The following is a 57,671-nucleotide window of genomic DNA, read 5'->3' as shown; positions in this document are numbered from 1 at the left end:
CAACGGCGCTGCACCACGTGGCCTCCAATTTCAGGCACATCCACGAACAAATTGTAAAAGCGTAAAAGCCGGACCTGGCGCACGTTTTCTTTGGCGGTCACTTGATACCAAGCCAGCGATTGTAAGGACAAACGGCGTTGCACCAAGACCTGTCCCACTTCAAGCAGGATGGCCACTAGCAAGCCCCACCAGCTTGACACCAGAAAGGCCAAGGCCAGGCTCAGTAATAATCCCAGGTAAACGACGCCCAGCAGATCCCGCTGCAATTTCTCGGTCACAACGGCGAAACTCGCTAAATATTGGCGCCAAAGATCTAAGTCCTTGTAAATCAGCACGGTCAGCACCAAGAGCCACCACTGCAAGAGATCGAACCTGGTCGCGCGCAAAGCAAACGGCATCAAGACCACGCCCACCGCGAGGATCAACGCCCCTGGCAGGATCAAACTGAACCACCGGGCCCGGCGCAAATAGGTTTTCATTTCTGTTTCTCGTGGCAACAAGAACACTTGGTCCGCGTTGACCACCAAGGTTGACAACTGCCCTACTGTCACCATCGCGATCAAAATCACCCCGAGTAGCAGCGGCGCCCAAGTCAATGGTGTTTTGATTGTTTTCAACTGGTTGCTATACCAGTAGGCCAAGGCTCCCGCTAAGAAAACAAATGCCAGAATCAAATGGTCATTAAAGACATACTGCAAATACTTACTTTGCTTGACCAGATATTTGCGGCGACGTTGCGCCCACATTTGCGCAAAATCAGACATCGCCATTCTCCTTTGCCATTGTCAAATAAATATCATCCAAATGATCTGGCGTCACGTGGAAATCAGCCGCCAATTCAGTCACGGTGCCACTGGCTCGAATCTGGCCCTGATTCAACAAGATGAAGCGATCCGCTTGCGCTTGGGCCGTCGCTAGAATATGGGTGGTCATCAAGACGGCGGTGCCATTGGCCTTCTTCGCGGCAATTAGATCCAGCAAGTTATGCACCGCCAATGGATCTAAGCCGGTGAAGGGCTCGTCGATGATCAACAAGCTGGCATCGGTCATAAAGGCATTGACGATCATCACCTTTTGTTGCATCCCTTTGGAGAAATGAACTGGAAACCAATCCAACATTTGGTCTAAACGGAAGGTTTTCAGCAAGGCGTTGGCCCGTTCCCAAGTCGCCGCCGGGTCCAACTGATAGGCCAAAATCGTTAATTCCAAGTGTTCCCGTAAGGATAGTTCAGGATAGAGGATCGGCGTTTCCGGCACAAAGGCGATCTGTTGCCGATAAGCGGCCAAGTCGGTGGCCTGTTGCAGACCATCGATCGTCATCGTCCCTGATAAAGGCTGTAATAATCCTAAAATATGTTTGATCGTGGTTGACTTACCGGCGCCGTTCAATCCAATCAATCCGACAACTTCCCCGTTATTGACCGAAAAACTAACGTCATTCAAAATTTTCAAGTGTTGGTAGCCACCTGTTAAGTGCGCGACTTCTAGCATCGTTTAAGTTCCTTTCTTGAACCCAGCAGATAGTAGGGACAAAGAATCCGAGTTTCAACGGTCCTTACTATTTTTTTAGTTACTAATATGATAGCATGAAATGGATAGTTTGGAATATTCAATCATAATTATTGAAGGTGAATCTATTGGATAATTGTATTTTTTGTAAAATCATTCGCGGCGAGATCCCCAGCGTCAAAGTCTATGAGGATGACGATGTGCTAGCCTTTCTGGATATTTCTCAGGTGACACCTGGTCATACCCTTTTGGTGCCCAAGAAACACGTGCCGGACATTTACGCCTACGACAGCGAATTGGCCACACGCGTCTTCAGCCATGTACCCGAAATCGCCCGTGCGTTGAAGGCCGCCTTTCCTGACGCCCAAGGCTTGAATATTTGTAATAATAATGGCGAGTTGGCTTACCAATCCGTCTTTCACTCCCATATTCATTTCGTGCCGCGTTACAGCACAGATGATGGCTTCAAGATGCACTGGGCCAACAATGCTGATCAGTACGACAACGCCAGTCTAACGGCGATCGCCGCGAAGATCAAGGCTGCTTTAGCTGAGGAGGACGCATAAATGAGTAAGCGAAAACAGAAGAAACGCCTTAATTTCGGAAAAGGACTGCTATGGGGCGCCTTGATCGGTGGCACCACCGCACTGCTCACCTCTAAGAAGAGCGGTGCCCAGCGCCGCAACGAATTTAGCGCCTATCTTAACGGCTTAGCAACCGCAACCGATAACGTCAATCAGAGTGTGCGCAAATTGCGCCGTTCCCTGGAAAGACTCCATCAAGCGCTCACTGACAACGCGGCGCCTACCGTAAGCGCGATCAAACAGGATATGACCGATTTTGAATTCCAAGCGCAACCACGTTTGCGGGCGCTTGACCGAGAAACCACCCAGTTGCAGGCCGATTTGAATCAGTTGCCCAGCGCAACAGGAACCCTGACAACAACTGACCAAGACGCGCGCCAATAGCCACCGCCGCGAAATATGAAGTTTTTGTGGCGAATTGGATTTTTTTAGCACCAAGGCTTGAACATTCCATTAAATTTGCTGGTTTGTTTTTATTTGCGCGGTAATTATGGTATATTACTAAGAGTGTTGAGTTTTTATCTAGGACTTTGAATAGGATGTGGATTCAGTATTATGAAAAAATCAATGAAGAAGCTTGTTTTAGCGGCCGCTAGTTTACTGGCAGTCGTGGGACTAGCAGGCTGCAGTAGCAAGACTGTTGTTTCCATGAAGGGCGGTAAGATCACCGAGTCAGAATTCTACGACGAAATGAAGAAGTCTTCTTCAGGCCAATCGACGCTGCAAACGATGATCATTACCAAGGCATTGGAACAACAATATGGTAGCAAGGTTTCCAAGGATAAGGTCACCAAGGAATATAAGAAGTTCAAGAAGTCGTACGGTTCACAACTGTCTTCCGTTTTGGCCAGCAACAATATGACCACCACCGACTTAAAGAACAATATTCGGACGAACTTCTTGACTGAAGTTGCTTTGAAGGATCTCAAGAAGGTTTCTGACAAGCAATTGAAGAAACAATGGGCAAGCTACGAACCTAAAGTTACCGTTGCTCACATCTTGGTCGAGAAGAAAGCCACTGCCGAAGATATCATCAAGCAATTGGATGATGGCGGTGATTTCACGAAGTTAGCGAAGAAGTATTCAACCGATACAGCTACGAAGGCTGATGGCGGTAAATTAACGGCCTTCGACAATACTGATACTTCATTGGACAGCACTTTCAAGGCAGCAGCCTTCAAGTTAGCTCAAGGCAAGTATACTGAAACACCGGTCAAGACTTCATACGGCTATCACATCATCAAGATGATCAAGAACCCTGGCAAAGGTAAGATGTCTGATCACACGAAAGATCTGAAAGAACAGATCTACAACACTTGGTTATCTGATTCAACGGTCATGCAACAAATCTTGGCCAAAGTTATCAAGAAGGCCAACGTTGACATCAAGGACAAGGATCTGCAAAACGTCTTGTCAACCTACGTTAGCAGCTCATCCAGCTCATCTTCAAAATAAGCTGAGCCAATCATCAGTCAATTTCAAAAACAGGTCGTTGCCGCGGCCTGTTTTTTTGATTTCCTTTTAGCCGCGCTGAGCCGGGATGATCGCAAGCGGCCGTCCAGCCGTCATCGAATCCAGGGCAGCGTCTAAAATTATTGAAAAATGTCAAATAAATTTGGCACGGCGATAATGTATGCGACCATTTATAAAGCGATTTCTTAGCGTTGTTTGCTTATTCATTTTGATTCAAGTCCCGTTCGGGAACGAAAATTAAGCGCAAGACGTAACAAATGCAGACATTTTTGTGGTATAAATAACTTGTCAAGATTTTTCCGTCAATTATCCATCATCCATAATCTTGGCTGGCAGCGTCTAACCTCAGTTTGACGCTGTTTCATTTTACTCAAAAACGACCATTGCGGCAAACCGGTCTATCCACAACAATTAGCACCCACACCTGGCTAGCGCGAATAAATCACAACTAAAAACGGCATTCAGCGTGAAACTGCTGAATGCCGTTTTTGATTGCTGGGGTTCCCATCCTGAACTTGGCAGTCTAAAGATGAATCTCCGCCTGACTCTTAGGTCGATAGAAACGGCGATTATCAAGACCGAAAATGCGCTCACTAAACTCGCCAGGCGCAGTCTTGGTCAGCGCCTTGGTGATCATGTTGATCGAAGCGTCCATTTCATCGATACTATGCAACACTTCGGCTTCCAACAGTTTAGGCCGCTCAGGAGAACCATATTCGAGCAACCCGTGATGCGCCAGGACCACATGACGCAAAAGCATCACATCTTCGTCAGCGGGATCGATCTTCAGCGCCGCGCAGGCCAAGACGATTTCCTCATCGATCAGCACGATATGGCCAATCAAATTACCAGGTAACGTATATTCTGTGCCGACGGGACCGCTAAGCTCAATGGTCTTGCCTAAGTCGTGCAACAACACCCCAGATAATAGCAAGGCATAGTTGATCTGCGTATATTGTTGGCTGATCTGTTTGGCCAATCGCATCATACTCAAGGTGTGAAACGCCAAACCGCCAGCAAAGTCATGGTGATTGCTTTTGGCCGCAGGATGCTGATAAAAAGCCGCCTGATGCTTCTGCAGTAGGAAGCGGACAATTCGATTCCATTTCGCGTTATCGATATTGAAAACTTCCTGATTGATCTCCGTCGCCATTTGTTCCGCACTTAGCGGCGCTTGCGTGGTAAATTGCCCCACCTGAAAGCCTTCGCTAGCTTTCGCCAAATGGACCCCGGTGATTTTCACCTGAGGCTGCCCATTATACACATCTCGCTGCCCAGTCAAATGAACGATTTGCCCACTACTGAACTGGGCGATGTCTTCATCATGAGCATCCCAAAGCATGCCCGAGATATCACCGGTTCGATCCTGAAAAGTCAGCGAAATGAAACGTTTGCCGTTTTTGGCGATCCGGACATCCGCTTGCTTGATCAAAACAACAATATTGAAAGCTTCACCTGTTTTTAAGTCACTTAAGTGTACTGTCACGTGCCCTTAGCCTCCTTCAACTATCTGGGAAAAGAGTGTTCAGATAGTAGTGCCTTCATAATCCCTGGCTTAGCCGCGATATAGGTCTGTGATCGGTTTGGACACGATTTGGTTGATCTCATCCATCAGATCATTCATCGCCCGTTCATTTTCCATCAAGGCCATGACCACATCGATCTTCATCAATTGGCCACTCAGGTCTTGCATTTTCTTGATATCATCTTCATCGGGTTCTTGGCCTGACATTTGTTTCTGGCTCAGTTCCATTTGCATTTGTTGCATTTGTTGAAACAGTCCATAAGCGATCGGATCAGCTTTCAGCTTGCCAAAACCTGCTTGTAGCGCGGTGAATTGCTGTGTTTCTCGCAAAACTGTTGCCATTTCGTTAGCGTTGTCATAAATATTGGGGTTCATTGTAAGACTCCTTTTGCTGATTTATTGGCCAAAAAGACCTTTGACATTATTATACCATTGATCGAGGTTATTCTTCGCGTTTCCCAGACCATCTTTTGCTTTTTCCCAAGTATCATTCAACCCGCTTTGCAGATCGTCAAACCAATCAGCGCTGCCGGTAGTTGTGTCCTCTTTCTGCTTGGCGATACTAGCCGCATCGTCGGTCCCAAAACTGGTTTTCGGACTGTAAGCCAGCATCTTCGTCATTTCAAGCTTGAAAATCGCGGCCGCGCCCTGACTGCTGGTTCCTTGTAAGAAATGGGAGGCGTCGGTTTTATCAAAACCGACCCAAGTCGCCACAACAATATCTGGCGTGTAGCCCACGATCCATTGGTCTTTGGTGCCATAGCCATAACTGCGGGGAACTTCGGTGCTACCGGTTTTGCCAGCTACCGCGTAGCCAGCAGGCTTGGCACTTTGGCCCGTCCCCTCGTTGAAGACGCCTAGCAACATACTGGTCATGATCTTCGCGTTATTGGCGCTCATGACCGTTCGCGATTTCGTCTTGGTATTATCCACGATGACCGCGCCAGTAGCATCCACGATCTTGGTGATGAAATGAGCGCTGGTCATGCGGCCTTGATTGGCGAAAGTCGTATAGGCCTGAGCCATTTGCAGTGGCGAAACCCCTGTAGACAGACCCCCTAAGGCCAGCGCCAAGTTCTGATCGCCGGACTCAACCTTAATGCCGAATTTCGCCACCGAATCGACCCCTTTATTGACGCCGATCTGGTCGAGTAACCAAACAGCCGGGACATTGCGACTTTGTGCCAGGGCCTGATACATGGGCACCTGTCCCAAATATTGATTATCCGCATTGGTCGGATGGTATTTGTTTTTACCAAAAGTCATATCCTTATCGGTTAAGGTGGAATCATAATGGTACCCATTGGCCAAGGCCGGCGCGTAAACCGCTAGTGGCTTGATGGTCGATCCAGGTTGACGCTTGGCCATCGTGGCATAATTATAACTACGAAAGGCATGATCGCCGCGGCGACCAACTACTGCCACCACCCCACCAGTGGCGGGATCTAGCGCAACCGAGCCGGATTGAGCGATAGTCCCATCTGCGGCGTTTGCCGGAAAGGCCCAGCTTTGGTCGTAAGCTTGTTGCATCTGAGTCTGATAGTTCTGATCCAAGCTGGTGTAGATCTTGTAACCCTTATTCAGGACCTCCGTCTCAGAAAGGCCATAGTCATTGATCGCCTCGCTGATCACCGCGTCGAAATAATAGGGGTATTGATAGCCATTACTTTGTTGATAAGTATTGGTGATCACCAATTGCTCTTGCTTAGCTTGCGCTGCTTGGCTTGCGGTCAACATGTTAGTCTGGGTCTCCAAATCTAGCACCAGATTACGCCGACTGACCGCGTTCTTCGGTTGCTTGACCGGATCGTAGAAGGTGGGGTTGCGCAGCATCGCCGCCAAAGTCGCGCCCTGGGCAACCGTTAAGTCGCTGGCATTGCGACCGAAATAACGCCGCGAAGCATCCTGCACGCCCCAAACACCGTTGCCAAAATAGGCGTTATTTAAGTACATCGTCAGCACGTCATCTTTGCTATAAACACGATTGATTTCGACAGCGAGGAAGATTTCGGCCATTTTTCGACTAAGCGTTTGCTTCTGAGACAGCAACATATTCTTGGCCAGCTGCTGGGTGATCGTACTGCCACCACCCATGATCTGACCGTGATGGATCACATAATTCAGCGCCGAGCGCGCGATTCCTTTGATACTAAAGCCCAAGTTACGATAAAACGAGCGATCTTCGGTAGAAATGACGGCATTTTGAACATGCTTGGAAATTGCGTTCAGTTCAACGAAGGTCCCTTTTTGCGAATATAATGTGCCCGCCACTTTCTGATTCTGATCATAGACCGTCGAGCGCGTTTGCTTCAAGGACGCTTTCAGACTCTCCACATCGGCTACCTTTGCTTTGACCGTGTAAAAAGCGGATAATGACAAAAAGGCCGTTAATAAAATCAACAGCAACCAGCGCGTTAATTCCCAACGATGCCACCACCTGCGAAAACCCTGCCAAAAACGACTACCCTCTGGCTGTCGTGGCGTTTTGGCCTCTTTTGTCCCGTGTTTACGTTTCATTATTTATCAACCACCAATAATCCATATTTTACCATGAAACCAAGAAATTCCATCAGGCTGGCGCCGCATTTAATGCTTTTTTAGCATTCCTGAGGGTTTCAAGCTTCAGTGGTCAAACAAACCAGAAAGGATGATCCTGATTTTGAGCGCACCCGTTAATTATTTCAACCTGACCCTACCCGCTACGCAGCCTGCCGTGGCCCTGCGCCAACTCTTACAGGATTGGCTGATTCCTTGGAAGTGGCAGCACCTCTTGCGTGTCGGTCAAAAAGTCCAAGTCAATGGGCGTTACCGCTACTTCAATGAGTTAGTCGGTCCCGGCGATCAAATCAGTTTGAACTTCGATTTTCTCGCCGCAGAAACGCAACCTTATCGGCCAAGTCCAGGACACCTGCCCTTACTTTACCAGGATGAAACGACGGTGGTCGTCAACAAACCCAGTGGGCTGAAGACCCATCCCAATAAACCCACTGAAACTGGGAGCGTCTTGAACATCCTCAGCCAACAGCTAACGGTGCCACCACTCATGGTCCATCGCTTGGATCAACAAACCAGCGGCGCCTTGCTGATCGCCACCAGCCCAGCGGTGGTGCCCATCTTCAATCGTCAACTCAGTCTGAAAACCATGGGGCGCGACTACCTGGCCTGGGTCCACGACCAGCATCAACTGCCGCTAACAGGCGCGATCGACTTGCCGATTGGCTTAGATCCCCTTGATCGCCGGAAACGTCAGGTTGATTTCAAAACCGGGCTCCCCGCCCAAACTAATTATCAGGTCCAGTGTTATCAAGCTCAGCGGAGCTTGGTCGCCTTGCAGTTGACTACGGGACGCACCCACCAACTCCGCGTCCATTTGGCGGCCCTGGGGCATCCAATCATCAACGACCCACTGTATGACCCCCAGGCTGACCTTCAAGCGCCCATGCTGCTTCATGGCGCCCAGCTCCATTTCGACCAACCATTTAGCACTAACTTGGTGACCGTCACTGCCCCATTGCCCAGCTACTTCCCAACTGGTGATTTGAATTGACCGTGGCGAACAACCCAATACCGCAAGGCGCCGCCGCAATGACCAACGATCAGGCGGACCACAATCTTTATGCAGGAAAGATTCTAGACCCAGAAAAGGCAGCCGCGACCTGGCTGCCTTTTTAAACGTTCTGCGGGGTGCAGACCGCTGCGCCTTAAAGTATCAGATTGCCAAATCTGCTGCGCAGCTTAATCAATCTGATAAATTAATGCTCACGGTCTAACCACACCTCTCCGCACTCTTTTGAAACGTGCTGCGGGGTGCAGACCGCTGCGCCTTAAAGTATCAGATTGCCAAATCTGCTGCGCAGCTTAGTCAATCTGATAAATTAATGCTCACGGTCTAACCACACCTCTCCGCACTCTTGCATCAAAAAAAGCGTTGTCCCGGCATGACCGGAACAACGCTGTCGACTTGATTTGAAGGAGGAAATCGAACTTATTTGGATTTGATATAGTTGGTCCCATCGGCTTTTGGTGCAGTTGCTTTGCCAAGGAAGAAGACCAAAACTAAAATCGTCAAAATATAAGGGGCAATCAAAAGATAAACAGATGGGATCTTGTTGATACCAGGTAATTGACCCCCAATGATACTCAGACTTTGCGCGAACCCGAAGAACAAAGCGGCGCCCATGGCACCGATCGGATTCCACTTGCCAAAGATCATCGCAGCCATAGAAATGAACCCTTGACCAACGATCGTCCCAACAGAGAAGTTCCCAGAAATAGATTGAGCGAAGACAGCCCCGCCGATCCCGCCGAGGAAACCAGAAATCAAGACGCCGGCATAACGATAGCCGTACACATTGATTCCCAGCGTATCAGCCGCTTGGGGATTCTCACCCACAGACCGCAAACGTAAGCCAAACTTGGTTTTGAACATCAACCACCAAGCAAAGACCGCCACTAAAATCGCGACATAGGCCATCAATGAAGTGTCCTTGAAGAAGATCGGACCCAACACTGGAATCTTGGACAAACCTGGGAAGGAGAAATACCCAAAGTTCTGTTCGATGTTGTCAGTTTGACCTTTGGCATACATCGCCTTAACTAAGAACACACCCAGCGCCGGTGCCATTAAGTTCATCACGGTACCACTGATAATGTGGTCCGCACGGAAATTGATGGTCGCCACAGCGTGAAGTAAGGAGAAGATCACCCCGACAACACCACCAACCAAGGCAGCGATCCAAGGTGTGGCCTTGCCCAGGCTTCCAGCAAAAGTCAGGTTGAAAACAACCGAACTGAAAGCACCCATAACCATGATACCTTCCAGTCCAACGTTGACGATCCCGCCGCGCTCAGAGAAAGTACCACCCAGTGCGGTGAAGATCAACGGTGTGGAATAAACTAAGGTTGAGGAAATGATGATTGCAACGATACTGACCCAGTTCATTATAAACGACCCCCTTCTTGCGCATCTTTTTCTTCGGTCACAACCTCTTTAGCAATCGGAGTTTTTGGTAATTCCTTATTGGCATTATCCTTGTTCTTGAAGAGTTTGCTAATAACATAGTCGATCCCCACGAAGAAGATAATGCTGGCAGTTACGATGCTGACGATTTCGAAAGGCACTCCGGCACCAGTCTGCATACCCAAACCACCAATTTGTAAGATACTGAAGAGTAACGCTGATAATAGGATTCCTAAGGAACTACCGCCACCTAATAAGGAGACGGCCATCCCGTCGAACCCGATGGACATCGATGCTGTTTGGATGAAGAAGTTTTGATAAGTCCCCAAACCTTCCATGACGCCACCTAAACCGGCCAAAGTACCGGAAATAACCATCGACATAATGATTGTTTTTTTCGAGCTCATCCCAGCATATTCGGAAGCAAATGGGTTCAGCCCAACGGAACGGATCTCAAAGCCTAAAGTTGTCTTTTTCATGATGACCCAAACGACTACTAGCGCAATCAGGGCTAAGAAAAGACCAAAGTGAACCCGAGAATCCCCAAACATATGACTCAGCCAGTCAACGTGCAACGTGGCATGATGCGAAATCATCTTGGTTGCATCCTGGCTAGTTCTGAAATGTGCTGGCATGACATCTTGCATCAAATAAGTGCTAAGGTACAAAGCAACATAGTTCAACATAATCGTGACGATAACTTCACTGGTTCCAAAGAAAGCCCGTAGGAACCCAGGAATCGCCCCCATGATCGCGCCAGCTAAAGCGCCGGCAATAATAGCTAATGGTAATAAGACAAATGTTGGTAAATTAGGAAACGCCAAAGCAACCCAGATGCTTGCGACCCAACCAGCCAAAGCCTGACCAGAAAGACCAATGTTGAAGAAGCCGGCGGAGTTGGCCACGGAGAAACCTAAGGCAGTGAAAATCAATGGTGTCGCTTGACGTAAGGTCTCACCAATACTGACGGAACTCCCTAAGGAGCCTTGGATCATGGAGCCATACGCTTGGAGCGGATTGTAGCTATAAAACAACATAATGATCGCGCCAACTAGAAAGCCAGCTAGGATCGAGAATAACGGGATCAAGATTTTTCGAGTCGTACTATTGACTTTGATCAATTAAATCTCCTCCTTTGCTGTCTCTGCTTGCGTCTGGCCAGCCATCAACAAGCCTAACTCTTGCTCGGTAGTTGTTTCTGGGCGAACTTCCCCAGCAATCTTGCCATCATGAAGCACAATGATACGATCAGAAAGATTCATGATTTCATCCAATTCGAAACTGATCAACAGAACCGCTTTACCGGCGTCACGTTGGGCAATCAATTGACGGTGGATATATTCGATCGCCCCAACGTCCAAGCCCCGGGTTGGTTGGGCGACGATAATCAAATCGGCGTCACGATCCAATTCGCGGGCAATGATCGCCTTCTGCTGGTTACCACCTGATAATTCGCCGGCCCGCAGTTGTTCGTTAGTCGTCCGAATATCATATTCCTTGATCAAACGTTTCGCGTGTTCACGCATCTTGCCATAGTCCAAGAAACCATGTTCACTGATCGGCGCCCGATAATACGTTTGCAACGCCAAATTCTCGGCCAGACTCAATTGCAGAACAAGGCCATACTTCTGCCGATCTTCCGGTACATGGGCCACCCCAGTTTCCGTGATCTTCCGCGGTGCTGCATTGGCACGCTCATGATTCTTGATCAAAATCTCGCCGGAAACGATCTTGCGCAGACCAGTCAACGCTTCGATCAGCTCGGTTTGACCATTACCATCGATCCCGGCGATTCCTAGGATCTCACCCGACTTCACGCTGAAATCAACGCCTTTGACCGCCGGGATCCCCCGGTTCTCATTGACATGAAGATCTTTAACCTGCAGGGTCGTCGGTCCTAATTTAGCTGGTTGCTTCGGAATCTTGAAGGTCACGCTATGACCAACCATCATCGTTGCCAGGTCTTCACTTGAAGCTCCTGCCACTTCGACGGTCCCGATCGTCTTGCCCCGACGAATAACGGTACAACGATCAGCCGCTTGGCGGATCTCCGATAATTTATGGGTAATCAAAATGATCGATTTGCCTTCTTTGACCAAGTTCTTCATGATCTCGATCAATTCTTCGATTTCTTGGGGAGTCAAGACGGCCGTTGGTTCATCAAAAATCAAGACATTAGCGCCACGATACAACGTCTTAAGAATCTCGGCACGTTGTTGCATCCCGACCGAAATGTCCGCAACCTTCGCTGTGGGATCCACATCAAGGTTGTAACGATCTGATAATTCCTGAATGTCCTTTTCAGCCTGGTGAATATTGATAACACCGCCACGATTAGGCTCGCTACCTAAAATAATGTTCTCGGTAACGGTAAAGGCATCGATCAACATGAAATGCTGATGGACCATCCCAATCCCTAAGCTGTTCGCCTTGTTGGGACTATCGATCTTCACTGGTTTTCCATTGAGATAGATTTGTCCGGAAGTTGGTTCCAATAATCCGGAGAGCACATTCATCAAGGTTGATTTACCCGCACCATTTTCGCCTAGGAGGGCATGGATCTCGCCTGGGCGGACCTGCAGATCAACCTGATCATTGGCCTTAAAAGCACCAAAGGCTTTGGTGATTTTTCGCATCTCAATGACATATTCTGAATTTGCCATTGTATCCCCGCTTTCTAATTCCGACCTTTTTTAGAAAAAATGCTCCTTGCCCAGCCTACTGAGCGAAGGAGCATTCCATATCGTCATGATCGCCGTTATTTTTTGGCCGGATGTTCTGAGACTGTAATTTTACCATCAATGATATCTTGTTTAGCTTGGTCAACTGCCTTCTGTGTTTTAGCAGAAAGTTGGCCCTTCGCCAAACCAACACCATCGTCTTTCAAGCCGTAAATGATGTGTTGGCCACCCTTGAATTCGCCTTTGAATGCTTTCTCGGACAAATCTTCGGTAACCTTGTTAACACCCTTGAGCGTTGAAGTCAAAGTAAAGTTAGCAGAATCGCCATCTTTAGTCGTGTATTTACCTTCATCGGATTGATCCCGGTCAACACCGATGACCCAGACCTTCTTCGAACCAGCTTGGTTGATTGCTTTAGCTTCTTGGAAGACACCATTACCAGTCGCACCGGAAGCATGGAAGATAATATCTGCACCTTGTTGGTACATCCCCTGAGCAATTGATTTACCTTTATCAGGAGCGCTGAAATCACCAGCATATTGGTTGATGACTTTAACGGACTTACCTAACTCTTTGGCACCTGCCGCAACGCCTTCAGCATAACCAGCATCAAAACGGTCAATAACGTCACCCTTAGCACCACCAACGAAACCAACAATATTAGTCTTAGTGGTATATGCTGCAGCGATCCCTGCCAAGTATGAAGATTCATTATCCTTGAAGGTTGCCGAAACAACATTATCCAAGCCCTTGATTGAGTCGTCAATGATGACGAAGTTCAATTTAGGGTTCTTCTTTGCAGACTGCTCGATGGCTGGTTGCAACTTGTACCCAATCCCGAAAATTGTCTTGAAACCAGCAGCCTTGGCTGAGTTGATGTTGGCAACATAGTCTGATTCACTCTTTGATTGGAAATATTGGAAACCCTTATTCCCACGTGTGAAATCATGTGTCTTGCCCCATGCTTCCAAGCCTTCCCAAGCGGATTGGTTGAATGAACGGTCATCCACACCACCAGTATCAGTGATCAAGGCAACGGTCTTCGTCGTTGTCTTCCCTGAATCCTTACTACCAGTGTCCGTTGTCGCTGATTTCTTGCCTGAACATCCTGCCAGCGACAACACCACTGCCGCTGCTAAAATACCCATGGTGAAAACTTTTGCCTTCTTCATTACCTAAAGCCCTCCTAAAAAAGTTTGTTAGAATAACCAGTTGGAGATTATTGAAACCGATCTGAACATGAGTTATGTAGGAGAAATAACTCAGGAGCGGGGCGAAAAATGCATGCCCGAGGAAAAATGGAGAAAATGACGTAATCTGCGAACAATTCTCTTAAAAGTTATCAGAAATGTTAGCCTCTGTCAAACTGGAATCTCGTAAGAAACCGCTTTGTTTAAGGTGACGCAAGAGCAAATCTTCTAATTGGAAAGCGCCCTCATGATTGATTTATTCGTCTTTCTACATTCGCCAATGACACCGGACCAGTCGTTGAAGTTGCGAATAAATTATTTGATAACAAGTATATCATGAAATACGCCGAAGAACTCAGGAATAATTTTATTTTTTAGCGCTTTCTTCAACCCGATGAACTTTCCAGTTGGAAATCGAAAACCCGAGCGAGAATAGTTGCAGCCATTGTTAGAAGCGGTACGAACCAATTTTTTAAAAGGGGCAACTAACTCGCTAAGAACATGATAGCGCTTTCCGAGCAGAACGTCAATTGCTTTTGCAAAATCCGAACAATAAATTTCAACTTTTTTCTATTTTTGAATACAAACGTTGTCAGGTAAGGGGTTTCCTGGGTATCAAAAAAGCTCACGTCTCCACAACGGGTTGAGGAAAAGTAAGCTTTATCGAAAAAAATTGAGATATTTCAGAAACTTAACCAACCGCGGCTTCCGAATTCGGTAGTTTGGGCTACGAGCGCGCCACCAGTTCACCCACCGGTCGGCCGCCAATCGTCGGTCCGAAATCAACAGTTAGCCGGTCTAAGGCCTCGGCCGCATTCGTGATCACGACTACCACCGTGGGTTGCTGGCCTGCTGCTCTGATTTTACCGCGGTTCATGAAGCCGATCCGCTGACCACCGCGAACTTGCTGGCCGTCGCGCAGATGAATGCGGAAGGGGTCGCCGTGAAGTGGTGCGGTATTCAGACCAAAGTGGAGCATAATGTCCAAGCCATTCGCTTGATGGAGCATGATCGCATGTTGCGTGGTCGCGATCAACGTGACCTGCCCTTGGACCGGCGCGTACAGCAAGCCAGCAGTGGGCTCCACCGCGAAGCCTCGGCCCAAGGTACCCTGAGCGAAAATTGGATCGGCAACCTTCTCCAAGGGGATCACGGTGCCATCTACGGGACTAAACAGACGCTGACGGGCTTGACTGGCATCCGCAAAATGCCCAAATAAACTGGAGCGCATTTTAAACGCGTGAAGAAAGGTAATCGGCCATTTCTTGAGCTTGAGCGGCATCACGGCAAAAGGCAACAACGGTATCGTGACCAGCCAGGGTGCCTAAGATTTCGATTGGGGTTGAGTGGCGTAGCTCGTCCAAAGCGGCCGCCAAGAAGTTGCCATAACTAGGGCTAGTATGAATGATCACCAAGAACTCCAAAACTTCGATCGATTTCGTCACGGTCTTAAGTGCGGAATAAAGACGTTGCTTCGCGTCACCGCGGGTTTCAGTCGTCAGTTTGATATAACGTGACTTACCATACTCATCCCGCATTTTCGTGATCTTTAATTCCCGCAGGTCCCGCGAAAGAGTCGCCTGGGTTGTCCCTACACCGTATTCGTGCAGATACTCCTGCAATTCCTCTTGCGTATGAACCAAGTGTTCACGGACGATTTTCGTTAAAATAGCTTGACGTTCTTTTTTCTTCATGATTTCACTCCTACATTTCTTCTGGGGCAGCAACACCCAATAATGCTAGCGCTGATTGTAAGACTTGACTAACAGCCGTAACCAACCCAAGACGCGCGGCCAATTGCTCGTCGGCCACCAAAATCTTGGAATTGGCATAATACTTGTTGAACGCCTTCGCTAAACGTAACGCGTATTTGGCGATGACTGACGGTTCAAACGCCGCCGCGGCCCGTTGGATCACATTGGGGAAGTCGGCCAAATATTTGACCACATCCCATGCCTGTGGGTCTGTTAACGGCACGGTCGCGCTGGTCAGGTCCTCGCTGAAATCAGCCTTGCGTAAGATGCTTTGGGCCCGAGCATTGGTGTATTGAACGTACGGTCCTGTCTCGCCTTCAAAGCGGACAACGTCTTGTAAGTTAAAGTCGAAGCTATCCAAGCGGTCGTTCTTCAAATCGTGGAAAATAACCGCGCCGACCCCAACTTGATGTGCCACAGTGGCCGCGTTGACTAACTGGGGATTCTTAGCGGCGATTTGCGCTTGCGCCAAGCTAACGGCCTCATCCAAAACCTGGTCCAGCAAAACAACATTGCCCTTCCGCGTGGACAATTTCTTGCCATCCTTGGTAATCAGCCCAAACGGCACATGGACGATTTGCGCGGCCCAGTCGTAGCCCATTTTGGTCAAAACAGCCTTCAATTGCTTGAAATGTTCCGTCTGTTCAGCGCCGACTACATACAAAGACAAGGAAAAATGAAACTTTTGATAACGATCGATCGCCGCCGCCAAGTCCCGGGTGATGTACAAGGTCGCCCCATCCGAACGCTTGATCAAGGCGGGATTCAACCCTTCAGCGGTCAAATCAACGATTTGCGCGCCCTGACTTTCTTGCAGCAACCCTTGTTGTTCCAAATCCGCGACGACTGGCGCCATTTTGTCATTGTAGTAAGCCTCACCATTGTACGAATCGAAGGTAATCCCTAAACGATCATAGATTTTCTTGAACTCAGCCAGTGACAAGCCCCGGAACCATTCCCAAAGGTGGGTCGCTTCTGGATCGCCATCTTCCAACTTCTTGAACCAAGCCCGACCCTCATCATCGAGTTTAGGATCTTTCTCCGCTTCTTCGTGGAAATGAACATAGTACTTCAACAAATTACCAATGGGATCAGCTTTGATTTCCGCTTCGCTCCCCCACTTGTGATAGGCCACGATCAATTTACCGAATTGTGTGCCCCAATCGCCAAGATAATTGATTTTGATCGGGTGAAAGCCTAATTTGGCATAGATCTTCGCCAAGGAATTGCCGATGACGGTCGAGCGCAAATGCCCCATGGACATTGGCTTGGCGATATTCGGTGAGGACATGTCGATCGGGATGTTCGCCTGCTGACCCTGCGTGCTATCTCCATAAGCCGCACCCTGGGCCAGGATCGTTTGCACCGTCTGTTGCGCGAAAGCCCCTTTGTCCAAGAAAAAGTTAACGTAAGCGCCGGTGGCAACAACCTGTTCGTAGCCGCTAGCATCGATCCGTTCAACCAGTTCCGCCGCGATTTGTTGTGGTGCCCGATGCCAAGTCTTCGCTAAAACGAAAGTTGGAAAAGCGTAATCCCCTAATTTCGATGATTTCGGAACTTCCAGTAACGGTCCGATTTCCGCCGGGGTCAATTCGGACGCTAATGCTTGGTGCAGGCTCGCGATCACATTCTCTTTTACATTCATAATTTCCTCCTCCGCGATACCAAAGAAAAACCGCCCCTATAAACTCTAGAGACGGATTCCCCGCGGTACCACTCTGCTTGCCAATAATGGCCACTCTTACAATCTATCAAAATGTCGATCCGGCCGCGCCAGATGATCGCTGCCCCAACTTTCACTATCTTGAGGTCGCTTGTCAACGACTTGCATCTTTTCTGCCTTGATCTTGCTCTGTCTAACAATATACATTAATTATACAATTATTGCCACCAAAAATCTATTGGAAAAATAAAAAAACCATTCTGATCCGTAACCTTAGAAAATCAAGGGTAAGGTCAGATTCTCATAAGTTAGCGGGAATAGATCGGTAATGGTAATACCTAATAACCGAATCCCGTGACTTAGATCACCGAACCGTTGCCAGATCAAGCTCGCCTGTTGCTGAATCTCTTGGGCCGAATAAAGATAATGGTCGAAGCTTTGCCGCTTGGTGACGGTGTTGAACTCACTATCACGAATTTTTAAAACAACGATTTTACCGTGGACCTGTTGTCGTTGCAAAGTGGCGGCGACTTGTTGGCTGAGGTGGGCCAACTGACGCGCCACCGCCTCCTCGCTGGTCAAAGGCGGATTATAGGTGCTTTCTTTGCCAATCGACTTGCGCGCGCGCTGATTGGAGACGGGACTGTCATCAACCCCGCGGGCATGCTGGTACAACATGAACCCGATTTTCTTGTACCGTTGGATCAACTCCGCCTGCGATAATTTTTGCAGATCACCGCCGCTAAAGACACCGCGTTCATGCAAACTGGCTTGCATCTTTTTGCCGACGCCGAAGAAACTTTCAATGGGTAAATTGGCCAGAAACGTTTGCGCCATTTCCGGGCGCACGATCGTTCGGCCCATGGGCTTGTTGTGATCCGAGGCCACTTTCGCCAAGAATTTATTATAGGAGATGCCCACAGAACAAGTCAAGCGGGTTTTTTTCAAAATTTCCTGTTGTAACCACTGGGCCAGCTTGACCGTATTGCGTTCATGCCATTTGTTAACGGTGACATCTAGGAAGGCCTCATCCAGCGAGATCGGCTCGATCACATCTGTGATTTGGTGGAAAAGTTGATGGATCTGGCCAGAAGTTTCACTGTATAAGTCGAAATGAGGCGGCACAAAAACCAGTTGGTCCCGCGGCACTAGCTTCAAGGCTTGGGCCGCGGGCATCGCCGAATGGACCCCAAATCGACGCGCCACGTAATTAGCGGTGGTCACGACGCCGTGGCCACCTGTCCGGCGCGGGTCCGGCGCCACCACCACCGCTTTATCCCGCAAATGCGGCTGTTCGCGAATCTCCACTGACGCGTAAAAAGCATCCATATCCACGTGAATGATCCGGCGTTGGGTATGATATTGTAACGGAATCTCCAACCACTCAGTCATCTGCCACCTCCTGACTGTCTGCACCATTGTTAACCCCATGATCCGACTGTTAGCCCCATGATCCGACCAGCGGCGCCACCTAACGTTTCAAAGCGCGGTAAACGACAAAATTCAGGTCATCATCAATGACCTGAATTAGGCTAACCTTTTCAATTGTTGCCCCGCCTAACGGTCACGGGTTGCCGTGGTTGCCTGAAACCTTAACTCAGTTGGTAAAAATCCAATGGCGACCACTGGCTTGTAAGAGTTGATCAGAAGCAGCCGGCCCCATGGTTCCTGCGGGGTAATTCGGGAAATGTGGGCATTGGCATTCTTCCCAGACTTGGCGAATCCCATCAATGAACTGCCAGGCGCCACTCATGTCCTGCCAGCTAACGAAATTACTGCGCCGGCCGTTGATCGCTTCTAGAATCAGGCGCTCATACGCATCGGGAACCTGGCCAGCCTCTGTCTGACTCAAGGCAAAGTGCAACGGCCGTTGGATCGCGCTGGTACTTTGACCAACTTCTTTGGCGTTAAGGTGCCAAGTCAGGCCCATCTCAGGTTCGACTTCGATGGTCAATACTGGCGCCGCTAATGTCTCACTGCCAAAAAGATTTTGAGCCGCGGACTTGAAGACCACATCGATCCGTGTCTTCTTCAAGGGCAAGCGTTTGCCTGTCCGCACATAAAAAGGCACGCCTTGCCACTGCGGTAAATCCAGCTGGATCTCACCAGCCACAAACGTTTCCACGTTGGATTTCGGGTCGATTTTATCTTCTTGCCGATAACCTAGCGCCTGCCCATCCTCACTGGGGCCATACTGGCCGCGAATAAATTTCCGAGGAATCTCGGTGGCGTCATATTGATGCAAATGGGTGAACACTTCCCGACGAGCCGCGGTGATCGCTTGATCCGTATTATCGGCGGGACGTGGCATGGCCAACATCGCGATGATCTGCATAATATGATTTTGGACCATATCCCGCAGCGCTCCAGCGGTTTCATAATAACCGCCCCGCTCTTCTACGCCTAGTTTCTCCGCCAAGGTGATCTGAATGTTATCGATGTAATCATGGTTCCAAACCGCCGCCATCAGTGGATTATCGAAACGTAGGTAGGGAATGTTCTGAACCATTTCTTTTCCTAAGTAATGATCGATCCGGTAAACTTGATCGCGGGCGAAAGTGCTGATCACCGCATCATTCAGCGCTAAAGCCGATTGATAATCGTGGCCGAAAGGTTTCTCGATGATCAAGCGGTTGAAGCCACTCGCGCTCAGCAGGTGTTCCGACTTCAAGTGCGCCGCGATCGTGCCAAATAAGGCCGGCCGCATCGCCATGTAGAAGATTCGATTGCCGTGTAATTGATATTGCTCATCCAGCGTATCAATTAATTTCTTCAAGATAATATAGTGATCCGCGTCCTGAACATCATGAGACTGATAATAGAAGTGGCCCACAAACGCCTGCTGTTGAGCCGCCGTGCCCGCTTGCAGATTCTCCGCCACGGTTTGACGGAAATAATCATGGGTCCATGGACGCCGCGCCGTGCCGATCACGGCGAAATGCTGGTCTAATTGACCTTTTAAGTAAAGCTCAAATAAAGCTGGATAAAGTTTCCGATGAGCTAGATCCCCCGACCCACCGAAAATAACCATTAAAACGCGTTTTTCATTCTCATTCATGTTAGGCCTAGACCTCTTCCTCATTATTCTGACCTGTTCAACTTACTAATTGTTATTCTACACTATCTCAGGCAAAACCTTAAATATTTTTCCTTGTGAATCGACCGAAACCTCGCCGATTTAGCTGGAAAAATGGGAAAAGTTGCGGAATCAAGGTAGCTCACCGCCAAGCAACACCAAAAAAGCCGCCATCACGGCGACTTTAATGACTTGCGCTAAGACCAAGGTGCTTAGTTGAGAACTTGATAGGATTCCGTGGCTGCCTGATATACAAAACGTTGTTGACCCGCGGTGGTTTCAACATCAATCGTTTGATAAACCGGCGCGAAGCCATGATATTGCAAAATAACTTGTGCTTGATCCGCCTTGACCAGGATTTGATAACGATTGTATTCGCCTTGACGATAAGCCAGATCCAACCCATTATCTTGATAATGATCATACTGACCGGTCTCACCGAAGAGGCGGAAGGTCAGATGCTGCTCCGGCGCCTCGGCAACAAATTCACGCTCATCCGCCCATGGCAACAGGCTGTCTTGACGAACAAACATTGGTAATTGCGCCAAGTCGGCCGTCACCACGATATCTTGCTGCCCTTGATAGCGGGTTCCGGTCCAGAAGTCGATCCATTGCCCAGCTGGCAAGTAAACCAACCGTTTTGTTTGCCCTTTTTGTACGATCGGCGCAACCAAAAGCGCAGTCCCAACCAGATATTGATCACTGATTTCGCGTAAACGCGGATCTTGCTCATCCGCCAAAACCATCGCGCGCATCACCGGTAGGCCAGTAGTTTCCCCAGCAGCAAAGAGGTCATACAGATACGGAATCAAATGATAACGGAGTTGCAAATATTGCCGATAGATCGACAAAGTCGGCTCGCCAAACGCCCATGGCTCTTGGAACCGCGTCCCAATAGCGCTATGATTCCGCAATAATGGGCTAAAGATCGCCGCTTCCAGCCAACGAATCAAGAGTTCTGGGGTGGTATCCGAACCAAAGCCCCCAATATCAGTCCCGGCGAAAGCAAAGCCACTTAAGCCTAAATTACTTAACTGCGGGATCATCATTTGCAAATGCGCCCACAACGAGTGATTATCCCCAGTCCAGACCGTCGCATATTTCTGGGTCCCGGCATAAGCGGCCCGCGTGATCACAAAAGGTCGCCGATTTTGCTGAGCCAACAAGCCGTTGTAGGTGGCGTGGGACATATTGTGGCCGTAAACATTATGCATCTTGCCATGCGTTGCTGCCTGCTCTTCGTCTGAGAAGATAATCTCGTCCGGAATTTGGCCGTTGAAGGAGGCTGGCTCGTTCATGTCATTCCAAATCCCGGCAACGCCAGCAGTAGTCAGCTGCTGATGATTGTCAGCCCACCAGTCTCGCACTCGTTGACGGCCAAAGTCTGGATAGACCGACTCGCCTGGCCAGACCCGATTGACATAATCAAAGCCTTCCGGTGTTTTCACGAAGAAATTATTGCGCACCCCCGCGTCAAAAATCGGATAGCCGGGATCTTCCTTAACGCCTGGGTCAATGATCGTGACGATTTTGACGCCCTGGGCCTTTAGATCCGCTAAGAATTGTTTCATGTTGGGATACTTGTGCGGATCCCAAGTGAAGACGCGATACCCGTCCATATAGTCAATGTCCAAATGAATGACATCCATCGGCAAATGATAGTCCCGCATTTTCTGCGCGATCAAGGCGATCTCCGCCGCGTCCTGATAGCCCCAGCGTGATTGTTGGTAGCCCAAAGTCCACTTCTGTGGCAAAGGCGTCCGGCCGGTCAGATAAGTGTAATTCTGGATCACAGCCGCCAAACTAGCGCCGCCGATTACATAGTAATCCAAGACACCAGCTTCCACGGAGTAGAAGTAATAGGACTCACTTTCTTTCCCCAAATCGAAGTGACTGCGGTTGGTATTATCGAAGAATAGCCCATAAGGCACGCCGTTTTTCAGTCCCAAAAGGAAGGGGACGCTTTTATATAATCGAGTGAAGTTCTCCATTTGCGGCGCGGGATCATCGGTGTTCCAATTATCAAACTCGTAACCACGTTTGTTGATGAACCCAGTCTTGTCACCGAGCCCGAAGAATTGCTCGTCAGGGGCCAATTGCTTCAAAACCTCGTGATAGCCATGACCAGGTGCGCCTTGACCTGTCAACTCATGCCCTTCAGCGCTGGCCAAGGCCGCTTGTTGGGCGTCCATCCCCCGCGCTAATGGCCGCCGCTGGCCCAAATAATCCTGAACTAGGGGCGCCCCTGTCGCGTTGAAAACATCTAGGCGCTGATTGGCCCCGACCACGATCGTTAACCCACTTGTGGTTAGGGTCACGTCATCGGCTGACGCGGTCACCGTGAAACTCGTTTTTTGAGTCTTATCTCCTTCAATAGCATAGGAATGATCGCCACTGGTCGCATCTGCCAATACGCGGATGATTTCCGGGGTCATGATCGTCAACTGGAGCGATCCAGTTTGGAATTGGAATTGAATTTTTTGACCGTCAACTTGATGGTCAAGTAAGCGATTACTCATTGAATAAACTCCTTCATTGATTTAACGATAAACAACGCCGCCGACCAACTGTTTGTCCTGATGGCAACGTTTACCTCCATGACCCTACCATGATGAAATTTTTAAGTCAATCATCCCCGCCACAAAAACTGCACAAATTCCCGCGGCTTTTTTTAGGCAATCATCCGGAGGTAGCGCCAAGCACCTAGAAGCACTGTTTTGCCGACGCCAACCGATCCTGTTACCGGTAACAAAATCAACTGATCACCACGGATTTTCAGTGGCGCAGCAGTCCCTCCTGAGCAGCTTTCCGAATAAAAGCAGAAGTTGCGGCTACTACGGCAAAATTCTGACCTTAATCTCGCCGAACAGATTCGTTATGATGAGGTCAGTAAGTTAATGAGTGGGCCAAGCAACGGCTTTGACCAACTTTAAGGCTATCAGTTTGAGGATATGAGGAGGAACTATGGTGAAAAAAATTGTTGCCATTACATCTTGTCCTGTGGGCATCGCGCATACCTACATGGCCGCCGAAAGTTTAGCGAAAGCTGGGCAAGCTTTAGGCGTTGAGGTGAAAGTCGAGACCCACGGCTCCATTGGGGTCGAAAACCAATTAAGCGCCGCGGACATCAACGAGGCCATTGGAGTCATCATTGCCGCTGACACGAATATCGATAAGGCCCGTTTTGCCGGTAAGCCCTTGATCGAGGTCGGTGTTCAAGATGGCATCCGCAAAGCTAACGAGCTGGTCCAAGACGTCTTAGACGGTCAAGCGAGTCCTTATCAAGGCAGCGCAGCCACCAGCGCAACTGCGACAACCGCCCCTGAAGAACATGAAGGCTGGGGCAAAAAGATGTACAAGAGCCTGATGAGTGGCGTTTCCTATATGGTACCCTTTGTGGTCACAGGTGGGTTACTGATCGCCATCTCGCTGACGCTGGGTGGCACCCCAACGGCGTCGGGCATCAAGATCCCTGAAGGCACGATTTGGGCGACGATCAACACCATCGGCGGCATCGCCATGAACTTGATGATCCCAATCCTTTCGGCGTTCATCGCGCAAAATATCGCCGATCGCCCTGGCCTAGTGCCCGGTTTTGTCGGCGGGATGCTGGCCGCCAACGGTTCCCTGTATGGCAGCCATGCTAACGCAGGGTTCTTAGGTGGAATCATCACCGGCTTTCTCGCCGGTTTTGTCGCCCTGGGAATCAAGAAGATCCCGGTGCCTAAGGCTTTACAATCGATCATGCCGATCATTGTCATTCCCATCCTTGGCTCCTTGATCGTCGGTCTGTTCTTTATTTATGTGATCGGCTCGCCAGTCGCCTGGCTGTTCACATCCCTCAGTCATTTCTTGGCTGGCATGCAAGGTGGCAGTGAAGTCATTCTGGCCTTGATCTTAGGCGCGATGATTTCCTTCGATATGGGCGGTCCTTTCAACAAAGTGGCCTTCCTCTTCGGTTCCGGAATGATCGCTGAAGGTAACTTCGCGATCATGGGCCCAATTGCCGTCGCCATCTGTATCCCGCCATTAAGTTTAGGTTTGGCTTCCCTGATCCTGAAAAATAAATTCTCCGCCGCCGAACGTGAAGCTGGGAAAGCTTCCCTAGCAATGGGCCTTTTCGGAATCACCGAAGGCGCGATTCCCTTCGCCTCCACTGATCCCTTAAGAGTGATTCCAAGCATCATGGTTGGCTCCATGTCCGGTAGCGTGGTCGCGATGCTGGCTGGTGTAACCGATCACGTGGCCCATGGTGGCCCGATCGTCGCCGTCCTAGGCGCGGTCGACCATGTTGGGATGTTCTTCGTTGCCGTGATCATTGGTGTCGCGATTTCGATTTTGATGTTGCAGATCCTTAAGCCCAATCTAAACGCTGGACCTGAACTAGCAACGGCTAGCGCGGCACCTGAACCGGCGACCGCAACCAAAGCTGTTGATCCCGCAACGGTTGCCCCAACCACCGCACCAACAGCACCAGAAGCAGCACCTGAGCCAGATTTCTCCATCAATGACTTAATGACTCAGGATAATATTTTGTTGGACGGTGATTTGTCTTCCAAAGATGAGGTGATCCAACGAATGGCTCAAAGCTTGACGGCAAGCGGTCATGTCACTGATTTCGCCACCTTCAAACAAGCCATTTACGATCGCGAAGCGGAAAGCACCACCGGAATCGGCATGGGCATCGCCATTCCTCACGGTAAGTCCGCCGCGGTTAAAAAAGCCGCCTTGGCCTTCGCCCGCAGCGAGCAAGGCGTCGATTGGCAATCACTGGATGGTCAGCCCGCCCATTTGATCTTCCTGATCGCGGTTCCCGAAGCCAGTCAAGGTGATCTACATCTGAAAATCCTTCAGAAACTTTCGCGCAAATTAATGGATGACGACTTCCGCGCCGCGTTAATGGCCGCGCCAGATAAAGCGACCATCCAAGATCTGCTACGCGAAATGTAAGGCCAGCGACGGTTGTCAAAGATTAGGTCAAGCGACGGTCTTGCCGAAGTAACAATCAAGGCGTTCAAAGACACCTTGCAAATAAACAGCTAAAACCATGCAAAAAAGACTGACAACGCTCATAATAGAGTGGTGTCAGTCTTTTTAGTCGACGATTAATCACTTTACGGCTCGCGTCCCAGCAAGTTTTCCCACTCAGCAGACCGACGGACCTCAGCCCTGGAAAGGAGTCATCCCCTTGAACCAACGTCAAAGAATTGCGCTTACCACTCTGGCCAACCATCCTGACTTTCTGACCACCAAACAATTGGCTGGTCAGTTACAAAGTTCGGAACGGACCCTGCGTAACGACCTCCACGTCATCTCGGCGTACCTGACCGAGCTGCAAACCGGCCTGACCCTTGAGCGCAAACAAGGTACCGGCATTCGTTTGGTCGGGACACCCCGCGCCAAACAGCAACTCCAAGCTAGCCTGAATGGCGCCGAGACCAACAATCAAGATCACGCCCGCTTGCAGCAATTGTTGATTTTTCAATTGTTGCGCGCCCAAAGTCCCATCAGTATCGAGGAATTGGCGGAGAAAGTCTTCGCCAACCGCCGAACTGTCCGCCACGAATTGACCCAATTACAACCTTTCGCGCAAAAAAACGGTCTGGAGATCATTTCCAAACCGCGACTGGGCACCTATATCGCCGGTAACGAACAGCAGAAACGGCAACTACTGGTGCAAACTTTGCGTCAGATCCAAGCCAATGATCCGCAGGCCCCAACCTTGCAACACTTCTTCGCCCCAGAACAGTTCCAAGTGGTCCAAAATGTGATTCGGGAGACTTTTAACGCCAATCAATTGCCGCTCCCACCTGAAGTCGCCAATGTGGATATCCATGTCTATTTCATGTTGGAGCGAATGAAACAAGGCCAGACCGTGCAACTTAGCGCCGAAGAAAATGCGGCGGTGGCTGATTCACCGGCGCAAGCCCTCAGCGGCCAAATCCTGGCCCAATTGGCGGACATCTATCCCCTGGCCTTCTCTCCTGATGAAATCAATTATTTGGCCCTACGACTAGCCAATTTCTTCGCCAATTCGCAGGCGACGGGCCGGTTTGAACCGGAGGCCCGGGCCTTGGCCAACTATTTGATTGCCCAGGTCCAACAACTTTTGGCCTTGGACTTGAGCGATGACCCTAGCCTGCGCCAAAATTTGGTCAATCACCTCTCTTCCAGTTATTTCCGACTCAACTATGGCTTACCCATCGCCAATCCCTTGACACCCACAATTTTCAACACCTACCCCCAACTCTTTCTGGTTATCCAATTAAGTTTGGAGAACTTCTTCCAGACAGCTAACTTGTTCGTGCCCGCTGAGGAAGTGGCCTACTTAACGATTCACTTTCAAGCGGCGGTGGAACGCCAAGATCACCAGAAAAGCAATCGCTATCAGGCGCTGCTGGTCACGGGATACTCGAAGGCCATGGCCATCTTCATTGAGGCCCGTTTACAACGAGAACTACCAGAATTACAAATCAAGGATATCTTAGAAAATCAGCCGCACATACAGTGGCCTCACCTGGACCAGATCGATCTGATCATTAGTACTGTGCCCTTAGCCGATCCAGGCAAACCAGTTGTGCAAATTTCACCCATGATCACTGATCAGGACCTCAGCATCTTGACGAAATACTTGCTGGAACACGTCCCGCAAAAACATCTGCAAACTTTCGATCTGGCCCATTTCACCGCGCCAAGTTTGGTTTTTCCTCAACTTGAGCTCTCTGAGCCCGAGGAAATTCTCAAGAAGCTGGCGCAAAACCTTGTGGACAACAACTACGCCACCAGCGCCTATGCCCACTCGGTTTTGTTACGGGATCAACGAGGCGGCACCAATGTCGCGCCCCTGATCACCCTGCCCCATGGCGACCCCCACGAGGTCAAGATTTCCACGTTGTCCATCGCTACCTTAGCGCGACCCGTTCAGTGGCAGGGTGAGGCAATTCAGTTGGTGATCTTATTGGCGATCAAACAGCAAGACCTCAAGGACCCCGAGTTCCGTAAATTATTCGCGGTGATCCATTACTTGGAAGCTCAACCGCAGCGCTTGACCAGTGTTTGGGCCAGTCGTTCACCGTTGGCGCTGATCAAACAATTGTCCCAATATGAATGATCAGCACTAATGACCTGAATGGCCAGCGCGACTTGGACAGCTCAGCCCACTAGAAAAGACCACCTCGGATGAGGTGGTCTTTTCGTCATGCTAATGACTTAAGCTTGACGCTAGTCGAACTTATTTAGGATCGAAACTTGATTTAGGACCCTCATATTCATCGCGGATGATTTGTGCCATATCAGCGATCAATGGTTCTTTAGGGTTCGTGATCGTACAGTTATCTTCGTAAGCCAATTCAGCCAAACGATCTGCTGCGCTTTCGATATGTTCCTTCGTGACGCCTTGTTCCTTCAAGGACATCTTAACGCCAACACTTTCAGCTAATTCAATGATTGCTTGGATCAAAGCATCAACTAATTCAGCGGTTGTATTGCCCTTCAAGCCGACATAACGAGCAACTTCAGCGTAATCTTCGTCAGCGCGGAAGTAGTTGTACTTCGCCCAAACGGCACGTTTTGTTGGTACTAAGGAGTTGTAACGAATGACGTGAGGCATTGTGATCGTGATTACCCGGCCGTGAGGGAGATGGAATTCCCCGCCAAGTTTGTGGGCGATCGAGTGGTTGATCCCTAACAGCGCGTTGGCAAAGGCCATCCCTGCCATCGTTGAAGCATCATGCATCGCTTCACGGGCTTCTTGGTCGCCATCATAACTAGCTTTCAAGTTTTCGAAAACTAACTTAGCGGCTTGCAAGCTTAAACCACGAGTATAGTGAGAAGCCATGGTTGAAACGAAACTTTCCAATGAGTGGCAAAGGACATCCAAGCCAGAGTCAGCGACAACCGTCTTTGGTACTGATTCGATGAATTTACTATCAACGATCGCCACATCTGGTGTCAAGGCATAGTCAGCCAAAGGATACTTGATGTTGGTTTCGCTATCGGTAATGACGGCGAACGGTGTTACTTCAGAACCAGTCCCAGAGGTTGTTGGCACACAAACCAGCTTGACCTTATCCAAGTTAGGGAACTTGTAAGTCCGTTTCCGGATATCCATGAATTTCTGTTTAGCGCCCCAGAATGATGCGTCTGGCGCGGTGTAGAATAACCACATGCCCTTAGCGGCATCCATAACAGAGCCACCACCAACAGCGACGATCGCGTCTGGTTTGAAGGAACGCATCATTTCAGCGCCCTTGAAAACAGTATTGGTTGAAGGATCTGGTTCAACGTCAACGAACCGTTGTGTTGTGACAGGATCTTGGCGACGGTGCAAAGTCCGTTCAACCATGTCCACATAACCAAATTTATCCATTGAAGGGTCCCCTACGATGAAAACGCGTTTCAAGCCTTCCATTTTTTCAAGGTAGGTGATGGAGTTTTTTTCAAAATAGATTTTGGGAGGCAACTTTACCCATTGTAGGTTGTTCCGGCGCATTGCCACTGTTTTGATGTTCAGTAAGTCGAATGTCCCAACGTTATGTGAGATCGAGTTGTGACCCCATGAACCACAGCCTAAGGTCAAGGATGGAATCAAGTTGTTATACAAGTCACCGATCCCGGCAACAGAAGTTGGTTGGTTGACCAAGATCCGGGAAGCTTCCATCTCAACGCCGTATTCAACTGCTAAATCTTCGTTACGAGTGTGGATCCCAGCTGAGTGACCCATCCCGCCTAAGTGCAACATTTCGTGAGCCAGCTTGAAGGCTTCTTCAGTTGAATGAGCTTTCAACAAAGCCAAAACTGGTGATAACTTCTCACGTGATAATGGGTATTCATCGCCAACACCATCGATCGCAGCGATGATCACAACGGTATCATCAGGAACCTTGATGCCAGCCTTGCCAGCGATTTCAACTGCGGAATGACCAACGATCGTTGGGTTGACCGCATGTTTCTCTTTGCTGATGACAACATCGGAGATCTTCTTGACTTCCGCTTTGCTTGGAACGAAGGCATGTTGAGCCTTGAATTCAGCAACAACTTGGTCGTAGATTTCTTCATCAACGATCACCGCTTGTTCTGAAGCACAGATCATCCCATTATCGAATGATTTCGACAAGATCAAATCGTTGACTGCTTGTTTGATATTCGCGGTTTTTTCTAGGTAAACGGGCACGTTACCAGAACCAACGCCTAAGGCTGGCTTACCAGTTGAATAAGCTGCCTTGACCATGCCAGGACCACCAGTTGCTAAAACAGAAGCAACGCCCGGGTGATTCATCAATGTTTGAGTCGCTTCAATGCTTGGTGTTGGGATATAGCCCAAGGCGCCAGCAGGCAAGCCTGCTTCGACTGCAGCAGCTTTCAAGCTTTCCAAGGCAGCGGCCGAACTCTTTTGAGCGCCAGGGTGGAAGGCGAAGATGATTGGATTACGGGTCTTGATCGCGATCAAGGCTTTGAACATTGTTGTTGAGGTTGGGTTGGTAACTGGGGTAACCCCAGCTAAAACACCCAGAGGTTCAGCAATCTTAACCAAACGGTGTTCTTCATCGCGTTCGATGATGCCGACTGTTTTGTCATGTTTGATCGAGTTCCAGATTTCTTCAGTCGCGAACATATTCTTGACCGCTTTATCTTCGTAAACGCCTCGGCCAGTTTCTTCAACGGCTAATTTAGCCAATTTCATATGGTCATTCAACCCACCGATTGCCATTTGGTGAACGATATGGTCGATCTTCTCTTGGTCGAAAGTCTTTAAGACTTTGAGGGCTTCGTTGGCTTCTTTAACTAAGCCATCGACCATGACTTGAACTTCATTAACTTCAGTTTCTGGTTTAGGTGCAACTTTTGTAGGCATTTGATATCCTCCTAATGTTTTTCACATTTTCGTTATCCATTTCACAAAAATTATATTACACTATTCTGGGCCAAAAGTAAATAGATTTCTGTGAAACGATTCACCGATTTTCAAAAAAGTTTGGTTGCGAGTTGTCGCTCCAGTGATACCAAGGCATTCAGCGATGATTGCGCAAAAAGAATTTGTTTGACCAACAGCAAAATAAAGCGGTTCAAGTTTGTCACCAAACAGATATTTAAGACTGTTTTGGCGCCAATTCATGATCTTGTAAGCGGATCAATAAAATGATGATACACCTATTTTGCTTTGTTTTCACTAAAAAAATAGCGTTGACCAAGAAAAAATTCTTGGTCACGCTATTGATCGACTTACTTCTGATCGGAATCGTCAGGATTTGAGTCATCGTGCTTATCGGACCCATCTTCAGCTGATTTAGTGGCGTCATCGACGGCCGCTTCTTTATCAACTGTCGTTTCAGTTGACGCGGTGGTCGCATCTGCCGTTTCATCAGGCGTAACTTCAGCCTTAGCCGCCGTTACTGTCCGAATAGCCGAACGGTTGAAGGTCAGGAAGATGCCATCCGCATCCAAAACCACTGTGCCAGCCGCGTCATCGATCGAATCGATCTTGGCGTGCATGCCACCGATCGTCACCACATCATCGCCTTTTTTCATGCCTTTCAGCATTTCTTGACGTTGATTCTGTTGTTTCTTACCTGGTCGGATCATCGTAAAGTACATCACGACGAACATCAGAACGATCATAATGATGAAATAGCCTGATCCACCAGCACCTGCGGAACTAGCCGCAAAAATTTGTAAATTATTCAATTCTCCACCTCGTTATTAATAAACTACTATATACTGTACCAAAGCTGAGCCAGAAGTTCCAGCGCTTTCAACTTAAAAATTACGGGCATTTTTCTGATTAAAGCCATATTTCTCGAAAACTTCTTCACGGAAATCCAAAAGTGTGTCGTCCATTATTGCTTCCCGGACCTGTTGCATCAGGTGTAACAAGAAATAAAGATTATGATATGAGGTCAAGCGCAAACCAAATGTTTCATCGGCCTTGAACAGGTGGCGCAAATAAGCGCGACTGTAATTGCGACAAGTATAACATTGGCATTCCTCATCCAATGGCCGGAAATCATGGGCGTAAATCGCGTTCTTGATCACAACACGCCCTGCGGAGGTCATGCATGTGCCATTGCGGGCGATCCGGGTGGGCAAGACACAGTCAAACATATCGACACCACGAATCACCCCATCGATCAAGGAATCAGGAGAACCCACGCCCATCAAATAGCGCGGCTTATTGGTCGGCAATAATGGTGTGGTGAATTCCAACATCTCATTCATTTCAGGTTTGCTTTCCCCAACAGACAAGCCCCCGATCGAATAACCCGCGAAGTCCATCGAGGTCAGATCAGCGGCGCTTTGCTTCCGCAGATCCTTGAAACCAGCCCCTTGAACGATGCCAAATAAGCCTTGTGTATCCGGATTGCGATGGGCTTTCAACCCACGCTCCGCCCACCGGCTAGTCCGTTCGATCGACTTTTTAACATAGTCATAACTCTCATAATATGGCGGGCATTCGTCAAGGCTCATCATGATATCCGGACCCAAGTCGTTTTCGATGCCAATGGCCTTTTCCGGTGATAAGAACAATTTCTCTCCGCTTAAGTGACTGCGGAAATGAACGCCCTCCTCGGTGATATCACGAATCTTGGCCAACGAAAAGACTTGAAAACCGCCGGAATCCGTCAAAATCCCCTTGTCCCAGTTCATAAACTTATGGAGACCGCCTGCTTCTTTGACGATTTCCGGGCCGGGCCGCAGCCAGAGATGATAGGTATTGGACAGAATCACCCCCGCGCCCATTTCATCCAATTCCTCAGGTGAAATCGACTTAACGGTGGCCTGCGTGCCCACAGGCATAAACATGGGCGTAGGGAAGGTCCCGTGCGGCGTGATCAGCTCGCCTAGTCGGGCGCCAGTGTGCTTTTCGGTTTTGATCAATCGGTATTGAATCGGTGAAGTCATGAAGTGCTCCTTTACTTGATAAACATCGCGTCGCCAAAGCTGAAGAAACGATAGCGCTCATTAATGGCGTGTTGATAAGCATTTAGAATTGTCTCGCGGCCTGTGAATGACGCCACCAGCATCACCAAAGTCGATTTTGGCAAATGGAAATTGGTGATAAAGGCATCGACTGCTTTCCATTGGTACCCTGGCTTGATGAAAATGTCGGTCCAACCGCTATCGGCCTTGAGCTGACCATCGAATTTGGTCGCTACCGTTTCCAAAGTTCGGATCGACGTCGTCCCCGTCGCGATGATCCGCCCGCCGTTAGCCTTGACCTCATTCAAAGTCGCGGCCGCTTCGGGACTGAATTGATAGAACTCGCTGTGCATTTGATGATCTTCAATATTATCCTCGGAAACAGGTCGGAAGGTGCCTAGGCCAACATGAAGCGTGAGATAAACCAACTTGACCCCTTTATCTTGCACCTTTTGCAAGAGCTCCTTGGTCCAGTGTAACCCGGCTGTCGGCGCCGCCGCGGAGCCTAATGCCTTGGCGTAAACAGTTTGATAACGATCGGGATCATCCAACTTCTCCTTGATATAAGGCGGTAATGGGGTTTCGCCCAACTTTTCCAAGATTTCTAAGAAAATCCCGTCATAATCAAAATGGATCATCCGGCCGCCGTGTTCCAATTCCCCCGTGACCGTCGCGGTCAATTCACCGTCGCCAAAAACAACCTTGGTGCCGATCGGTGCTCGCCGCGCCGGCTTCATCAAAGTTTCCCAGTCATCGCCTTCGGTATTCCGCAGCAACAAGACTTCTTCGTGGCCGCCAGTTTCCGGTTTGATGCCGTATAAGCGCGCGGGCATGACTTTGCTATCATTCATGACCACGGCATCGCCAGGATTGAGTTGATCAATGATTTGGTAGAAATGCTGGTCTTGCATTTCGCCAGTTCGATGGTCCAAAACTAACAAACGGGATTCATCCCGCTTAGCGATCGGCGTTTGGGCGATTAATTCTTCTGGTAAATCGTAATCAAAATCTTCAGTTGTTAACATTCTTTTGTCTGCCTCTTTTTTTCTACTTGAAATCTTCCGGGATTGGACGGTGCAAGTGTTGAAACGCCTTGGTGGTAACCATTCGACCACGACTGGTCCGTTTCAGGAATCCCTGTTGCAACAAAAACGGCTCGTACATGGTCTCGACCGTCTCAACATCCTCGCCGATATTGGCGGCGATCGTTTTCAGTCCGACTGGACCACCTTGATATAATTCGATCATCATCACCAACAGACGGCGATCGACTTGATCCAATCCTTCCGAGTCAACGCTTAATTGAGTCAACGCTTGATCCGCCAATGTTTGGTCGATCGAAGTTTGGTGGGCCACTTCGGCGAAATCACGCACCCGTTTCAACAAACGGTTGGCCACTCGGGGCGTCCCCCGTGACCGTAAGGCGATCTCATGGGCAGCATCTGTAGTGATCGCTGTTTGCAAAACCGCCGCCGACCGGGTCACGATCTCCTGTAAGGCCGCCGTTTGATAAAAGTCCAGCGGCGCTAAGATCCCGAAACGATCACGCAATGGTGCTGATAACAAGCCCGCCCGCGTCGTTGCGCCGATCAAAGTGAACGGTGGTAGCGGGAAGTGGACAGGGTGCGCCGTCGGTCCCTGCCCGACAATGATATCCACGTAAAAGTCTTCCATGGCGGAATATAAGGTCTCCTCCACCGCCCGCGGCAGCCGATGGATCTCATCAATGAACAAAACATCCCCGGGTTGCAGTTCACTTAACACGGACAGCAGGTCGCCAGATTTCTCAATGGCCGGCCCGGAAGTTGTCCGCAGGTGGACTTGCAACTCATTGGCGATCACAAAGGCTAATGTCGTCTTCCCTAACCCCGGCGGACCAAACAGTAAGACATGATCCAGGGCCTCTTGACGTTTTTTGGCCGCTTCGATATAAACCGTCAGCTCGCGTTTGATCTTGTCCTGACCAATATATTCGTTCAAAAAATGGGGGCGTAATGATAATTCGGTTGCCGCTTCCACAGCATCTTCGGCTTGACTATCGACCAAGCGTTCATCTCCCACTAGCGCCAACTCCTTTCTACAAAACTCATTTCATTTCTTATTTGCTGAGTAGCCGGAGTCCTTCGCGTACGTAAACATCCGGTGTTTTCGCATTAAGTAACGCTAATTTAGGTTCGATCCGTTGCAACTCACGGGCGGAGTAGCCCAACGCTTGTAAGGCGGCTAAACCATCCTGCAAAGTTTGATCATTGGTGGGTGCAAACAAGTCCTGATTCAAATCAGTGGTCATTTCTGGCGTGATCTTGATTTTATCCTTCAGATCCAGAATGATCTGTTGCGCGGTCTTCTTGCCAACACCAGGGAATTTCGTCAGGAATTTGACATCCTCATTGGCAATAGCGTTCAACAAACCGCTGTGATCATCCGCCGCCAAGATCGCCATCGCGCTTTTCGGACCGATACCTGAAACACTGGTCAGCCGTTCAAACAAACTCTTTTCCGCCTCATCCACAAAGCCGTACAAAACTTGTTCACTTTCGCGAATGACTTGCTGAACGTAAATTGTCGCCGTCTGCTGCAACTGATACTTGAACGGATTGCCGACTAACAAGCGATAGCCCACGCCGCCCAGTTCCAAAACTAAATACTCCGGCTTGATCACGGTGACCTGGCCAGTTAAATACTCATACATGTGATCCCTACTTTTCTGTTGACCTTGCTAGTCTTAGCATTGTAGCACAAAAGAAATCGTGACCACAAGCCCAGTCGTGGTGAGGATGTGGGCGTCGATTTCTGAGACTGCTGGCAAAAGCAGCTTGGTCGCCACCTGCGCAACCTGGGGTGCGACTTGCCAGCCGGTCCAGTCGGATTTGGCTAATCACCGGACCAGGATTGATGTGGATCTTGGATTCGTTTGAACATTTTCTGGAGATCTTGATTGTTGAAATGGACCAGGACGGGGCGGCCATGTGGGCAATTAAAGGGGTTCTCCGTTTGCGCCAGGTCATGAAGCAGTTGCTTGGCCTGAATCGGCTCCAAATGATGGTTGGCCTTGATCGACAGCTTGCAAGACAACATGATCGCGGCCTTCTCCCGAAAATGGGCGACGCTGATCTGCCCATCGCCTAAGAAGTAGTCGATCATTTCCCGAATCAACTTCTCCTCTTGACCTGATTGGAACCAGACGGGATGGCTATGCAAAATAAAGGTATTTTCACCGAAATCTTCCAGCGCTAGCCCAACATCCGCCAGCAGCGCTAAATGCGCCTTGATCTGAACATAATCACTGGCGGGGTAAGTCAACACCAGTGGGACCAACAAATTCTGTTGGTCTTGCGCCACTTGCCCGAAACTGACTCGGAATTGCTCGTACTTGATCCGTTCTTGGGCGGCGTGTTGGTCGATCAAATAGAAACCATCATCGCTTTCCGCCACTAAATAGGTGCCATGGATCTGCCCCAAATAACGCAACTCCGGGAAACGACGCTGAGTAGCAGCCGGTGGTTCTGTGGGCACTGTTTGCGCTGATTTGGCGCCAATCGTTGCGGATACTGGTGGTGTGTCGGTGGTGTGTCCGCTATTTTCCTCAGTTGTTGGCACAAACGCCGCCGCCGTTGAGTTCTGATGGCGCTGGTTCGGTTGCGTTCCTGTCGCCGCGAACGCTCGCGGCTGCTCATCTGCTTGGAGCCAAGCATCCCAACGCGCTAATGCCGTTGGATTTTGGAAAATATTGCTGACCGGTTCACTGGTGTCTAATTTTGCCGCGCCAAAACTGGTCGGTGCGGGATCCGCCGGCGTCGTGGCCGCGCTGGTCGCTTCGGTCGAGGGCACTTGATCCTGATCAGCTTGATAAGCCGGATCGCTCTCAGAAACCTGTGGCTCAGATTTGTCCGTTTTGGTGGGGTCAACTTGATCCGCTTGCCGGGAACTGCCCGTTGGCAATGCCGTTGGCGTGGAAGGCATTGCTGGCGTGACTGACGGGAAATCTGTTGGTTGGGTCTTTGATGCCTTCCCGCGGTCTTCGAATCCAGTGGTTTGACTAGCGCGCTGCAAATCGATTTGTAACTGTTCAAGGTCAACTTTAGGCTGATGGCTCCGCAAATTAGTCAAAGCATCGGGAATCAAGTCGACCGACCCTAAAACTTGGCGAACGGTTTGCGTCACCAAATTAGTCAACTCAGGTTCTTTACTGAGCCGGACCTCACGCTTGGTCGGATGAACATTGACATCGACTAGGAGCGGATCCATCGTGATCGCGATCACCGCCACCGGATAACGACCGACCATCAATTTTGAACCGTAGCCTTTGATCAGGGCTTTATTTAATTCGTAATTGCGAATATACCGACCGTTGATCAGAAAAGACAAATAATTCTTGCTCGACCGGGTCACAGCCGGTCGCGAAATGTACCCACTGATAGTAAAATCGAGATTTTTGCCTTGGATCGGCAGTAATTCCTTGGCGACGGGCAGCCCATAAAGTCCGGCGATCACTTGTTGAAGATCACCACTGCCTGTCGTGGTCACCAACTCACGGCCGTCATTGACCAAGGTGAAGGCGACCTGGGGGTAACTCAAGGCAATCCGATTCATGATATCCGCGGAATGACGTAATTCCGTCGCCAGTGACTTTAAATACTTCAAGCGCGCCGGCGTGTTGTAAAACAAATCAGCCACCGTCATCGTCGTTCCTTGAGGATGGCTCGCCGGTTCGATTTGACCATCTTCACCGGTGATCGTCATCCGCCGGCCCGCGGCAACCGCACCGTTGCTGGTCGTTAAAGTCACGCGGGCGACTGAAGCGATACTGGCCAAGGCCTCACCGCGAAAGCCCAACGAATGGATCTTAAACAGGTCTTCGCGAGAACTGATTTTACTGGTGGTGTGTCGCAAAAAGGCGATCTGCAAGTCTTCTGGATCGAAACCCGAGCCATTATCGATCACCTGGATCTGTTTCAAACCTGACTCTGCTAAGAAAACTTGAACCTTGGTAGCGCCGGCGTCAATGGCGTTCTCAACCAATTCTTTAACGACCGACGCTGGCCGCTCGATAACCTCACCAGCCGCGATTTGATTACTTAATAAGGCTGATAATTGATGGATTTTTCCCATTTACACCCCTCGCTTCATTCGTGTTGCCGTATTGCCGTATTGCTAAAGTGATGACGATTGCTAAAATGACTTTCCTCGAAAAAAAGTGGCCAGACTGCCAAAGCTATCGGCAAGATCGGCTAATGATCAGTGATGCCCTCCGTCGGCATCCGTGGTATCAGACTGATCGGCGTTGGGTGTGGCCACCAATTGTTGCCAATGATTGACCAGATTCAGCGCCTTTAATGGTGTTAACTCACTGATGTCCACCGCCGCTAATTCGGCTTGCAAGTTCTGGAGCGCGACTGGAATTACCGCTGGTTGCGGCTGAACCACTGGCTCAGCGACAGTGTCGGCCAAATTAAAGAGCGGGATCTGGGTCGCCACCACGCCGTCGCCGCCTAAGTCATTGCCTTCTGCCTCCAACACTTGCAGGACCTTACTGGCACGTTTGATCACCGCCGCTGGCAGACCGGCCAACTGCGCCACATGAATCCCATAGGATTTATCCGCAGGTCCCGGCAGCACTTGATGCAAGAAAATCAAGCGACCGTGATCTTCAGTGGCGCCGACATGGACATTTCGCAGACGCGGCAACCGCTCAGCCAACTGAGTCAGTTCATGGTAATGAGTTGAAAATAATGTTTTCGCGCCTAAATGGTCATGAATATATTCAATGATTGCGTCAGCCAAAGCAATGCCGTCATAAGTTGCCGTGCCGCGGCCCAGTTCATCAAACAGCAAAAGACTCCGAGAAGTCGCCTGGCTCAAGGCATGATTGGCTTCTTTCATTTCGACCATGAAGGTACTTTCTCCAGAAATCAGGTCATCCGCCGCGCCGATCCGCGTAAAAATTTGATCAAAGATGGGCAGGGTCGCCTGTTCTGCCGGCACGAAACACCCAATTTGGGCCATGATCACAATCAGGCCAATTTGACGCATATAGGTACTCTTGCCAGACATATTCGGACCGGTAATCAACAGGATCGTGGTGGCGTCATCCATTTGCAAGGAATTGGGGATAAAACCGTTCGCGCCCAGCACTTTCTCAACTACCGGGTGCCGGCCTTTGACGATTTTGATGTTCTGATCCGTCATGGTCAACGTGGGCCGCACATAATGTTCCCGCTCACTCACGACCGCGAAGCTCTGTAACACGTCTAAGGCGGCCAAGACCTTGGCCAGATCCTGGATCTGTTCCGTCGCTGCTTTGACCTGGTCACGCACGTCAACAAAGAGTTCGTGTTCCAATTGCGTCGATTGCTCCTGCGCCTGCAAAATAAAAGCTTCATGATCTTTCAATTCAGGCGTGATGTAACGTTCGGCGTTGACCAAGGTTTGCTTACGTTGATAGCGATCCGTTGGCACCAACTGTTTATTGGCGTTGGTCACTTCGATATAGTAGCCGAAAACGCGGGTATAACCGACCTTCAGCGTGCTGATCCCGGTGGCCTTACGTTCCTTGGCCTCAAGTTCAGCCAGCCAGCCTTTGCCATTTTCCATCGCGTCACGATATTGATCCAACTGGTCATTGTAGCCCGCCTTGATCACATGTCCTTCCGTGATGGAAATTGGCGCATCCTCATCGATTGCGTCGGTGATCAGGCCCCGGATCTCGGGCAAGTCATCCAACTGGTCGCGATAATGATCCAACGCTGTCCCCTGAAGCTTTTGTAACTGGGTAATGATCAGCGGTACTTGCGCCAAGGAATTGCGCAATTGGATCAGGTCACGACCATTGGCGCTACCGAAGGCGATGCGGCCAGCTAAGCGCTCCAGATCATAAACTTTCTGGAGCGCCTCTTGCAATGCGATCCGATCAAAATAATGATTGATCAGCACTTGGACCGCATCCTGACGCGCGTTCAACTCGGTCTCGTCCAACAGGGGCCGATTCAGCCACTGTTTGAGCAGGCGTCCCCCCATGGCCGTTTTGGTTTTGTCCAGTAACCAGAGCAAGGTGCCATCCCGCTTACCTGTACGCAAGGATTGAAAAATTTCCAAGTTGGCCTTGACGGAGTGATCCATTCGCAGAAATTGGTCGACCTGATAAGCCTCGGCAATCTGCAAATGCCCTAACGACCGTTTCTGCGTCGCTAATAAGTAGCTGATCAATGCCTTGAGGACACTTTTCTCCGCCGGCAAGGTCAAACGCTGGGCCGTATAACTAAATTCACTGGAATTCTTGACCTGAGTATTCTCAGATAATAAGAGGCCTAATTTGGTGAACGTGGCCTGATCAGCGGCGGGCACCGTCGGATCGATCACGATCTCCTTGGAATTCAAATTAAGCACCTCGTTGAGCACTTCGTTGAAATGGCGCAGCTGGGTCACCCGCACTTCGCCAGTCGTCAGATCCGCGTAAGCTAACGCGTAATACCCATTAGCAACATGGAGCGCCGCCAAATAATTGTTTTGTTTGGCAGCGCTGGGATCTTGATCCATCATGGTCCCCGGCGTGATCAACTGAATGACCTCTCGCTTGACCATGCCTTGGGCCAATTTAGGATCTTCCATTTGTTCGCAGATCGCGACCTTATAGCCTTTATCGACCAGAATATCAATATAGTTCTGGGCCGCGTGGTGGGGCACGCCACACATTGGAATCGGATCTTGGGCGCTCTTATTGCGGGCGGTCAACGTTAATTCTAGAATCTGCGAGCCCTTAATCGCATCATCATAAAACAATTCGTAAAAATCACCGATCCGATAAAATAAAAACGTATCCGGATAATCTTTCTTGATCGCCAAATATTGTTGCATCATTGGCGTATCCTTGGTTTTCTGTGGCATAGACACTCCCCTAACTAGTCCATCAGTGGTCGATCAGGCGTAATGCTGATCAATTTGATTTGTTTGGCGTGACCCGTTTGTTCGTCGATCTCCAAGTAGCAACCATTCAACTGACCCGGTCCACTGGTCGGCGTTTCGAAACGCGTTGGCAAATTCGTTCGAAAGCGTTCGATCACGCGGTCACGACGCATCCCTAAGATTTCATTGTAAGGCCCCGTCATTCCAGCGTCAGTCAAATAAGCAGTGCCTTCAGGCAAGATCCGCGCATCATTGGTCTGAACATGGGTATGGGTGCCCAAAACAGCGGACAGGCGCCCATCCGTGTACCAGCCCATCGCTAATTTCTCACTGGTCGTTTCCGCGTGAAAGTCTAGGAGGATCACTTGACATTTTGCTTGAAGCTCCGCCAGAATCGTGTCGATCTTGGCGAAAGGATCATCGATATTGTCTAGGAAAACACGCCCTTGCAAATTGATCACGCCCACGGTCGTTTGATTGACCTTGATCGTCGTAAAGCCACGTCCTGGCGTGGTCTTCGCCGGATAATTGGCTGGCCGGATCAATTTGGGCTCACTGTCGATAAAATCAAAGATCTCATCCTTATCGAACGTGTGGTTACCCATGGTCACCACGTCGGCGCCAGCCTGTAAGATCAGCTTGTAAAGCGCGCGGGTAATTCCCTTGCCCCGCGCGATATTTTCCCCGTTGACAACGGTCAACTGAGGCCGGTACTTGCTCTTCAATTTCGGTAAATAAGTTGTCAGCATTTGTTGGCCGATTTCGCCCATAACATCGCCGATAAATATGACTCGCATCGCTTTGGCCTCTTTCTATAATACGTTCAATTTTACCATAAAACGCCCGCTTAAAACAGGGGACGCCGTGACGGGTCACCGAAAGACTCCGAGTCATTCACACCTTCCGCGCAGCAGTCCGGACCCTTGACGCCAACAAAGTGCCGCCAATTTTTGCAAAGCAAAATAAGAGACGCTGCCCACAAAAAAATCAGCGGGACCTGCCCGCTGATCGAATAAGTGCGTTCAAAATAAAAAGCCGAATTAACTTTGTAGCAAAAGTTCAATGAAATAAGGGCTCGAAAAAATTACTTAGCACCACGCCAACCCACAATGTCGGCCGCCGAGAACGGCGCGTCAATTGATTGTCCGTAGATCTGTTCATAAGCGGCCACTTTTTGGTTGTGGTCTTGCGCCATCATTGCCTGACTGTTCTCGTCGATGGATTTGGCGGGATCAGGGTAGATTGGCGGTAACACATGAACCACATAGCGGACCTGGTTGAATTCATCATTATCTGGTTTACCCAGATCCTGCATTTCAACGAAGAGCGAAATAATTGGCACCTGAAAACGGGCCGCGTAGTAATAGCTCCCGCGTTTCAACGGACGGGGGCGACGATAATTGAACCACATTTCCTGTTCAGGATAAATCAGGACCAGGTCATTTTGTGCAAAGATCCGCTGTAACAAGCCAGGAAACGTGTGGCCCATATAGTGCATACTTTTCCCAATTGGTAGAATATCCGCATAATTCATTAAGAAACCGATCAAACCCGTCATCCGCAAATTGGTCGGTTGGCTGACCACGAATAGGCGAGCGTGACTACCGCGATAAACCGCCTTACGCACCGCAGTATTATCCAAGGGATTGAAGTGATTACTGGTAATGATGCCACCACCGCTGATTTGTTTGAGATTAGCGATATCAACGACTTCTGTCCGCCGATTCAACCAATTTGTCGCCAACCGCATGAAGGCGCGGCCTAGATGGTTTTTCCAGTGGTATTTACTTGTTGGTAAGGCGGCGAGATAATCCTGGAGCAGCTGGTTTTCAGCGGCCGGACTCAGTTGGGGATCATCGACTTCAACCTTATCGTTGAACCGGCCTTCCGCCACGGCTTGCTCGATATTGTCGATCACCGCCTGTTTGTTTCCGCCAATAATCATAATTGAATCGCGCCTCCCTCCGCGGCAACTTTCGTGAAGGTCACAGGGGTGGCGGGAATACTGCTGATCCGTTCAACTAAGAGTGATTTCTTGGCCTGATCGTGTTTGATCTTCTGGGCAGCATAGTTAGCCTTGAACGCCGCGATCTCCTCGTAATAGGGACTCATTTTCGCGTATTTCCAGAATTCTTCTTCGAACGGGATCGCGTCATAACACCAAGGCTTGCCGAATAAGTTGAAGTGGATAATGGCCGGTAGCGCTAATTTGATCTCAGCCAAAATATACTCAGTCTGGGCATTCCACTTTGGTGCTAAATACAGGGTTTTGCCGGAACAGATCGCATTGAGATAGTCTTGATCGGGCGCGATCAATTCGAAATGATATTGATTGAGTAACGCCAGAAACTTCGCGCTGAAATGTTGCGCGCGCAAGGCGGCCAGATCCATCAACAGCACGCCTGAATTGACATAATGATCGGGGTCGACACCAATCGCTTGTTCCGCGTAGCGCCGCGGTTCTGGATGGTTACAAATAAAGGCGTCTGGAATCGCGCCAATCACATTTGTGCCCAGATCCGTCTCAAATAAAGGCGTCAGATCCCGAGTCACGATCGTATCGGCGTCCAAATAAATCGCTCGCTGATATTGTGGGAAGAGATCCGCGATGAACAAGCGATAGTAGATCGTCAAGGTGAAATAATCCGCCCGCAATGTATTCTTGTCGCCGTCAAAGCGATCATACAGGTCAGCGGCCAAACCAACGAATTCAATCGTACAACTGGCTGGCACCAGGGCCCGTAATTTCTCTTGATTTTCAAGAGACAGTGTCTGGTACAAAACCGTAATTTGATAGCTCGTGTCTGCGCCGCGATTACTCAGTAGCGACTGCAGGGTCACGGATAGGTACGGTGCGTATTTGTCATCGATCCCGAAGAAGATCGGAATCATTTTCTGTGGTTGAGTCATTGACTTCCTCCTGAAACGCTTGATTGAGTTGCTGATATTGTTGATAAAGCTTGTCGTAATCATGAAGCTCCAATTCACGGTGTACCCGCTCGATCTCCCACGGCTTGATCGTCACGACTTGGAACCATGGGAAGAAGCGAAAACTGGTCGTGAAATGTTGGAAAACAGTTTCAGGTTGAAGCTGATGTTGTTCGTTGAATTTATCCGGCGCGATCCGCTTGCGCTCACTTAATTGGTTCAACGCCGACTGATCGGGCATGAACATCCATGTCGTCTGACAACGTTGGCGACAACGGGCAAACAAGCCGTCCTGACGAATCAAGGCCAGGTTCAGCAGCATCACCCCGGAGTTCAAATAATCGAACTGACGCCAATTCTGATGGAAAAACCACTTGCCATAATGGTCCAATACGCCGACAACTTCCACATCGGTTAGATCCTGCTCATAAAAACTAGTGAAACTATGTCGGCAGAGCACATCGGTATCCAAATACAAGACCCGATCTGGGATTGCCGGAAGTTGATCGGCATAAAGGCGCAACATGCAATTGGGGGTAAAATTTGTCTCCAGATTCGCCGTTGGTGGTTGGGCCGCCATCAGTTTAGTAATGTCAAATTTGACCACATTATTCGCGGGATTCTGCTGTTTGACTAATTGATCCAAAAAAGCGATGGCTTGATCACTAACCGGATAAAACGTCTGCTTAGCATTGCTGATCGTCGCCGTCAGCACATAGATCTGTAAATGATGCTTGGTATGGTCAAGTAATGACAGGATCGACAACAAGAGGCCTTGCGTCATTTTCTCATCGCCGCAATATAAAATATTCATTTAGCCCCACTCCCCTCTGACTTCCTTGGTAAATAGCGATAATATTCAATGTTACTGGCGCGACTCCGCTGTGCCATCTGCGCGGCCACCGCGTCACGCAAAGCTTCCTGGCGCTCCTTGCGCGAACCTGTAGTCGGTACGGTCAATGGTCCATCCACGAAGACGGTTTGTCGCGGCTTCTTGCCCACACCTCGACTCTGGTAGGTTGTGGTTAAAGTAAAAACCGGCGCCGGAGTAGCGATGGGATAATGGAACGCTGCCAGTGGCAAGGGGCGAATCCCCGTGTAATAAGGCCAAACATGGCCCTCTGGATAAATCAATAAACTTTTCTTAGCCGGGATACTGGCCTGAACCGCCTGCTCGAATTGGCGAAATTGATGACGATCCGTGGGAATCGGCAAGGCGCCGCCGGCTGGTAATAATTTACCGACGACTGGGATCCCGAGATTCGCGGGACTGATGATCACCGCAAAGGGTCGCGTTTTCAGAAGCTGAAAAGGCGTGAAGGCATCGCCCATCGGTTGGGTATGATTGGCGTATAAATAAATTCCCTGGTGCCGATAAGGCTTCAGGACGCGCTGGTTGACAAAGTGAACATGGGATTTGAGCCGCGAATAATAACACCCATAGAGCCAAAAGCCCGCTCGAACCAACCGCCCCGATAGCGCCGCGCCGATCCCCTTACGCTGAAATTGGAAATCAGCTGGCAACTGATAATCCTGTTGCTCGCTAAAGACGAAATCGTCAGTAAACTTGTCATAGAACAGCGTGATTTTGGGGGCGAATCTCCTCTTAGCCATCATCGTCACCAGTTACGACGAGGTACACATTATCCGCGATCCGATCCAGGTCCGCATCAAAATCATAATGATGACCCGGACTGATATTGGTCACCAGCAGGAAATAGCCGACTAATTGGGTGACTAATAATTGAACGAAATTTCGAAACGCGTCTGCATTCTGCAAAGCCGGCCCAGGTCGAAATTCCCGCCAAACCTTACGGATCACCCGATCTTGCTGGCCTGAAACAGCCTTCAAGACCGACTGCTTCAACGCTTCATGGGTGATAAACTCAGACAGTAAAATCAACACCACTTCTTTGCTATTGTACAAAAAATAAAAACGCTCATGGGCAATTTCCCGCAGTGTTGTCCGCAAGTGTCCCTTCACAAAGCTAATGTGCTGAATATTGTCGAAGAATTCCGCCACATAGGTTGGAATCAAATTGTCCACGATGGGATCAATGATCTGATGAAGTAGATCCCGCTTGCTGTGAAAATACTTAAACAACACCGCCTGACTAACGCCAGCCTTGCGCGCGATCGCCATGGTGCTGGTGCGCTCGTAGCCTTGCTCTGAGAACAAGACAATGGCCGCGGAAAGAACTTTACGTTGACTAGCCGGCATTTTGTTGGCGTCATACCAACGTTCCAGATCTGTTTCTATTTGTCCTTGCACGTTCCACCCTCCTTTCCGACTGACCACCTTGCTTCGTTTCGGCAAATTTAGGAAAGCCAAACAAAGTAAGTAATCACTCACTCACCGAGTTTAGCGCAAGTTTTCTGAAAATTCAATAGTTGCGCCCCTATTTCCTCTGGGTTTTCTTTGGCGACTTATTCGCATTTACGGTTAACACCGGTGATTCACGCCGTGCCGCCGATTGTCTCCGCATCTTTTTCTTCAACGTCTCATCACGCAAAATGTCGTGATCACGCTATCCCCCAGTGAGGCCGCTGGCGGACCACAAAAAACCGCGGCTAGCGAGCGTTTATTCAACGCTTGCAGCCACGGTTATCAATTTCGGTAGACGCGACCCATTGGGTCTGAAATTTTCATAATAAGGAGCCAGATAAGGGGCCAATTCTAGACCCGAAAAACGTCAAAAAGTGGTTAGTAGTGGTTAGTAAAGTTTATTTTTACTCTCTGCCACTCTCCAGTAAAACAAAAAAAGAACGTTGATTTCTCAACGTTCTTCATCAGGCACCTGCACTGACTGGCACAGATAAATGCTACAATATACCGGTGATCGGGGTCGAACCGATACGTCCTCGCGGACACTGGATTTTGAGTCCAGCGCGTCTGCCTATTCCGCCACACCGGCATGGTGTTTATATTGTGGCAGCTGCCCAAAGGCGGTAACCGGATTTGAACCGGTGATGAAGGTTTTGCAGACCTCTGCCTTACCACTTGGCTATACCGCCACAACATTTAAATATATTACACGTTGACTCTTGAGAAGTCAATAACCAATTTAGAAAAATTGGAATTGGGTTAGCTGGATTCGAACCAGCGCATAACGGAGTCAAAGTCCGTTGCCTTACCGCTTGGCTATAACCCAATAAAAAGGGCGGTATGTGGGGATCGAACCCACGTGTGCCGGTGCCACAAACCGGTGTGTTAACCACTTCACCAATACCGCCATAATAAGGTAAACAGGGATAGTAGGAATTGAACCCACACTGACGGTTTTGGAGACCGTAGTTCTACCTTTAAACTATATCCCTAAAAAAATGGAGGAGAGTGGATTCGAACCACCGAACCCGAAGGAGCGGATTTACAGTCCGCCGCGTTTAGCCACTTCGCTACTCCTCCATAAATGGCGCGGGACGGAATCGAACCGCCGACACATGGAGCTTCAATCCATTGCTCTACCAACTGAGCTACCGAGCCAACTTACGGTCCCAACCGGATTTGAACCGGTGATCTCCTGCGTGACAGGCAGGCGTGATAACCCCTACACCATGGGACCATATTGCGGGAGCAAGATTTGAACTTGCGACCTTCGGGTTATGAGCCCGACGAGCTACCAGACTGCTCCATCCCGCGATAATATTAAATTTGGAAAAAGGAGGATGTGGGATTCGAACCCACGCGCGGTATGACCCGCCTGACGGTTTTCAAGACCGTTCCCTTCAGCCGGACTTGGGTAATCCTCCATGCTGAAAATAACAAATATTTTGTTAATGACCCCTACGGGATTTGAACCCATGTTACCGCCGTGAAAGGGCGGTGTCTTAACCACTTGACCAAGGGGCCATACGCTGGTCAAATCTGATTCAGGTACGTCATCCGTCCTAAAACTAAAAGCCGAACGTTACGCCGTAGCACCAGACGACTTAAACTATGATAAAGGAAAATCAGGCGTTTGTCAACGCCAAAACCATTTTTTCTAAAAGTGTTTTCAAATCCCGATCTAATTGGGTTTGGGTCCACTTTTACGCGAACCTGCTTGCAAAAAAATTCAGTTGACAATAACTTTTTTCTCACTTTCGGGGGGGGCAGCCCAACCTTTCTACGGTCCAGAACGCCAGGACAACAAATAGCGCCACGGTTAGCCGGCGATCCGATCGGTGGGGTTGAAGCCCACCGGGATCTTGCCGGTCCCGTCACGCTATTTAGTCATTAACTTGTTGCAGACCTACTGTTGCAAATTCATGGTTGCGCGCTACTCGTCAATTGTTTTTTGTTGGAGAATTTGTAGCCGGGCCCAGACCAAGTCAAGCTCATCGGCGCGAAATTCAACATTGTCTAAGAAATAGATCCGCGGTTCCCCATCTGGATAAACCAGACGATGTTGCAAACCTGGCAAGCAGATGATTGCATCGTAACCTTGGGCCAATAATGCGGCAATATCCCCGTTGGTTTGATCCAATTCAAACTGCCAAGGCGCTTGTTCTTGCCGCGCCTGCCGGTCTAACAGCGCCCGGTAATGCGCCACGTTGCTATCTCGCTGAATCAATGTTTGACCGATTTTGCCGCGTAATAACGGATCACTATTGTAAACTAAGACTGCCTGATACATGTAACCAACCTCCGATCGTCGCGCTAATCAAGCGCTAACCATCTTGAGGATAACACCATTGCGCCAAAAGACAATCCATCCTTAGTCGGAGTCCCCCATTTACGCAATTGGCGTGCCGGCGTTGGCTAAGCTTCGAGTCCAGGTCAGGCTCAGGCCCAAATCAGAATCGTGCTAGAAATCGACTTGGATTGCAATCAATCCTTGGTCTTCTTCTTTCAAATGTTGATCCCAAGTTGCCATATCCGGCACCGCTGAAGCCATGGTTAGGCTATAGGCAAATTCATAAAAGCCAGAGAGATCGACCTTGAAGTTGGTTTCCCAGAAATTATTCATCACCCATGAATATAGGTCGGCTTGGTTTTTAGCACGAGACTGTTCATCACAAAGATGGATCGGATGATGGGCCAAGTCACCAAGGGTCACCAGCGGCGCGTCTTTCAAAGAAATCGCCAGCCCAGTTCCCGCTTGATCACGATAAAGGATCCCCGTATCCAGCATGTAAAACTCGGTATTGGTGCCTGGTAACTGATCGATGCCTGGTCGCATCAAACTACCGGATTTTTTGAAGTAACGCTCGCCGGCCAATTTAAGCGGCAAGGCAAAGTAAAGATTCTCAGGATCCCAGACACTATCTTTTTGAATCCGTAACATACAAGTGATTTTGGCAATGTCTTGATAGATCCGGAGGACATAACTGAATATTTGCGTACCGGCTAATTGGCAATCAATGGCAACCTCGGTGAACACAGGACCCCGTTCCAAGATTCGAATATCCGTGATCTGGCTGTTCCAGCGTTGCGCTTCTTTGCCTTTGCGGTTACGTCCCATTCGGCGGCGTTCCATACAAGGATCGGTTTGAATCGTGGTCTTCTCGTAAATGCCTTGGAAAAGTGGGTGGGCAGCCTGATGATCGATGATATCTTCACCAGTCGGGCGATAAATGATTTGTGCCAAACCCACGTCATTGCTCAATTTAACTGTAAAATATTTTGTTTCGACCGTCGAATCATCGATCAAACCAGGATAAACAATGTCTTTGACGTTTTCGGCGCCTTTCAGCGCTGGACGATAGCGTGGCGGCAGATTGGGCGTCTCCCGCAAACGCAAGCCGATCTGTTTGACCTGCTTCGGCGCGAGGGTCACCACCAGTTCAATTTCGTAAGCCCGAGCCGTGATCATGACTTGACAAGGCAGCACTTCATTGGTTTCCCGATCGTAGGCTTCCACGTAAGGCATCAAGTTGGGCATGATCCGCTGCTTGCCGAAATGTTCCCACGCTTCCATCAGCAAGGTCACATTTTGCGTCACAGTGCGGTCATAGGGATTGATCACCCGATAAAATTGCGGACGATTGGCTTTCGGCATCGCATAATCATCATGCTTCATCAAATAGGCAATCAGCGCCCGATCAATTTCCGTACTGGCGTTGGCCGCATAGGAGAATTTCCGATATTCCAACTCATTGACCAGCGTGTTCCAAGGTTCCGAGGCCGAGGAGCTATACCCCCAGGTGTGCTCCGCAAAGAGCATCAAATCATCCCGGGCAGCTTGGGCCAGTGGACCTTTGACCGTTTTCTCATCGGTCAAATCTTGAAGCAGGCGATAATTCCGGACGGCCCCTTTATAAATCTTAGTGGCCGCTGGTGTCGAGCCAACTCCTTCAGCCCACCAGTCGTTCCAGTCGCCCCGATAAGTTGGGATCTGACTCAGATCAGTTTGCCGCAAGACTTCAAAGAATTGGTTCAGTCCGATCATCTCAACCGTGATCTCATCGCCGTATTCCGCGTTCCATTCCGCGATGGATTCAACAATATCACGATCTGGTCCAGCATTATCTGACATGAATCCAGAAATCATCATGGGCACGAAATCATATGGATAATCAGATTGGGCCAGCTCATCGAAATACCCAAAAATCCGTTTCTTCGCCACTTCCAATTGAGGCGTGCTGAGATCCCCAGCGTACTCATCTTCGATCTGATAACTCATCTGCGCGTTGGGCATCAAATACGTTTCGTTCCCGATTTGATAATGTTCCCCATTCCAGACCAGCACTTTCTCCCCGGTCGGCGCTTCCCACCAAAACGGGATCTGGCTCTTGAACAAGGGGTACATGCCGTGATGCGCGTGGATACAGGTAAAGAGATTGTCGATGCCGTTCTTGGCCAAGGCATGGGCGTATCCCCACGAGAATCCGTTGATATCAGCGGTCATCGCCGAATCGATCGGTCGGGAGAAGCGCTGACCATACTGATGGGCCGCCCCTAAGCAATCACTGAGAATATCGGGATCGACCAATTCGTTCAAATTCAAATAATTGCTACTAAAATCAATGTAGCCCGCCTCAACGTAACGCTCAAACATTTCGATCTGTTCTGGCGTGGCGTTTTCGCGGAAATTCTTCACTTGCCAATAATTCTCGCAAGTCCACACGAAATCGCAATGCCCTTTTTCCGCCAACTCGGCACTCACAATGTCGATGGCTTGAATAATATAGTCCACATGGCACTGCATGATTAATTCCTGAACAGCAGTATAGCCAATGTCTGTATGGGAATGATTGATCAGATATAACTTTTTCATGAAAATCCTCCATTTTCACACGATGCTGATTTTGTGGTCATCGTTGACCTAGCTGCCAAATAGTTTAAACCTTGGATCGTCCGCAGCGACGTATCAAGGCTGGCCCTGATTTCAGGACTGATTCCTTGCCGCGCCAATGTTTGTCTGAAACTCATTTCAAAGTAAGGGAACCCGCGACTGACCTGGCCGCCAAAAACAACTTCATCGACGGCCAACTCAACTAAGTAGGGACCCAACCCTAGGCCTAATCGCTGACCAAACTCCGCCAAAACGGCCAAACTTGCCGGATCGCCTAACGCGGCGGCCGCGGTCACTTGCGGCAATCCAGCCGTGATCCCCTGGCGCTGGCAAAGCTGGACCAGCCCCCTTCCGGACAGTTGTTCATCAATCGTACTCTCACCAAAGGGTTCTCCGAAAATCATGCCCGATTTTGGTAAGCGTCCGCAAGCTTGAAGTTGTTGCCCCGCTCTTAGAAAGGCGGAGCCCAAACCGGTTCCGATTGTGAAGTAGCCGCCACAGCGCTCTTGATCGTGTAAAGCTGCCTCACCAAAGGCGAAGCTCAACGCATCATTGGCGAAAAATAACGACCAATCTGGCAATAAATTCAGTGCCGTTGCACTCAGACTTTTTTTGAAAGCCGTCGCCAGATCATAACCCGCAAGTTGCTCGAATTTATGCAGTCCGTGCATCTGGCTGATCCCCCGTTGATAATCAAAGGGACCCGGAAATGCCCAACCCACCGCACAAATCAACACCGGTTCAGGCAATTTCGCAACCAAGTTCAGACAATGCTGGACCATTTCTGCCACAAACTGCGGGCCTGAACAATCGGCCGCAGTCGGCGTGTAAATCAATTCAGGCAAGAGATTGTCACCCGCGTCGGTGAAAACACCGCTTTTAGTGACGGTACCCCCAACATCAAACATCAATTTCACTTTTTCCATCTGGTCAATTGCGCCTCCTTACCTGATCTGCGCTGATAGCAGCGTGACTTCCTGGCCCTGACTTGGCCCACTGGGGAAGACCCGGAAATCGCCGACACTAGCAGGAATAATCACCGTTTCCCCATAGTGGAGCTGTAACCAAGCCTCACTGGCCGACGTCGCTGTAGCCGGTGCCAGACAAATTTCCTCGCCAGCAACCAGACAGGCCATGATCACATCGCCATGGGTCGTCAAGGTGATGGGCCGATCGAAACGATCACGAATGGTTCTGATGGCTTCACTAGGCGCCAACCCCGTTTCTTCTTGCTGATGACCCGGCGTTTGCCGCAAAGGCTTGATTTGATTGACCAAATGCTGGGTCACCTCGTTCGTGTCACGGCCAAAATCCAAATTGGCCATGCCTCGTTGAATATTGATCGGCCGCGGACGACCATCCAGATCAAGACGATGCCAATCCCACAACTTAAAGGTAAACCGATTCGGGGTCGCGCTGATCTCTAAAACCACCGTTTCCGCGCCGCTGCAATGAATCGTGCCAGCTGGAATCAGGAAATGATCATGGGCCTTGACTGGCAAAAAATTAACAAATTTCTCAGCAGCAAATTTCTGGGTCGTTTGCGCCGTTGTCAAGGCCGACTCCAGCTCGGCAGGATCAACGCCGGTCCGCACGCCCAGGATCACTTGCGCTTGCGGCGCGGCTGCCATAATGTAATAACTTTCGTCTTGCGTGTAAGGCAGTTTAAATTGTTGATAAGCGTATGCAGCGGTAGGATGGACCTGCAAACTCAGATTACCGCCGCCCACCGTATCCAAATAATCGAAGCGGATCGGGAAACTTTCACCGTAACGACCATATGTTTTCTCACCCAAAAGGGCTTGCGGTTTCAACATCACTAGGTCTTGCGCTGGCACTTCCAACACGGTCGTGCCCACTTGGAGCAACAAACTATTCTCTTCTGGCACCCCGTCAAACCCCCACCCCAAGTTCGGCGCGTCCGGTTCGACCCCGAAATTCTCTTGAAGCCAATGACCACCCCAAACGCTTGGTGCGAAATAAGGCTTCAGCCGAAAAGGTCGCTGGGCCAGTTCTCCCATGATTTCCAAGTAATCGGGCGCCGCCACCATCCGAAATTGCTGCGGATCGTTCAAATCTAACAAATAGTCAAATTGACGGAACGCTTTTGCTTTCAGCGCATCCCCTAGGGGCCAGTCGAAGAAGTAACCCCGCTTGATCTTGCGATTCCACGATTCTTGGGCGTTATCACTGTGCCAGTTGGCCTGCCCTTCACGGTAGCGCCCCTGAAGTTGCCAGCGGGTGAGACTGACATAGACCACCAGATCCGCCGCGATCAAACTGGCGGCACCGACACCATAGACCACCGTGCGACCGGGACTGGCGGCCACGTCAGCTTGAAGTTGTCGTAATTTTTGTGGTTCGATCAATTCCGCCAAATCATAATCATGAAACTGACCGAACAGTTCATCATCCGTTAGCGTCGAGTGTAACTTAGCCGTCAAGGCCGCCGGTTCCAAGAAAACCTCATCAGTAGCGAGCACGCGGTCAGCAGGCAACTGCGTCAACAATTGGCCCAACTGACGCTGGTCGACGCCCGGATAACAATCAAAGGCAATCATGGCAGCGGAACTTTTGCTAAGTTCCGCGACGATTTGAGCAAGGTTGCCATAAACTGGCAGCTCTTTTTTCACTTTAAAAATTGGGGTCGCATCATACAATGACAATTCCTCCTTAGCTTGCTACTGACCTTAGTATAGGGGCTGTTGTATCCGTTAACAATAGCGGATTTTGTACATTTCAATGGCTTATCTGGCTTGCATCTAGCCCTATTGTTATATACAATAAAAAGCGATGAAGTTGAATCAAGCATCAACAATTAGGTGGCGATCAACACCGACAGCTGGCTTAAATTTGGATCAGCTTTTTGCATCGATCATCACTTTGCTCACTAAATCGACTGCGGCTGGAGGCCAATCAATGACTGATAAACAACTTCCCTTATACCTGCAAATATCTCAAGACTTGCGTCAACAAATTCAAACGGGAACCTGGCGACCCGGGCAACGGATCCCCACTGAATTTGCCCTGTGCGATCACTACCACGTCAGTCGCATCACGGTTCGTAAGGCCATTGATGAATTAGTCAAGGATAATCTGATCGTCCGTCAGCGCGCTAAAGGCAGCTTTGTGAGTACTTTTGATGAGCGGATCGCCACCCACTACACCTCCTACAAGAGCTTCACCAACGAAATGAAGGAAGTCGGGATCGATATCGAAACGCTCCAAGTCAATGTGCGCTTGGGTTTTGCCGACTACAAATTGAGCAACTACTTACAGGTCGGAGTCGGCGACCAAATCATCATGATCGAACGGGTGCGCGGCGCTCAGGGGAAGGCCTTTGCATACTTCAAGACTTATCTTAAATTCAACCCCTTGCTATCCTTAGAGGCCAGCACTTACCAACACTCCTTCTACGATTATCTCGCCACTTTGGGCATTCGGATCAAGCATGTTCGCGAGATCGTTGAAGCCATCGAACCCAGCAAGAAAGTCGCGCAGATCCTGATGATCCCACAAAAAAAGCCCGTGCTTAAACGGGCGCGGATCGTCAACAATCCGCTGGTTGATTATTACGAATATAGTGAATGCTTTTATATCGGATCACAATACAAATATGCGATCGATTTCACCCAACAACGTTAAAAGAGCCGTAAGATCGCCAGAATCAGCGGTGGGATCAAAAGCGCTGGCAACAAATTCATGGTTTTGAATTGTTTGATTTTGAGAATACTCAGCCCCGAGGCGAAAATCAACAAGCCCCCGACAATCATGATCTCTGTCAACAAGGTCTGATCGATCGCACTACGCAACAACAGCGCCAACAGATAAATACTGCCCTGCCAGACAAAGACCACCGCGGCCACGCTGGCGATGCCAATGCCATAGGTTGCCGCCAGGACCATGGAGGTGATCCCGTCCAGCATCCCATTTGTCAACAGGAGCGTATAATCCTGCTTCAACGCCGCTTCGATTGGACCGACAATGGCCAAAGACCCCATGCAGAACAAGAGAATCGCCGTCGATAAGCCGGTGGCCAGATCGCTTTTGCTATACCGGCGCACCGTGCGATCGAAACGGTTCTCAATATCTAACCATTGCCCAAAAACACCGCCCACCGCCAAACTAACAATGAATAAAACCGGATATTTACTCCGCGGAAGTTGTTGGACAACCGCATTGATTCCCAACCCCACCGCGGCCAGTCCCAGCGCCTGCATAAGAATTTCGTGAAATTCTGGCCGTAGCCCCTTCTTGAAAAAAGTCCCGACAAAACTGCCCACCAGAATCATGCCTACATTAAAGAGCGTTCCCCACATTATTAAATTCCTCCATTTGGCACGACAAGCCTGCGCCACTTAGTTTGATGATCTCGATCCCAAATAACCCCGTGATCCCACCAACGATCGAACGCGCTAACGGCGTCAGAACGTTGGTAAGTCCTAAGGGCGCACCTGGGTTAGTTTGGCTAGCTATGTTAGCACGGTTAGCTTTGGAGCTCAACTGCCGGCTAGTGCTCATCAGCCGCTCCGGAGGCCGTCGGGTTCGTTTCCGCCGCGGCCTCTGTCTGTAAGGTAACCGCCGCTTGATGAATCTGGCGAACACTGTTGATCACCAAAGGAAAACCAATGTAAGGCAACAATTGAATCACGGACCACACAAGTTCTGCCTCACTGTTGCCCGCCTTCAAGCTTCCGCGAGCATGGGCCCGAACTTGAAAATCAACATTCAATGTAATCAGGGCCAACAATTCAAATTTCTCCCGTTCCGCCACGGTAAGAAAGCCACGACAATAAAAATCATTGAAAAAGTGTTGGGTCAACGCGTTGCTGATATAATCCCCGGCGCCTTCCGGCAATTCGGCCAATAGGTTTTTGATTTCATTACCATACAGCTCGCTTTGGACCTGGGCGCCATAATCATCTGGCTGCACCGTTGCCCCTGGCTTAACCGTGACCTGGTTCGCGCGAAAAACTTGATGGATCACATTCAGCGTTGCCAAGACCTTAGGCAGCCCCACCACCGGCGCTAGTTGATAAATCAACTCAACGATTTTCTCTGGTGAAATCTGCGCCTGCCGTGCCAGCCAAGTTTGCGCGGCCACCAAATCAGTCTGTCCCTGCACGGTGAACGCCACCAAGGGAATCAGGACCCGATCCGCTGCTAAGTGCGCCGTGCCACTTTTGACCTGGTCATCTAGCCATGGGGTTACCAATTGTGCCAAGTCACGATCAATCACAGAAATTTGTTGAACTAATTCATTTTGCATTCGCTTGTGCTTCCTTTCATCGTTCGACCCATTCCGACAAGACCCAGTACTGTTTCCTTTAAGAACAACGAGCATCCGCCAACGCACTGATTTCTTCGGCGAATAATTCGAGCGGCTCGTTGACCCAAGTTCGCCAACACTTGACCCCATCAACCCAATCTAACAAAAAAAGCCTGATTATTGATCGACAATCAAGCTTTTATGGTACTTAATAAACGGATTTAACCCAATGACGCTAGGCAGGTGTGATCGTTAACGACTCAATGACCACATCATCGTTAGGCCGATCCTGACCATTGCGCGCCACTCGAGAAATTTCTTGAACAACCGGCATCCCCGCGGTCACTTGACCGAAAACAGTATGACGATGATCCAGCCATGGTGTTCCGCCTTGTTTGTAAGCGGCAATGATTTCCTCAGGATAGTCAGCCTCCTGCATACTTTGCAACATCCGCTTAGGCATATTCGCGTTGGAGACAATAAAGAATTGACTGCCATTGGTGTTCGGACCAGCATTAGCCATGGACAAGGCGCCGGTCAAATTGAAAAGTTCATTAGAGAATTCGTCCTCAAATTCGCCGCCGTAAATACTTTCACCACCAGCGCCGGTGCCAGTGGGATCGCCACCTTGAATCATGAAATCAGGAATGACCCGATGGAAAATAATACCGTCATAATATTTTTTCTGGGCCAATTCGATGAAATTCTTGACGGTCTTAGGCGCCAGTTCATCAAATAATTGAATTTCGATTGTGCCATGGTTAGTCACCAGGGTTGCCTTGCTTCCAGTCGCGTGGGCCAGATCTAATTGTGGGTACGTCATAATTGCCTCCAATAATTTGCTTGATAATCATAGTTTAATACAATTTGCGGTCAGAAGCGACCCTCAGTTAACTTTTTGGCCGCGGTTTGCACTGCTTGGCGTTGGTGGATTACGGATATGGTGGAGCACTCAATGGACAAAAGTAGGTTGGCCGCAGCTTGCGCTGCGAAATTCGGGGTGAGCTCGCTGTGGGCGTCACTTTGAGCTTCGCAAAACCCGCGAATCTCAAAGCTGAGCCTTGTCCTAGGCGGCAGAGCCGCCAAACGTGTTCGCCGACCTAGCTTCTTCCGCTTAGCTACGCAAATATTCCGGAGGCAAAGCCCAGCCTCCAAAATATTTGCTAGGCTAATGCTCAGAAGCTGCCCAGGTCGGCTCTCACTCTCACCCATTTCACGGCGATCTCACCCCGAATTTCTCCGCTCCAGCCGCTCAACGTTATAATAGCCGTTTGAGCACTCACGCCGGCCGGCAGGCTATCGTCAATTGATGTGGATCCGCGCGGTTGACGGCCGTGATTAGTGGTTACAATCCTTGAATTGGTGACACCAGCGCAGTTTGTGTGATGAACCAAGCTAGTTCTTGATGAATCAGCTGAATTGGACGGTTTCCACCCATGAATTGTTGAGAAAACGCGTAGAGATGTCCGACCAATGCAAACTGTACCAGCCTTCTAATCTGAATCAGTTTGCATTGCCGTACCACCTCAAAAGTAGGTTGGCCGCGGCTTGCGCTGCGAAATTCGGGGTGAGCTCGCTGTGGGCGTCACTTTGAGCTTCGCAAAACCCGCGAATCTCAAAGCTGAGCCTTGTCCTAGGCGGCAAAGCCGCCAAGGACAATTTCACGGCGATCTCACCCCGAATTTCTCCGCTCCAGCCGCTCAACGTTATAGCAGTCGTTTGAGCACTCACGTCAATTGGCAAGCTATCGCCAATTGATGAGGATCCACGCAGTTGACAGCCGTGGTTAGTGGTCACAAGATTTAAATTGGTGACACCAGTACAGTCGGTCTGATGAACAGAGATAGTTCTTGGTGAATCAACTGAATCGGTCGATTTCACCGGGAATTGTTTATGGAGCAGGTAAAGGTGTTCAACCAATGCAAACTGTACCAACTAACTAATCCAAATCCGTTGGCATTGCCGTACCACCTCATAAGAGGGAATTGTTTTGACCTCTACCTTGCAAAACCACTTCGTTAAAT

At 49.6% G+C, this 57,671-nt stretch carries 46 protein-coding genes and 11 tRNA genes (1 of these 57 running past the window's edge); 7 read left to right on the top strand and 50 right to left on the bottom strand.

Annotated features, from left to right (window positions below):
- Positions 1–764 carry the 5' portion of an ABC transporter permease gene (locus EKM94_RS04285; protein ID WP_164511098.1) on the bottom strand. The gene continues 478 nt to the left of window position 1, outside the view, so 764 of the gene's 1,242 nt are visible here — the first part of the coding sequence; the start codon lies at positions 762–764; its stop codon lies off the left edge, out of view.
- Positions 757–1,491, bottom strand: coding sequence for an ABC transporter ATP-binding protein (locus tag EKM94_RS04280; RefSeq protein WP_125597995.1), 735 nt, complete (start codon positions 1,489–1,491; stop codon positions 757–759). The genes EKM94_RS04285 and EKM94_RS04280 overlap by 8 nt, the downstream gene beginning before the upstream one ends.
- A gap of 146 nt (positions 1,492–1,637) precedes the next feature.
- On the opposite strand from EKM94_RS04280, the gene EKM94_RS04275 reads away from it, so the two are divergent.
- From EKM94_RS04275 to EKM94_RS04265, 3 genes are all read left to right on the top strand, one after another.
- Positions 1,638–2,075, top strand: a complete 438-nt coding sequence (locus tag EKM94_RS04275; protein WP_125597992.1) for an HIT family protein — start codon at positions 1,638–1,640, stop codon at positions 2,073–2,075.
- Positions 2,076–2,477 carry a YtxH domain-containing protein gene (locus EKM94_RS04270; RefSeq protein WP_125597990.1) on the top strand — a complete coding sequence of 134 codons (402 nt, stop codon included), beginning with the start codon at positions 2,076–2,078 and terminating at the stop codon, positions 2,475–2,477.
- Positions 2,478–2,660: 183 nt separating this feature from the next.
- Positions 2,661–3,548, top strand: a complete 888-nt coding sequence (locus EKM94_RS04265; RefSeq protein ID WP_164511105.1) for a peptidylprolyl isomerase PrsA — start codon at positions 2,661–2,663, stop codon at positions 3,546–3,548.
- A gap of 541 nt (positions 3,549–4,089) precedes the next feature.
- On the opposite strand, the gene EKM94_RS04260 is transcribed toward EKM94_RS04265, so the two are convergent.
- The 3 genes from EKM94_RS04260 to EKM94_RS04250 form a co-directional block, all read right to left on the bottom strand.
- Complete coding sequence (locus EKM94_RS04260) at positions 4,090–5,052, bottom strand: 3'-5' exoribonuclease YhaM family protein (RefSeq protein ID WP_125597984.1); 963 nt, start codon at positions 5,050–5,052, stop codon at positions 4,090–4,092.
- A 69-nt stretch (positions 5,053–5,121) separates the two neighbouring features.
- Complete coding sequence (locus EKM94_RS04255) at positions 5,122–5,466, bottom strand: YlbF family regulator (RefSeq protein ID WP_125597981.1); 345 nt, start codon at positions 5,464–5,466, stop codon at positions 5,122–5,124.
- A 21-nt stretch (positions 5,467–5,487) separates the two neighbouring features.
- Positions 5,488–7,608 carry a PBP1A family penicillin-binding protein gene (locus EKM94_RS04250; RefSeq protein ID WP_125597978.1) on the bottom strand — a complete coding sequence of 707 codons (2,121 nt, stop codon included), beginning with the start codon at positions 7,606–7,608 and terminating at the stop codon, positions 5,488–5,490.
- A gap of 142 nt (positions 7,609–7,750) precedes the next feature.
- Between EKM94_RS04250 and EKM94_RS04245 the strand changes: the two genes are divergently transcribed.
- Entirely contained in the window at positions 7,751–8,638 is an 888-nt protein-coding gene (locus tag EKM94_RS04245; protein WP_225422157.1) for an RluA family pseudouridine synthase, read from the top strand.
- 438 nt (positions 8,639–9,076) lie between these two features.
- On the opposite strand, the gene EKM94_RS04240 is transcribed toward EKM94_RS04245, so the two are convergent.
- The 10 genes from EKM94_RS04240 to EKM94_RS04195 form a co-directional block, all read right to left on the bottom strand.
- The gene (locus EKM94_RS04240) at positions 9,077–10,033 is read right to left on the bottom strand and encodes an ABC transporter permease (RefSeq protein WP_125597972.1); all 957 of its coding nucleotides are present in this window, start codon (positions 10,031–10,033) and stop codon (positions 9,077–9,079) included.
- Positions 10,033–11,172 (bottom strand): ABC transporter permease, encoded by a 1,140-nt coding sequence (locus EKM94_RS04235; protein WP_318531097.1) that lies wholly within the window; start codon positions 11,170–11,172, stop codon positions 10,033–10,035. The genes EKM94_RS04240 and EKM94_RS04235 overlap by 1 nt, the downstream gene beginning before the upstream one ends.
- Positions 11,173–12,714 carry an ABC transporter ATP-binding protein gene (locus EKM94_RS04230; protein WP_125597969.1) on the bottom strand — a complete coding sequence of 514 codons (1,542 nt, stop codon included), beginning with the start codon at positions 12,712–12,714 and terminating at the stop codon, positions 11,173–11,175.
- Between the two features lie 95 nt (positions 12,715–12,809).
- Positions 12,810–13,904: a BMP family lipoprotein gene (locus EKM94_RS04225; RefSeq protein ID WP_125597966.1), complete on the bottom strand. Its 1,095-nt coding sequence runs from the start codon at positions 13,902–13,904 to the stop codon at positions 12,810–12,812.
- A gap of 745 nt (positions 13,905–14,649) precedes the next feature.
- Positions 14,650–15,153, bottom strand: coding sequence for a PTS sugar transporter subunit IIA (locus tag EKM94_RS04220; protein WP_164511097.1), 504 nt, complete (start codon positions 15,151–15,153; stop codon positions 14,650–14,652).
- A 1-nt stretch (position 15,154) separates the two neighbouring features.
- Positions 15,155–15,616 carry an arginine repressor gene (locus EKM94_RS04215; RefSeq protein WP_125597961.1) on the bottom strand — a complete coding sequence of 154 codons (462 nt, stop codon included), beginning with the start codon at positions 15,614–15,616 and terminating at the stop codon, positions 15,155–15,157.
- Between the two features lie 10 nt (positions 15,617–15,626).
- The gene (argS, locus tag EKM94_RS04210) at positions 15,627–17,321 is read right to left on the bottom strand and encodes an arginine--tRNA ligase (RefSeq protein WP_125597958.1); all 1,695 of its coding nucleotides are present in this window, start codon (positions 17,319–17,321) and stop codon (positions 15,627–15,629) included.
- Positions 17,322–17,612: 291 nt separating this feature from the next.
- On the bottom strand, positions 17,613–18,731 hold the full coding sequence (dinB, locus tag EKM94_RS04205) for a DNA polymerase IV (RefSeq protein ID WP_125597955.1): 1,119 nt from the start codon (positions 18,729–18,731) through the stop codon (positions 17,613–17,615).
- A gap of 205 nt (positions 18,732–18,936) precedes the next feature.
- Positions 18,937–20,397, bottom strand: coding sequence for a glucose-6-phosphate dehydrogenase (zwf, locus tag EKM94_RS04200; RefSeq protein WP_125597952.1), 1,461 nt, complete (start codon positions 20,395–20,397; stop codon positions 18,937–18,939).
- A 230-nt stretch (positions 20,398–20,627) separates the two neighbouring features.
- Positions 20,628–22,934, bottom strand: a complete 2,307-nt coding sequence (locus EKM94_RS04195; RefSeq protein WP_125597949.1) for a glycoside hydrolase family 31 protein — start codon at positions 22,932–22,934, stop codon at positions 20,628–20,630.
- A 448-nt stretch (positions 22,935–23,382) separates the two neighbouring features.
- On the opposite strand from EKM94_RS04195, the gene EKM94_RS04190 reads away from it, so the two are divergent.
- The gene (locus tag EKM94_RS04190; RefSeq protein WP_125597947.1) at positions 23,383–25,365 is read left to right on the top strand and encodes a fructose-specific PTS transporter subunit EIIC; all 1,983 of its coding nucleotides are present in this window, start codon (positions 23,383–23,385) and stop codon (positions 25,363–25,365) included.
- 238 nt (positions 25,366–25,603) lie between these two features.
- Complete coding sequence (locus tag EKM94_RS04185) at positions 25,604–27,526, top strand: BglG family transcription antiterminator (protein ID WP_125597943.1); 1,923 nt, start codon at positions 25,604–25,606, stop codon at positions 27,524–27,526.
- A 120-nt stretch (positions 27,527–27,646) separates the two neighbouring features.
- On the opposite strand, the gene adhE is transcribed toward EKM94_RS04185, so the two are convergent.
- From adhE to EKM94_RS04040, 29 genes are all read right to left on the bottom strand, one after another.
- Positions 27,647–30,268 carry a bifunctional acetaldehyde-CoA/alcohol dehydrogenase gene (gene adhE / locus EKM94_RS04180; RefSeq protein WP_125597940.1) on the bottom strand — a complete coding sequence of 874 codons (2,622 nt, stop codon included), beginning with the start codon at positions 30,266–30,268 and terminating at the stop codon, positions 27,647–27,649.
- 368 nt (positions 30,269–30,636) lie between these two features.
- Positions 30,637–31,098, bottom strand: a complete 462-nt coding sequence (gene yajC / locus EKM94_RS04175) for a preprotein translocase subunit YajC (RefSeq protein ID WP_225422156.1) — start codon at positions 31,096–31,098, stop codon at positions 30,637–30,639.
- A 72-nt stretch (positions 31,099–31,170) separates the two neighbouring features.
- Positions 31,171–32,313, bottom strand: coding sequence for a tRNA guanosine(34) transglycosylase Tgt (tgt, locus tag EKM94_RS04170; RefSeq protein ID WP_125597937.1), 1,143 nt, complete (start codon positions 32,311–32,313; stop codon positions 31,171–31,173).
- Positions 32,314–32,324: 11 nt separating this feature from the next.
- Complete coding sequence (queA, locus tag EKM94_RS04165; protein ID WP_125597934.1) at positions 32,325–33,356, bottom strand: tRNA preQ1(34) S-adenosylmethionine ribosyltransferase-isomerase QueA; 1,032 nt, start codon at positions 33,354–33,356, stop codon at positions 32,325–32,327.
- A gap of 22 nt (positions 33,357–33,378) precedes the next feature.
- Positions 33,379–34,401, bottom strand: coding sequence for a Holliday junction branch migration DNA helicase RuvB (gene ruvB, locus EKM94_RS04160; RefSeq protein ID WP_379861473.1), 1,023 nt, complete (start codon positions 34,399–34,401; stop codon positions 33,379–33,381).
- A gap of 28 nt (positions 34,402–34,429) precedes the next feature.
- Positions 34,430–35,023: a Holliday junction branch migration protein RuvA gene (gene ruvA, locus EKM94_RS04155; protein WP_125597928.1), complete on the bottom strand. Its 594-nt coding sequence runs from the start codon at positions 35,021–35,023 to the stop codon at positions 34,430–34,432.
- 182 nt (positions 35,024–35,205) lie between these two features.
- A complete protein-coding gene (gene mutL / locus EKM94_RS04150; protein WP_125597925.1) occupies positions 35,206–37,443 on the bottom strand; it encodes a DNA mismatch repair endonuclease MutL in 2,238 nt (745 codons plus the stop codon).
- Positions 37,444–37,569: 126 nt separating this feature from the next.
- A complete protein-coding gene (mutS, locus tag EKM94_RS04145) occupies positions 37,570–40,215 on the bottom strand; it encodes a DNA mismatch repair protein MutS (protein ID WP_125597922.1) in 2,646 nt (881 codons plus the stop codon).
- A 14-nt stretch (positions 40,216–40,229) separates the two neighbouring features.
- Positions 40,230–41,030 (bottom strand): TIGR00282 family metallophosphoesterase, encoded by an 801-nt coding sequence (locus EKM94_RS04140; RefSeq protein WP_125597919.1) that lies wholly within the window; start codon positions 41,028–41,030, stop codon positions 40,230–40,232.
- Positions 41,031–41,317: 287 nt separating this feature from the next.
- A complete protein-coding gene (locus tag EKM94_RS04135) occupies positions 41,318–42,178 on the bottom strand; it encodes a lysophospholipid acyltransferase family protein (RefSeq protein ID WP_125597915.1) in 861 nt (286 codons plus the stop codon).
- Positions 42,175–43,143, bottom strand: coding sequence for a glycosyltransferase family 8 protein (locus EKM94_RS04130; protein ID WP_164511096.1), 969 nt, complete (start codon positions 43,141–43,143; stop codon positions 42,175–42,177). Before EKM94_RS04130 ends, EKM94_RS04135 begins: the two co-directional genes overlap by 4 nt.
- Positions 43,097–43,975, bottom strand: coding sequence for a glycosyltransferase (locus tag EKM94_RS04125; protein WP_125597910.1), 879 nt, complete (start codon positions 43,973–43,975; stop codon positions 43,097–43,099). Before EKM94_RS04125 ends, EKM94_RS04130 begins: the two co-directional genes overlap by 47 nt.
- Positions 43,972–44,775, bottom strand: a complete 804-nt coding sequence (locus EKM94_RS04120) for a lysophospholipid acyltransferase family protein (RefSeq protein ID WP_125597907.1) — start codon at positions 44,773–44,775, stop codon at positions 43,972–43,974. Before EKM94_RS04120 ends, EKM94_RS04125 begins: the two co-directional genes overlap by 4 nt.
- The gene (locus tag EKM94_RS04115) at positions 44,768–45,433 is read right to left on the bottom strand and encodes a TetR/AcrR family transcriptional regulator (protein WP_125597904.1); all 666 of its coding nucleotides are present in this window, start codon (positions 45,431–45,433) and stop codon (positions 44,768–44,770) included. The genes EKM94_RS04120 and EKM94_RS04115 overlap by 8 nt, the downstream gene beginning before the upstream one ends.
- A gap of 559 nt (positions 45,434–45,992) precedes the next feature.
- Positions 45,993–46,076, bottom strand: a tRNA-Leu gene (locus tag EKM94_RS04110).
- Between the two features lie 29 nt (positions 46,077–46,105).
- Positions 46,106–46,176 (bottom strand) — tRNA-Cys (locus EKM94_RS04105).
- 65 nt (positions 46,177–46,241) lie between these two features.
- A tRNA-Gln gene (locus EKM94_RS04100) sits at positions 46,242–46,313 on the bottom strand.
- 8 nt (positions 46,314–46,321) lie between these two features.
- A tRNA-His gene (locus tag EKM94_RS04095) sits at positions 46,322–46,394 on the bottom strand.
- 14 nt (positions 46,395–46,408) lie between these two features.
- A tRNA-Trp gene (locus EKM94_RS04090) sits at positions 46,409–46,479 on the bottom strand.
- A gap of 7 nt (positions 46,480–46,486) precedes the next feature.
- Positions 46,487–46,567 (bottom strand) — tRNA-Tyr (locus EKM94_RS04085).
- 5 nt (positions 46,568–46,572) lie between these two features.
- Positions 46,573–46,645: transfer RNA gene (locus EKM94_RS04080), tRNA-Phe, on the bottom strand.
- A 6-nt stretch (positions 46,646–46,651) separates the two neighbouring features.
- Positions 46,652–46,724, bottom strand: a tRNA-Asp gene (locus EKM94_RS04075).
- Between the two features lie 3 nt (positions 46,725–46,727).
- Positions 46,728–46,801: transfer RNA gene (locus tag EKM94_RS04070), tRNA-Met, on the bottom strand.
- A gap of 20 nt (positions 46,802–46,821) precedes the next feature.
- A tRNA-Ser gene (locus EKM94_RS04065) sits at positions 46,822–46,911 on the bottom strand.
- Positions 46,912–46,939: 28 nt separating this feature from the next.
- Positions 46,940–47,011 (bottom strand) — tRNA-Glu (locus tag EKM94_RS04060).
- A gap of 409 nt (positions 47,012–47,420) precedes the next feature.
- Positions 47,421–47,777 (bottom strand): hypothetical protein, encoded by a 357-nt coding sequence (locus tag EKM94_RS04055; RefSeq protein WP_125597901.1) that lies wholly within the window; start codon positions 47,775–47,777, stop codon positions 47,421–47,423.
- A gap of 171 nt (positions 47,778–47,948) precedes the next feature.
- Positions 47,949–50,360: a glycoside hydrolase family 38 N-terminal domain-containing protein gene (locus EKM94_RS04050; protein WP_125597898.1), complete on the bottom strand. Its 2,412-nt coding sequence runs from the start codon at positions 50,358–50,360 to the stop codon at positions 47,949–47,951.
- A complete protein-coding gene (locus EKM94_RS04045) occupies positions 50,357–51,304 on the bottom strand; it encodes an ROK family protein (RefSeq protein ID WP_125597895.1) in 948 nt (315 codons plus the stop codon). Before EKM94_RS04045 ends, EKM94_RS04050 begins: the two co-directional genes overlap by 4 nt.
- Positions 51,305–51,322: 18 nt before the next feature.
- Positions 51,323–53,038 carry a class I mannose-6-phosphate isomerase gene (locus EKM94_RS04040; RefSeq protein ID WP_125597892.1) on the bottom strand — a complete coding sequence of 572 codons (1,716 nt, stop codon included), beginning with the start codon at positions 53,036–53,038 and terminating at the stop codon, positions 51,323–51,325.
- A 259-nt stretch (positions 53,039–53,297) separates the two neighbouring features.
- Here EKM94_RS04040 and EKM94_RS04035 point away from each other — a divergent pair, with 259 nt between their 5' ends.
- On the top strand, positions 53,298–54,023 hold the full coding sequence (locus EKM94_RS04035) for a GntR family transcriptional regulator (protein WP_125597889.1): 726 nt from the start codon (positions 53,298–53,300) through the stop codon (positions 54,021–54,023).
- Here EKM94_RS04035 and EKM94_RS04030 read toward each other — a convergent pair.
- From EKM94_RS04030 to EKM94_RS04005, 6 genes are all read right to left on the bottom strand, one after another.
- Positions 54,020–54,697 carry a DUF554 domain-containing protein gene (locus EKM94_RS04030; RefSeq protein ID WP_125597886.1) on the bottom strand — a complete coding sequence of 226 codons (678 nt, stop codon included), beginning with the start codon at positions 54,695–54,697 and terminating at the stop codon, positions 54,020–54,022. The genes EKM94_RS04035 and EKM94_RS04030 overlap by 4 nt on opposite strands.
- A 191-nt stretch (positions 54,698–54,888) precedes the next feature.
- Positions 54,889–55,647 carry a carboxymuconolactone decarboxylase family protein gene (locus EKM94_RS04025; protein WP_164511095.1) on the bottom strand — a complete coding sequence of 253 codons (759 nt, stop codon included), beginning with the start codon at positions 55,645–55,647 and terminating at the stop codon, positions 54,889–54,891.
- A gap of 235 nt (positions 55,648–55,882) precedes the next feature.
- The gene (locus EKM94_RS04020) at positions 55,883–56,470 is read right to left on the bottom strand and encodes a peptidylprolyl isomerase (protein WP_125597879.1); all 588 of its coding nucleotides are present in this window, start codon (positions 56,468–56,470) and stop codon (positions 55,883–55,885) included.
- Between the two features lie 50 nt (positions 56,471–56,520).
- Positions 56,521–56,859, bottom strand: coding sequence for a hypothetical protein (locus tag EKM94_RS04015; protein WP_125597876.1), 339 nt, complete (start codon positions 56,857–56,859; stop codon positions 56,521–56,523).
- Complete coding sequence (locus EKM94_RS04010) at positions 56,823–57,041, bottom strand: hypothetical protein (protein WP_125597873.1); 219 nt, start codon at positions 57,039–57,041, stop codon at positions 56,823–56,825. Before EKM94_RS04010 ends, EKM94_RS04015 begins: the two co-directional genes overlap by 37 nt.
- Positions 57,042–57,150: 109 nt before the next feature.
- On the bottom strand, positions 57,151–57,582 hold the full coding sequence (locus EKM94_RS04005) for a hypothetical protein (protein WP_125597870.1): 432 nt from the start codon (positions 57,580–57,582) through the stop codon (positions 57,151–57,153).
- Positions 57,583–57,671: the final 89 nt, after the last annotated feature.

This window comes from Lapidilactobacillus achengensis (genome assembly GCF_003946655.1).
GTDB lineage: Bacteria > Bacillota > Bacilli > Lactobacillales > Lactobacillaceae > Lapidilactobacillus > Lapidilactobacillus achengensis.
The sequence above is the reverse complement of the archived record's forward strand: the minus strand, read 5'-3'. Positions and strand labels throughout refer to the sequence as shown.

Coding starts and splice junctions, on each gene's coding strand:
- EKM94_RS04250 (WP_125597978.1), bottom strand. CDS start 7,608: ATGAAACGTAAACACGGGACAAAAGAGGCCAAAACGCCACGACAGCCA.
- EKM94_RS04255 (WP_125597981.1), bottom strand. CDS start 5,466: ATGAACCCCAATATTTATGACAACGCTAACGAAATGGCAACAGTTTTG.
- EKM94_RS04120 (WP_125597907.1), bottom strand. CDS start 44,775: ATGGCTAAGAGGAGATTCGCCCCCAAAATCACGCTGTTCTATGACAAG.
- EKM94_RS04015 (WP_125597876.1), bottom strand. CDS start 56,859: ATGGGTGAGAGTGAGAGCCGACCTGGGCAGCTTCTGAGCATTAGCCTA.
- EKM94_RS04280 (WP_125597995.1), bottom strand. CDS start 1,491: ATGCTAGAAGTCGCGCACTTAACAGGTGGCTACCAACACTTGAAAATT.
- tgt (WP_125597937.1), bottom strand. CDS start 32,313: ATGACTTCACCGATTCAATACCGATTGATCAAAACCGAAAAGCACACT.
- dinB (WP_125597955.1), bottom strand. CDS start 18,731: ATGACTGAGTGGTTGGAGATTCCGTTACAATATCATACCCAACGCCGG.
- EKM94_RS04050 (WP_125597898.1), bottom strand. CDS start 50,360: ATGAAAAAGTTATATCTGATCAATCATTCCCATACAGACATTGGCTAT.
- EKM94_RS04020 (WP_125597879.1), bottom strand. CDS start 56,470: ATGACGTACCCACAATTAGATCTGGCCCACGCGACTGGAAGCAAGGCA.
- EKM94_RS04140 (WP_125597919.1), bottom strand. CDS start 41,030: ATGCGAGTCATATTTATCGGCGATGTTATGGGCGAAATCGGCCAACAA.
- argS (WP_125597958.1), bottom strand. CDS start 17,321: ATGAATGTAAAAGAGAATGTGATCGCGAGCCTGCACCAAGCATTAGCG.
- EKM94_RS04215 (WP_125597961.1), bottom strand. CDS start 15,616: ATGAAGAAAAAAGAACGTCAAGCTATTTTAACGAAAATCGTCCGTGAA.
- mutS (WP_125597922.1), bottom strand. CDS start 40,215: ATGCCACAGAAAACCAAGGATACGCCAATGATGCAACAATATTTGGCG.
- EKM94_RS04035 (WP_125597889.1), top strand. CDS start 53,298: ATGACTGATAAACAACTTCCCTTATACCTGCAAATATCTCAAGACTTG.
- EKM94_RS04220 (WP_164511097.1), bottom strand. CDS start 15,153: ATGCGCTCCAGTTTATTTGGGCATTTTGCGGATGCCAGTCAAGCCCGT.
- EKM94_RS04195 (WP_125597949.1), bottom strand. CDS start 22,934: ATGAGTAATCGCTTACTTGACCATCAAGTTGACGGTCAAAAAATTCAA.
- zwf (WP_125597952.1), bottom strand. CDS start 20,397: ATGAATGAGAATGAAAAACGCGTTTTAATGGTTATTTTCGGTGGGTCG.
- queA (WP_125597934.1), bottom strand. CDS start 33,356: ATGTTAACAACTGAAGATTTTGATTACGATTTACCAGAAGAATTAATC.
- EKM94_RS04125 (WP_125597910.1), bottom strand. CDS start 43,975: ATGAATATTTTATATTGCGGCGATGAGAAAATGACGCAAGGCCTCTTG.
- EKM94_RS04265 (WP_164511105.1), top strand. CDS start 2,661: ATGAAGAAGCTTGTTTTAGCGGCCGCTAGTTTACTGGCAGTCGTGGGA.
- EKM94_RS04130 (WP_164511096.1), bottom strand. CDS start 43,143: ATGACTCAACCACAGAAAATGATTCCGATCTTCTTCGGGATCGATGAC.
- EKM94_RS04025 (WP_164511095.1), bottom strand. CDS start 55,647: ATGCAAAATGAATTAGTTCAACAAATTTCTGTGATTGATCGTGACTTG.
- EKM94_RS04270 (WP_125597990.1), top strand. CDS start 2,076: ATGAGTAAGCGAAAACAGAAGAAACGCCTTAATTTCGGAAAAGGACTG.
- adhE (WP_125597940.1), bottom strand. CDS start 30,268: ATGCCTACAAAAGTTGCACCTAAACCAGAAACTGAAGTTAATGAAGTT.
- EKM94_RS04225 (WP_125597966.1), bottom strand. CDS start 13,904: ATGAAGAAGGCAAAAGTTTTCACCATGGGTATTTTAGCAGCGGCAGTG.
- mutL (WP_125597925.1), bottom strand. CDS start 37,443: ATGGGAAAAATCCATCAATTATCAGCCTTATTAAGTAATCAAATCGCG.
- EKM94_RS04055 (WP_125597901.1), bottom strand. CDS start 47,777: ATGTATCAGGCAGTCTTAGTTTACAATAGTGATCCGTTATTACGCGGC.
- EKM94_RS04230 (WP_125597969.1), bottom strand. CDS start 12,714: ATGGCAAATTCAGAATATGTCATTGAGATGCGAAAAATCACCAAAGCC.
- EKM94_RS04045 (WP_125597895.1), bottom strand. CDS start 51,304: ATGGAAAAAGTGAAATTGATGTTTGATGTTGGGGGTACCGTCACTAAA.
- EKM94_RS04030 (WP_125597886.1), bottom strand. CDS start 54,697: ATGTGGGGAACGCTCTTTAATGTAGGCATGATTCTGGTGGGCAGTTTT.
- EKM94_RS04240 (WP_125597972.1), bottom strand. CDS start 10,033: ATGAACTGGGTCAGTATCGTTGCAATCATCATTTCCTCAACCTTAGTT.
- EKM94_RS04135 (WP_125597915.1), bottom strand. CDS start 42,178: ATGATTATTGGCGGAAACAAACAGGCGGTGATCGACAATATCGAGCAA.
- ruvA (WP_125597928.1), bottom strand. CDS start 35,023: ATGTATGAGTATTTAACTGGCCAGGTCACCGTGATCAAGCCGGAGTAT.